The sequence below is a fragment of the Serratia sp. 25CWL12 genome, assembly GCF_055790885.1.
The window spans coordinates 1,036,227-1,093,897 of record NZ_CM147698.1; the positions used below are offsets into that span (position 1 = coordinate 1,036,227).

General features: G+C 50.1%; 34 protein-coding genes, 4 pseudogenes and 1 riboswitch (2 of these 39 cut by a window edge). Of the genes and pseudogenes, 18 read left to right on the forward strand and 20 right to left on the reverse strand.

Annotated features, from left to right (window positions below; translation table 11 throughout):
- The 3 genes in view from ACX9GV_RS04585 to ACX9GV_RS04595 are tightly spaced (each overlapping or abutting the next) and all read left to right on the forward strand, a layout consistent with a single transcriptional unit that may run on beyond the window.
- Nucleotides 1–224 carry the 3' end of a lysozyme gene (locus ACX9GV_RS04585; RefSeq protein WP_473197212.1) on the forward strand. It extends 289 nt beyond the left edge of the window, so only the last 224 of its 513 coding nucleotides appear in the window; the start codon falls outside the window, past its left edge; it ends in the stop codon at nt 222–224.
- Complete coding sequence (locus ACX9GV_RS04590; protein ID WP_473197213.1) at nt 209–595, forward strand: hypothetical protein; 387 nt, start codon at nt 209–211, stop codon at nt 593–595. The genes ACX9GV_RS04585 and ACX9GV_RS04590 overlap by 16 nt, the downstream gene beginning before the upstream one ends.
- Nucleotides 592–849 carry a hypothetical protein gene (locus ACX9GV_RS04595; protein ID WP_473197214.1) on the forward strand — a complete coding sequence of 86 codons (258 nt, stop codon included), beginning with the start codon at nt 592–594 and terminating at the stop codon, nt 847–849. Before ACX9GV_RS04590 ends, ACX9GV_RS04595 begins: the two co-directional genes overlap by 4 nt.
- A 271-nt stretch (nt 850–1,120) precedes the next feature.
- Here the strand turns inward: ACX9GV_RS04595 and ACX9GV_RS04600 are convergent, their stop codons facing one another.
- Nucleotides 1,121–1,399: a CopG family ribbon-helix-helix protein gene (locus ACX9GV_RS04600; RefSeq protein ID WP_473197215.1), complete on the reverse strand. Its 279-nt coding sequence runs from the start codon at nt 1,397–1,399 to the stop codon at nt 1,121–1,123.
- A gap of 341 nt (nt 1,400–1,740) precedes the next feature.
- Here ACX9GV_RS04600 and ACX9GV_RS04605 point away from each other — a divergent pair, with 341 nt between their 5' ends.
- Together ACX9GV_RS04605 and ACX9GV_RS04610 are read left to right on the forward strand one after the other, a co-directional pair.
- Nucleotides 1,741–1,995, forward strand: a complete 255-nt coding sequence (locus ACX9GV_RS04605; RefSeq protein WP_473197216.1) for a FitA-like ribbon-helix-helix domain-containing protein — start codon at nt 1,741–1,743, stop codon at nt 1,993–1,995.
- 15 nt (nt 1,996–2,010) lie between these two features.
- Nucleotides 2,011–2,415 carry a PIN domain-containing protein gene (locus ACX9GV_RS04610; protein WP_473197217.1) on the forward strand — a complete coding sequence of 135 codons (405 nt, stop codon included), beginning with the start codon at nt 2,011–2,013 and terminating at the stop codon, nt 2,413–2,415.
- A 96-nt stretch (nt 2,416–2,511) separates the two neighbouring features.
- Here the strand turns inward: ACX9GV_RS04610 and ACX9GV_RS04615 are convergent, their stop codons facing one another.
- On the reverse strand, nt 2,512–4,059 hold the full coding sequence (locus tag ACX9GV_RS04615) for a DUF1254 domain-containing protein (RefSeq protein ID WP_473197218.1): 1,548 nt from the start codon (nt 4,057–4,059) through the stop codon (nt 2,512–2,514).
- Nucleotides 4,060–4,505: 446 nt separating this feature from the next.
- Here ACX9GV_RS04615 and ACX9GV_RS04620 point away from each other — a divergent pair, with 446 nt between their 5' ends.
- The 5 genes from ACX9GV_RS04620 (at nt 4,506) to ACX9GV_RS04640 (ending at nt 11,164) form a co-directional block, all read left to right on the forward strand.
- Nucleotides 4,506–6,944, forward strand: a complete 2,439-nt coding sequence (locus ACX9GV_RS04620; protein ID WP_023491878.1) for a glycogen/starch/alpha-glucan phosphorylase — start codon at nt 4,506–4,508, stop codon at nt 6,942–6,944.
- A 125-nt stretch (nt 6,945–7,069) separates the two neighbouring features.
- Nucleotides 7,070–8,356 carry a PP2C family protein-serine/threonine phosphatase gene (locus ACX9GV_RS04625; RefSeq protein ID WP_473197219.1) on the forward strand — a complete coding sequence of 429 codons (1,287 nt, stop codon included), beginning with the start codon at nt 7,070–7,072 and terminating at the stop codon, nt 8,354–8,356.
- Between the two features lie 42 nt (nt 8,357–8,398).
- A complete protein-coding gene (locus ACX9GV_RS04630; protein WP_023491876.1) occupies nt 8,399–8,737 on the forward strand; it encodes an STAS domain-containing protein in 339 nt (112 codons plus the stop codon).
- A gap of 32 nt (nt 8,738–8,769) precedes the next feature.
- Nucleotides 8,770–9,222, forward strand: coding sequence for an ATP-binding protein (locus ACX9GV_RS04635; RefSeq protein WP_473197220.1), 453 nt, complete (start codon nt 8,770–8,772; stop codon nt 9,220–9,222).
- A gap of 40 nt (nt 9,223–9,262) precedes the next feature.
- Nucleotides 9,263–11,164 (forward strand): sensor domain-containing diguanylate cyclase, encoded by a 1,902-nt coding sequence (locus tag ACX9GV_RS04640; protein ID WP_473197221.1) that lies wholly within the window; start codon nt 9,263–9,265, stop codon nt 11,162–11,164.
- A 46-nt stretch (nt 11,165–11,210) separates the two neighbouring features.
- Here ACX9GV_RS04640 and ACX9GV_RS04645 read toward each other — a convergent pair whose 3' ends face one another.
- Together ACX9GV_RS04645 and ACX9GV_RS04650 are read right to left on the reverse strand one after the other, a co-directional pair.
- The gene (locus ACX9GV_RS04645) at nt 11,211–13,934 is read right to left on the reverse strand and encodes a PAS domain-containing hybrid sensor histidine kinase/response regulator (protein ID WP_473197222.1); all 2,724 of its coding nucleotides are present in this window, start codon (nt 13,932–13,934) and stop codon (nt 11,211–11,213) included.
- On the reverse strand, nt 13,924–14,376 hold the full coding sequence (locus ACX9GV_RS04650) for a Globin (RefSeq protein ID WP_473197223.1): 453 nt from the start codon (nt 14,374–14,376) through the stop codon (nt 13,924–13,926). The genes ACX9GV_RS04645 and ACX9GV_RS04650 overlap by 11 nt, the downstream gene beginning before the upstream one ends.
- Before the next feature lie 837 nt (nt 14,377–15,213).
- On the opposite strand from ACX9GV_RS04650, the gene ACX9GV_RS04655 reads away from it, so the two are divergent.
- Nucleotides 15,214–15,987, forward strand: a complete 774-nt coding sequence (locus tag ACX9GV_RS04655; protein ID WP_473197224.1) for a type IV toxin-antitoxin system AbiEi family antitoxin — start codon at nt 15,214–15,216, stop codon at nt 15,985–15,987.
- Complete coding sequence (locus tag ACX9GV_RS04660; RefSeq protein ID WP_473197225.1) at nt 15,980–16,897, forward strand: nucleotidyl transferase AbiEii/AbiGii toxin family protein; 918 nt, start codon at nt 15,980–15,982, stop codon at nt 16,895–16,897. Before ACX9GV_RS04655 ends, ACX9GV_RS04660 begins: the two co-directional genes overlap by 8 nt.
- A 194-nt stretch (nt 16,898–17,091) precedes the next feature.
- Here ACX9GV_RS04660 and ACX9GV_RS04665 read toward each other — a convergent pair whose 3' ends face one another.
- On the reverse strand, nt 17,092–17,754 hold the full coding sequence (locus ACX9GV_RS04665) for a tyrosine-type recombinase/integrase (RefSeq protein ID WP_473197226.1): 663 nt from the start codon (nt 17,752–17,754) through the stop codon (nt 17,092–17,094).
- A 7-nt stretch (nt 17,755–17,761) separates the two neighbouring features.
- On the opposite strand from ACX9GV_RS04665, the pseudogene ACX9GV_RS04670 reads away from it, so the two are divergent.
- The 3 genes and pseudogenes from ACX9GV_RS04670 to thiD all read left to right on the forward strand — a co-directional run.
- Nucleotides 17,762–18,058, forward strand: a pseudogene (locus ACX9GV_RS04670) (transposase); the annotation flags it as partial.
- Between the two features lie 221 nt (nt 18,059–18,279).
- Nucleotides 18,280–18,380, forward strand: a riboswitch (TPP riboswitch).
- A 36-nt stretch (nt 18,381–18,416) separates the two neighbouring features.
- Nucleotides 18,417–19,211 (forward strand): hydroxyethylthiazole kinase, encoded by a 795-nt coding sequence (gene thiM / locus ACX9GV_RS04675; RefSeq protein ID WP_473197227.1) that lies wholly within the window; start codon nt 18,417–18,419, stop codon nt 19,209–19,211.
- Nucleotides 19,208–20,008: a bifunctional hydroxymethylpyrimidine kinase/phosphomethylpyrimidine kinase gene (gene thiD, locus ACX9GV_RS04680; protein ID WP_473197228.1), complete on the forward strand. Its 801-nt coding sequence runs from the start codon at nt 19,208–19,210 to the stop codon at nt 20,006–20,008. The genes thiM and thiD overlap by 4 nt, the downstream gene beginning before the upstream one ends.
- A 43-nt stretch (nt 20,009–20,051) precedes the next feature.
- Here thiD and gutQ read toward each other — a convergent pair whose 3' ends face one another.
- The 7 genes and pseudogenes from gutQ to srlA form a co-directional block, all read right to left on the reverse strand.
- Entirely contained in the window at nt 20,052–21,023 is a 972-nt protein-coding gene (gutQ, locus tag ACX9GV_RS04685) for an arabinose-5-phosphate isomerase GutQ (RefSeq protein WP_473197229.1), read from the reverse strand.
- Nucleotides 21,016–21,789, reverse strand: a complete 774-nt coding sequence (gene srlR, locus ACX9GV_RS04690) for a glucitol operon DNA-binding transcriptional repressor SrlR (protein ID WP_023492592.1) — start codon at nt 21,787–21,789, stop codon at nt 21,016–21,018. The genes gutQ and srlR overlap by 8 nt, the downstream gene beginning before the upstream one ends.
- Before the next feature lie 82 nt (nt 21,790–21,871).
- A pseudogene (gutM, locus tag ACX9GV_RS04695) lies at nt 21,872–22,227 on the reverse strand (transcriptional regulator GutM).
- Between the two features lie 132 nt (nt 22,228–22,359).
- Nucleotides 22,360–23,139, reverse strand: coding sequence for a sorbitol-6-phosphate dehydrogenase (gene srlD / locus ACX9GV_RS04700; protein WP_023492590.1), 780 nt, complete (start codon nt 23,137–23,139; stop codon nt 22,360–22,362).
- Nucleotides 23,132–23,515 carry a PTS glucitol/sorbitol transporter subunit IIA gene (srlB, locus tag ACX9GV_RS04705; protein ID WP_473197230.1) on the reverse strand — a complete coding sequence of 128 codons (384 nt, stop codon included), beginning with the start codon at nt 23,513–23,515 and terminating at the stop codon, nt 23,132–23,134. The genes srlD and srlB overlap by 8 nt, the downstream gene beginning before the upstream one ends.
- An 18-nt stretch (nt 23,516–23,533) precedes the next feature.
- A complete protein-coding gene (srlE, locus tag ACX9GV_RS04710) occupies nt 23,534–24,511 on the reverse strand; it encodes a PTS glucitol/sorbitol transporter subunit IIB (protein WP_473197231.1) in 978 nt (325 codons plus the stop codon).
- 15 nt (nt 24,512–24,526) lie between these two features.
- Nucleotides 24,527–24,984, reverse strand: a pseudogene (srlA, locus tag ACX9GV_RS04715) (PTS glucitol/sorbitol transporter subunit IIC).
- Nucleotides 24,985–25,405: 421 nt separating this feature from the next.
- On the opposite strand from srlA, the pseudogene ACX9GV_RS04720 reads away from it, so the two are divergent.
- Nucleotides 25,406–25,587: pseudogene (locus ACX9GV_RS04720) on the forward strand (IS256 family transposase); the annotation flags it as partial.
- 76 nt (nt 25,588–25,663) lie between these two features.
- A complete protein-coding gene (gene eptB / locus ACX9GV_RS04725; RefSeq protein ID WP_473197232.1) occupies nt 25,664–27,355 on the forward strand; it encodes a kdo(2)-lipid A phosphoethanolamine 7''-transferase in 1,692 nt (563 codons plus the stop codon).
- A gap of 418 nt (nt 27,356–27,773) precedes the next feature.
- Here the strand turns inward: eptB and trhP are convergent, their stop codons facing one another.
- The 8 genes from trhP to ACX9GV_RS04765 all read right to left on the reverse strand — a co-directional run bounded on the left by trhP (nt 27,774) and on the right by ACX9GV_RS04765 (nt 41,167).
- A complete protein-coding gene (gene trhP, locus ACX9GV_RS04730; RefSeq protein ID WP_473197233.1) occupies nt 27,774–29,171 on the reverse strand; it encodes a prephenate-dependent tRNA uridine(34) hydroxylase TrhP in 1,398 nt (465 codons plus the stop codon).
- A 283-nt stretch (nt 29,172–29,454) separates the two neighbouring features.
- A complete protein-coding gene (locus ACX9GV_RS04735; RefSeq protein WP_023492643.1) occupies nt 29,455–29,793 on the reverse strand; it encodes a YegP family protein in 339 nt (112 codons plus the stop codon).
- Nucleotides 29,794–30,018: 225 nt separating this feature from the next.
- Nucleotides 30,019–30,726 (reverse strand): envelope stress response regulator BaeR, encoded by a 708-nt coding sequence (baeR, locus tag ACX9GV_RS04740; protein ID WP_473197234.1) that lies wholly within the window; start codon nt 30,724–30,726, stop codon nt 30,019–30,021.
- Nucleotides 30,727–30,738: 12 nt separating this feature from the next.
- Nucleotides 30,739–32,109, reverse strand: coding sequence for an envelope stress sensor histidine kinase BaeS (gene baeS / locus ACX9GV_RS04745; protein ID WP_473197235.1), 1,371 nt, complete (start codon nt 32,107–32,109; stop codon nt 30,739–30,741).
- Nucleotides 32,106–33,524, reverse strand: coding sequence for a multidrug transporter subunit MdtD (gene mdtD, locus ACX9GV_RS04750; protein ID WP_473197236.1), 1,419 nt, complete (start codon nt 33,522–33,524; stop codon nt 32,106–32,108). Before mdtD ends, baeS begins: the two co-directional genes overlap by 4 nt.
- 175 nt (nt 33,525–33,699) lie before the next feature.
- Nucleotides 33,700–36,780, reverse strand: coding sequence for a multidrug efflux RND transporter permease subunit MdtC (mdtC, locus tag ACX9GV_RS04755; RefSeq protein ID WP_023492647.1), 3,081 nt, complete (start codon nt 36,778–36,780; stop codon nt 33,700–33,702).
- Nucleotides 36,777–39,896: an MdtB/MuxB family multidrug efflux RND transporter permease subunit gene (locus ACX9GV_RS04760; protein WP_473197237.1), complete on the reverse strand. Its 3,120-nt coding sequence runs from the start codon at nt 39,894–39,896 to the stop codon at nt 36,777–36,779. Before ACX9GV_RS04760 ends, mdtC begins: the two co-directional genes overlap by 4 nt.
- Nucleotides 39,896–41,167, reverse strand: coding sequence for an MdtA/MuxA family multidrug efflux RND transporter periplasmic adaptor subunit (locus ACX9GV_RS04765; RefSeq protein ID WP_473197238.1), 1,272 nt, complete (start codon nt 41,165–41,167; stop codon nt 39,896–39,898). Before ACX9GV_RS04765 ends, ACX9GV_RS04760 begins: the two co-directional genes overlap by 1 nt.
- Before the next feature lie 424 nt (nt 41,168–41,591).
- Between ACX9GV_RS04765 and ACX9GV_RS04770 the strand changes: the two genes are divergently transcribed.
- On the forward strand, nt 41,592–57,671 hold the 5' portion of the coding sequence (locus tag ACX9GV_RS04770) for an ESPR-type extended signal peptide-containing protein (protein ID WP_473197239.1). Its footprint extends 6,693 nt past the window's final position; the window shows 16,080 of its 22,773 coding nt (coding positions 1–16,080); its start codon is at nt 41,592–41,594; its stop codon lies off the right edge, out of view.

The window sequence follows — 57,671 nt, forward strand, 5'->3', positions numbered from 1 at the left end:
ATGGTGAAAAGATACCTCGAGGTGCGTTCGATGCAGCAGTGAGCATTACGTTTAACGCTGGATGCCAGGCGATGCAGAAATCAACCATGTTCATGCGTTTCCGTGAGGGGCGCATAGCTGACGCCTGCAACCAGTTTCCTCGCTGGGTGTACGCCAATGGCAAGATCCTGCGCGGTCTGGAAATACGCAGGGAAAAGGAGCGGGAACTATGCCTATCAAACTGACATCAACGGCTATAGTTGCAACTGCTGTAGCGATACTGCTGGCAATGGTGCTTATCGCTGGTGCATGGCTGGCTAGCCGACATTATCAACCGACTATCGATAACCTAAACGACCTACTGACAACGTGCAAAAACAGCAATCGCCAGCAGGCCGCAGCAATCGATAGCCAGAACGCTGGCATAACTGCACTGCAAGCGCTAGAAGCATTGCGCAAAGCAGCAGCAGCCGAAGCACAGAAGCAAGCTACTGAGAAAGCAAGGGGCGATTATGCCAAGGCTAACGCCGTGCTGACCGAGCGTAGCGATGGGGACTTGTGCGCTGCTGCGTCAGTGGCGTTCGATACTGAATTGAAACGGGAGCGCAACCAATGAAAATGTTATTTGTGATCTTGGTCCTGGTGCTTGCTGGTTGCGCAAATAAGACGGTACCGCCTGCGTATGTTGAAGTTAAAGTACCAGTATCTGTACCCTGTAAAACTGCTCCGGTTGCCGTTCCTGCGTTTGCTGTTGATCAGTTGCCTATTGGTGCTACTATCGATGCCCAGATGCGAGCTCTACGCGCAGAGCGTCACCAACGGATCGGATATGAACGCGAACTGGTGGCGACAATCGAGGCATGCAGATAGGTACTTTCTTCTGGTGACGGTATATAAAACGGTACGCAATCAAAAATAAAACATAGTACGTCATTACATTCAATAACTTACATTAACTGTAAATAATTGAGTGGGAATAAAATCTTTCTTTAATAGATTGATTTAATAAAACCAAATTAATGCCATTGATGATTTTTACATCATTAATGGCATTTTTTATGGTTGATAGAAAATCAGCCAGTAAGAGGTGCATTGATACCCTGTTGGGATAACTATTTTTGCGTGAGACTGTAAACGACTTTCATGATTTGCTTTTGAGTTGGTTACGCAGAGCGGAAAATTTATCTTCAACGTCATCATTAGAACGCCCCTTTCCAGCCTGCATAGAGGCTCGCCCTGCATCAACCTTGGCTTGTAAAAATTGATTATACTCCTGCATATCTTTTTGTTTTTTAATAAATTCTCGCATCAGTTCACGCATGACTTGTGAAGCAGGGCGATGAATAGCGTTTGTTGCCGCCATAAACTCCGAGCGTAATTCAGGCTCAATTTTCATAGTAAAAACAGCTTGTTTTGTCATATAACTCCCCCGCTATATAGGTACTGATAACGTCTATACGTCGTCAGTATATAAGTGCTGGTGGGTTTTACACCCGTTTTTATTGTTCTCTTACAGAGAATCTCAACGCTGTGCATGGTCTGATAAAAGTGAAGGGTGAGGTTTGGCGTTTAGCGGGGGGAGGGGGATAAAACTCCTTGTTTTATTTATACTTGTCAAATCTAGATGCATATTTGGTAAATATGAATATCCAAAACACTACAGACAGTAGCTCCAGAGAAAGGCCGATCACGCTAAGACTTGTTTATTGATTGCACTATGATTGCATGCAATCATGCAAAGCAAATATAGGAATGAAAGCAATGCCATCTATCACTGTTAGAAACGTACCGGACGAGGTATACCGTGCCCTGAAGGTGCTGGCTGCCCAGCATGGGCGCAGCGCCGAGGCAGAAATCTGTGAGATATTGGCAAGCGCGGTGAAGCCACAAGGTCGCAAGCAATTGGGGACGCTACTGGCCGAGATTGGCCGCCGAGCCAAGTTGTCGGATGAAGAATTTGTGGCCATTGAGCAGGTGCGCGACAAGACTCCTGCTAAGCCGATGACGTTTGAATGATAATCTTGGATACCAATGTCATTTCGGAGCCTTTGCGTCACGTCAGGCCCCGAAAGTCGGGTAATTGAATGGATTGACGCGCAGGCGCTTGAAACGCTCTATCTGTCAGTGATTACCGTGGCTGAGCTGCGTTTCGGGATGGCTTCACTGCCAGCCGGTAAACGCCGGGACAGGCTGCAAGAGAGCTTGGAAAAGCAGATATTGCCGCTGTTCGCTGGGCGGGTGCTTTCTTTCGATATATTGGCATCACAATCCTATAGCGAGTTGATGTCGAAGGCCGGGGCGGCGGGTTTGGCAATTGGCACCGCCGATGGATATATCGCAGCGACTGCCGCCGCCAACGGCATGGTGGTTGCCACGCGAGACGTCAGCCCCTTTAAAGCGGCAGGCGTAGATGTAATTAACCCTTGGGGATCCTAACCATCTATTAATGCCTGCTCCTTTTTAGAGCCGTTTTCATCGAAAGAATAGCTCGTGGAACAGGCATTGACTTCAATTTTTTATCCAACGCCCAGGTTAGTTAATTGGCGTGATGTCACTGGGTTTCCATTGGCGATTTAATGCAGCTTCCGTTGGCCCGTAGAGGCGAATAACCGAAAACCAACCGCGCTCAGGCACTGTTGCTATCCAGTTACGCTCTTTTCCTTTGGGGGCCTCGGGACCAAAATAGAGATCGATACTACCATCTGCATTTTTCTCCAGGTCGGCGCGCCCGCTCAATGCAGGGAAGGGTTGCCCATTTGTCAGCATTGAACCATTTTCAGCTTCATAAAGTGTGACTGACCAAAATAGATTAACGGGCACATTGGCCGGTAGAGTGAGTTTGTAGTTTTTGCCACCTGAAAGCGGTTGTTTATTGTGATCAGTGAAACCAATCAAGAACATCGCTCCGGTACCCGGAGTGGTGGTCACCATTCCAGGGCTGACAGCAAAGTAATTGGTGAAATACCAAATACGAGTATCCAAATCCAGAAGACCGCTGTCATTCCAATGCCAAGTTAAACTTAAATCACTTTGGGGATTTTTCGGGGTGACATCACTAAAAGGGTTAATCCATTGACGGTCAGGATAAATTTCGAAATTTCGACCACTTACATGAGTTTGGAAACCAATAGAACGACTTATTTTATAAGCAGATTGTGCCGCACGGTTTAAAATGTCTTTGGTATGTGCCTCAGGTTTAAAATCCCGCCCCTGTCTAATACCAATAGAAGCGAGCATGCCTAAGCTATCATTATCAGCTAAATGATTACCTTCACTATCTAATAAAGATTTAAGCTGGTCGAAAGCGATATCGCTGCTCGCAGGCAGCATGTTGACCGGGACCCCGGAGGCATCGGGGAATTGCATTGGTTTAGCTTTATCCTGCCCATTCAGCGGGTAAATTTTAGCGCTCTCAATGCGTTTAACCGCAGGTTCTAGAGTATTGTTATCCTGAAACATAGAACGCAAGAAGACCAGAACATTGTTAGTTTGTGAACGGTAGACGAAATAGCCTTCGGGTACTTCACCTTGGTAACCTGGCGGTAATAATAAAAATTTCCCCCCTTTACCACGATCCGGTCCAGGGAAACCGACATCACCGAAGAACTTCCCGCCATCCACAGGGATCGGTCGTTGCCAAAAATCCAATAAAACACCCTGTAATTGAGGTGGTGCTTCAAAAACCAAGGGGCCATCTTTTCCTAAATCCAGATAACTAATGGCGTAAATGACGTCGGCATTGGGGGTCGTAATCAACGTTTTTGCATCCAAACGCTTTTTCCATATGGGCATAACGTTATAGCCTGCGCCAAACTGAGCTTCCGAACCTTGTTTCATTCCGAGGGTATTAATTAATGGCATTGCCCAAAGATAGGCTTGAGTCGCACGCTGAAATAATAGCTCGTCACGCAAGGTGAGTACTGTTTCAGCGGTAGGTCGATTTTCAACAACAGGCAAGTTAACGATGCGATCAAAATGATTATCCTGAGCGATAACCTGAGCAGAAAAAGCGCAAAACGCTAAGCCGACACATAAGCCAGTAAGAGACCGCTTAACTTTACTTACTTTGGGATTTTTCATTCTTAACACCTCTAAAGTCATTATGAAATTGCGGTAAAAGGCAAACAAACGACCAGAGTACCTAGCCGCCGGATGGCAAGGATTTTGCCCTGTTTTTCCATAAAGCGTTAGTGACATTGCCCAGCCCGATTGGAGATTTGTGATCTTTGGCAATTAATCCGATTGCTAAACCCATACTGAGCTCCTTCAACGCTAAGCAAATTGTTGCATCGCATTCTCCACTATTAAATGGCGGAAATTCAGATTTCACTGGCCTACTTTTATCCAGTAAGGCGATAAAGCGCTACTTTGTACATTTTCAAACCGCATTGCGCATCGGTCATTAACCTTGCAATTTCCCTTTGAATAGTTGAAAGCCGTCTATACTTATCGGATTACTTTGAGCGGGTAAATATCTGCTCATATCGAAGAAAACACTCAGATACACGGCTTGGGTAGGGATGAAAATGAATACAAAGCAGACACGTGTTGAATTGCCTGGGGTTGATGAGATTAAAAATAATATAATCAGCAAGTTGAGGTACAGTTTATGCCTTGAACTGCAGGATGCCACTGATGCTGATATCTTTAATGCGCTGGCATTAACAATAAGAGATTACCAATTAGACGGTTTCTTCGAAACCAAAGGTTATCAGGAAGCCGCAAAATCAAAACGACTCTATTATCTGTCCATGGAGTTTTTGCTGGGTCAGTCGCTGCGTAATAATTTGATGAATGTCGGGTTGTTATCGGCTGCCAGCCAAGCCATCGGCGAGTTGGGTTTTGATTTTGACGCTATCGTCGGCCAAGAGCCTGATGCTGCATTAGGCAATGGCGGGTTAGGGCGCTTGGCGGCCTGTTTTATCGACTCCATGGCTACCCTGGATATTGCCGCATCGGGTCACGGCATTAAATATGAGTATGGGTTATTTAAGCAGTCGATTCAGAATGGTAAACAGGTTGAACAGCCGGATGATTGGCATGCCACCCACTCCCCTTGGCTAATTGATCATCATTCGCAACTGATGTTAATTCCTGTTGGCGGGCATATTGAAGTTACCGAAGATATAGATGGTAATTACAACCCGATGTGGATGGATTGGAAGGTGATTGTCGGGGTTCCTCACGACTATTTTGTCACTGGCTATGGGGGTAAAACCGTTAACAAATTGCGCTTATACAGCGCCAGTGCATCTGATTCGTTTGATGTACATATTTTTAACCGTGGGGATTATCTACGCGCCGTTAGCCAAAAAATAGCCTCGGAAAATATCTCAAAAATTCTTTATCCGGCTGATGAAATACAATCGGGAAAAGAGTTACGCCTGACACAGGAATACTTTCTGGTTGCTTGTACCTTACGTGATATTTTCCAGGAATTTGCTACCCGTTCAGAGGATATCACTACACTGCCTGATGCGGTTGCCATACAGCTTAATGATACGCACCCGGCGTTAGCGATTGTCGAAATGATGCGAATTCTGGTGGATGAGCACCGGTTGGATTGGGATATTGCTTGGGGGATCACGCAAAAAACCTGTGCGTTTACCAACCATACTCTGATGCCCGAAGCACTTGAAACCTGGCCAGTGACCTTGTTTGAAAAACTGTTACCGCGCCATTTGCAAATTATCTACGAAATTAATCACCGTCACCTGAGCGAAGTGGCAGAAAAATGGCCTGACAGACCAGAACTGCTGGCTTCATTGTCACTGTTTGAAGAAGGGGGCGAGAAGAAAGTACGCATGGCCAACCTGGCTATTGTTGGTAGCCACAAGGTGAATGGTGTGGCCAAGTTGCACTCTGAACTGATTAAACAAGAATTAGTGCCCAACTTTTATTTTATCTCGCCGGAGAAGTTCACCAATCAGACTAACGGTGTCACGCCAAGGCGCTGGATCCAACAAGCTAACCCAAGGCTGGCCACCTTTCTGACGCGTGAATTAGGCCCTGGTTGGGTTACCGACCTGGATAAACTGCAAGGGTTGAAAAAACTGGCGAATGACAGTGGGGTATTGGAGGAGTTGCAGACGATTAAGCTGCATAACAAGCGGGCTCTGTGCCAACTGGTTGCCACTCGGCAGGGGGTGAAACTTGATCCCCAAGCTCTATTTGACAGCCAGGTAAAGCGTATTCATGAATACAAAAGGCAACTACTGAACATTTTGCATGTGATACATCTGTATTTAGGCATTGTAGAGTCTGGCAATACCCTACAGCCTAAAGTGCATCTGTTTTCAGGAAAAGCCGCCCCTGGCTATGCGATGGCTAAACTGATTATTCAGTTGATTAATGAAGTCGCGAGAACCATTAATAACGATCCTCGTGCCAAGGGGCAACTGAATGTCCTATTTCTTGAGGATTATAAGGTCTCCTTGGCTGAGCATATTATTCCCGCGACGGATCTTTCTGAACAGATCTCGACGGCGGGAACCGAGGCATCGGGCACCAGTAATATGAAGTTTGCGATGAATGGTGCTTTGACCATCGGTACTATGGATGGCGCTAATATTGAAATCCGTGATGCCGTGGGCGCAGACAATTTTTATCTTTTTGGGGCCAATGCGGCGGAAATCAATGCTCATCGGTTTGCGGGGTCCCATAATCATGTCTATAGCAATAATCCGGTGACTAGGGAGGCGGTTGACGCCTTGGTTTCTGGGCGTTTTAATCTGGATAAATCACTTTTCCTGCCGATTTACCGCATGTTGACCGAAGGCGATCATTATTGCCATCTGCTCGATTTTGACAGCTATTGTGTGGCTCAAGAGCAGGTGTTGCATGATTTCGCCCATCAGCAACAGTGGCATCGGCGGGCACTATTAAATATCGCGGGTATGGGGCTCTTCTCCAGTGACCGTACCATCAAAGGCTATGCGACAGAAATTTGGGGGATCCCTTGTTAATGTGGTTTATCAACCGTCACCATTGAAGCTGCTGGCCCATAGCAAAGACCATGGGCTAGCAAGACTATTATCAACTCGCGCTGAATGATTTTTTTGGGGTAAAGGGTCATCATTTTATGGAACCTATGGAACTGATTACCAATGGCCAACCTGCAGCCGATCTGCAGGTCACCATAATGATCGTAGATGATTCAAAAAGTTATCGGCACCTGATGGCGGCGACGTTACTCAAATGGGGGTTTAACGTCTGTGAGGCCGAGGATGGACAGCAAGCGTTACAAAAGTTGGCTGAACAACCGATTAATATCGTGATCAGTGACTGGGAAATGCCGGTAATGGATGGCGTTGCTTTATGCCAAGCTATCCGCAATGATGATTTTGGTCATTATATCTACGTTATTCTGCTGACGGCTCGGCAATCCATGGAAGATTTATTGACCGGCATGGAGGCGGGAGCGGATGATTTTTTGTCGAAGCCGGTTAATCAAAATCAACTTCGTGCTCGGTTGCATGCGGCAGAGCGGGTACTGTTACTCGAAAGTACCCTAGAAGCACGCAATGAGAAGCTCTCTTATGCTTATCATCAAATAGAATCCGATCTCCAGGCTGCCGCTAAACTGCAACATAGTTTTTTGCCCAGTCACAATCTGTTGTTGTCTGGGTTTGAGTTTGATTGGATGTTTTTACCTTCCGCTTATGTCTCTGGGGACTTATTGAATTATTTCCCCTTGGGAGAACAACATATTGCTTTTTTCAGTGTTGATGTTGCCGGGCATGGCATCAGTGCGGCGATGCTTTCACTGGCGGTTTCGCGGGAGTTTCTGGCAGGGCGCATCAGTAGCCAGTTATTGCTGCACCAAACAGCAGGTGGGGAACAGGTCCCAGCCGCGCCACATCGCGTGGTCGAGGCGCTCAATCAACGTTTTTGCCTGGATAATGATCAGGTAACCAGCTACTACACGCTGATTTATGGTGTCATCAATACCTGTAATGGTGAAGCGGTGCTTTGTCAGGCGGGGCATCCTACGCCCTTTATTGTCCGTGCTGATGGCGAATTGTGTTCTGTGGGCGATGGGGGCATGCCCATCGGGCTATTTGATACTGCGGAATACCAAGACACTTATTTTAACCTGCAAGCGGGGGATCGGCTCTATCTTTATAGCGATGGAGTGACTGAGTGTGAGAATAAACATCAGGAACTTTATGGTGAGCAGCGTTTGCAGGCATTACTGACGGAATGTCGTGGCCTGGCGAAAGCAGAGATTTTTGCAAAAGTTGAACATGCGCTGAGTCTATGGCGCAGCAGTGAACATGAAAATAGTCGGCAACCGGCGGCGGTATCACATCAGTTGTTTACTGATGATATTTCGCTGATGGCGATTGAGCGCATTGTCGTGCCGGATAATGCTTGAAGAGTGATCAGTTTGATACAGTGAATGAATAAAGGAGCAGTTATGAACTTTGAAATCCAGTCTGAGAATGGTGTTGAAATTATTTCGCCTCTGGTCCGTCGTCTTGATGCCTCCGTCGCTGTCGTTTTTAAGCAAGAAATTCTCTCTATGATTGAGCAAGGTAAAAATTGCCTGCTGCTGGATTTCAGCCAGGTGGATTTTATCGACAGTAGTTGCCTTGGCGCGCTGGTTTCAATGCTTAAGACGCTCAATAACCGGGGTGATTTGGCACTTTGCTCATTGAATAGCAATATCCAGAACATGTTTAAACTCACGAGAATGGATCGGATTTTTACCATTAGCAGCGATCGTGAATCGGCGCTTAAACTGATAAACCGTTGAGACTAACTGGTGGCGTATGAAGGAGAGGCCATATGGCTAGTGCCAAGACTACACTCTGTTTACCGGCATCCCTGGAGAGTCTGGCGAAGCTGAGCGATGCATTATATGAATTTGTTGCTCCTTTTTCGCTGGACTCGGCGCTTGTTTATCAGGTTGATTTGGCCTCATGCGAAGCATTTACCAATATTGTTAAACATGCCGTAAATTACGATGACCATCAAAATGTGACTATCACGTTAGCCCATGATGACCGGCGGTTAATCTTAACATTCTCAGATTTGGGTGTGCCCATTCCTGATAGCATTCTGCAGCGTTGGGTAACATCACCTACACTTTCACCGGACCCTCTTGATCCTGCCAGTTGGCCGGAAGGGGGGATGGGATTGATATTGATTCAATCGGTGATGGATGAGGTGAGCTACCAAACTGCAGATGGGCATAATCTGCTGACCTTGATGAAAAATTTATCCATTGATCCAACATGAGATTCTTTCGTTGTCCAGCTAACGAAGCATTGGGGGCATTATGATCGAACCTTGTATACCTGCTAATGAGCCATTGCGTCAATGTGTATTGGATTCATTGCATATTCTGGATAGTCGGGCAACAGAAAAGCTCGACAGGATCACTCGCCTGGCGGCCAGTTATTTTGGCGTACCGATTGCTTTAATCTCTTTGATTGACCGGGATCGGCAGTGGTTTCTGTCGCGCTTTGGTCTGGATGCGCCGCAAACACCAAGAAATATCTCATTTTGTGGACATACCATTTTACAAAGGGGAACCTTTATTGTCCCCAACACCGCTCTGGATCTGCGTTTTGCTGATAATCCGTTAGTTCAGGGTCCCCCCCATATCGGTTTTTATGCCGGGCAACCTCTGTTGTCGCTTGATGGTTTACCGTTAGGTACGCTTTGTATTATCGACCAGCAACCGCATGATTTCTCAACAAAACAAGCTACCGACTTGCAGGATTTTGCTGCAGTTATCGAAGAGTATTTACACAATATAGAGCGGGATATTTATACCGAAAGTTTGAAATTGAATTTGGAACGTTCCGAAGCGCTGTTTGAGCAGACATTCTCTCAGGCGGCTGTGGGGATGGCGCTGGTTTCATTAGAGGGTTACTGGTTACGGGTTAATCCGCGTATATGTGACATTCTGGGTTACAGTGAGCCGGAGTTGATGGCGCGGACATTCCAGGACATTACACACCCGGATGATCTGGATAATGACCTGGAGTTGCTGAGGCAGCTACTGGCAAATGAAATCTCCACCTATTCGATGGAGAAACGCTATTTCCGCTTCGACGGCACGCTGGTTTGGGTCGAACTGACTGTCGCACTTAACCGTTTGTCTGATGGCTCACCGCATCATTTGATCTCCGTGCTGGTTGATATCAGTGAACGTAAATTAGCTGAAAATAATTTGCGTATCTTGCAACAGGAACTGGAGGAGCGGGTGATATCACGCACCCAAGAATTAAATACGGTAGTCAACAAACTGAATCTGGAGATTGAAAGCCGGGTAAATGCCCAGTATCAACTGAATGCAGAAAAAGAACGTTTGCGGGCCATTACCGATAATATGCCAGCCTTGATTAGCCAAGTGGGTACAGATGAAGTCTATCAGTTTGCCAATAGTGCTTATCAGCGTTGGTTTGGTATTGATGAGGCGTCACTAAAAACCATGACCTTGCGGCAATTTATGGGTGAGCAGGCTTATCTTGTCGCCAAACCGATGATTGAAAAAGCGTTGCAAGGGGAAACGGTCAGTTTTGAGAATGAACTTAAGACTCAGGCGGGCTTATTGGCGGTTCATACCACGCTGGTACCTTGTGAAACTCAGGGGTTCTATATCCTTTCGATGAATATCAGTGAGCTAAAAAGATTGCAGCAACGTCTGGAATATGACGTCACTCACGATATGCTAACTGGCTTACCTAACCGCAGGGCATTTCTTCATCATTTGGAATTATCCAGGGCTGAATGCCTGGCGACTGGGTTACCGATGGCGGTATTGTTTATTGACCTGGATGGTTTCAAGCAGATAAACGATAATCTGGGGCATGAATTTGGTGATAGGGTGTTGAATACATTCGCCAATTTACTGAGTGATTGTATCCAAAATAGGGGTTTTGTTGCCAGATTGGCGGGGGATGAATTTACCGCTGTGCTTGGGCAATTAGCCGATCCTGAGGCACAAATCCGGGCTTTTTGTCAGCAGGTCTTGGCTCAACTGGCTGAGTTGGCGTTTATTGCTGGGCATGCGATAAACTTATCCGCCAGTATTGGCGCTTCTATTTATACCGGTGACGACACCACTATCAAAACGCTGCTATCACAGGCAGATAAAGCGATGTATCGTGCCAAATCAGCAGGTAAGAGTAACTATTTGATTCACGGAAGCAAGCCTGACGGCTGCGAATAGCGGTCATGGCGGGCTTATCCCTAAGCCCGCTGGGTATCAAGGCGGTTTAAAGCTGATCTTTACAGGCGAGGAGTGCCGCTTGTAATTGTTGGCATAACTCATCAACACCATGATATTGCTTGGTAATTACCGCCATATTACCTGCCGTGGCAGCCTGTTCAATCTGGCTCAGCTTGTTTTCCAACGGGGGGCAGGCAAAATGCAGACATTCCCCTTTTAGCTGATGAGCACTACGGCGAATAGCTTCAATATCCTGTTTTTCTATGGCATTGGCCAGGGCTTGCTGGAGAGTCGGGATCTCTTCAATAAAGATCGCCGCTAATTCGCTGAATAAGGTTCTATCATCACCTAATTGAGCGATGCTCTGCTCATAATCAAAGATATTTTCCTTGGGCGTGGCTGGTGCAGCTGGTATAGCTGGGTCACCGGTAAGCATCCGCTTAATTTCGCTTCCCAGGTTGTCCAGTAAAATGGGTTTACTGATATAGCCATCAAACCCTTGGGCCAGACATCTTTCACGGTCACCTTTCATCGCATGAGCGGTCATGGCGATAATCGGCTGATGCTTGCCAGCTTCTTGTAATGATTCACTGGCGCGCAGTTGTTGTACTGCCTCGGTGCCATCCATCTCGGGCATCTGCAAGTCCATTAAAACCACATCATAATGATTCTGTTGTAACTTCTGCAGGGCCAGCTTGCCATTACCTACCACATCACAGGTATGCCCCAGTTTGCGGATAAAATTAATCACCAGTTGTTGATTGATAAGATTATCTTCCGCCACCAGCAGATGTAGAGCATGGCTATTGACTACAGGGGGCGGTGTCGGCGCAATGGTGGGGGCGGGCGGTGGGATCGGAACTTCCTCAGGATTAAAGGTATCGATGATGGCTTCCAGAAGTTCGGTAACATCAATGGGCTTGGTTAAAAAACTGGAAACCCCAACTTTACGCAGCACCCCGGTATCTAGCTGGTTACTCATGGAACTGAGCATAATCAATTTGCACTGGCGTAAGCTGGGGGTGGACATAATTTCCAGCGCCAGTGCCATACCGTCCATTTCTGGCATTTGGGAATCGAGCAAAATCAGTGGGAAACACTGGCCTTCATTTAACAATTCCAGTGCTGCTCGCCCGGAATTCACCGTCTGAGGTTTAAACCCGTTATTGCGTAGCATATCAAACAGCAAGCGCAGGTTAGTGGCGTTGTCATCCACCACTAAAACATCCATTCCTTTTAACCAACTTGGTAGCACCACCGTTGCACGGGTTGGGGCCGTTTCGTTGGCATTAATCGGCAGCGAAAAATAGAAACAGCTTCCCTGTTCAGGCTGGCTGGAAACCTGCAATTTGCCCCCCATCATCCCCACCAGTCGCGCTGAAATGGTTAATCCCAACCCGGTACCACCATATTTGCGAGTAGTAGAACTGTCTGCCTGACTGAATGACTCAAAGATCACCGCCTGCTTTTCAGCAGGAATGCCTATTCCGGTGTCAATGATACTAAACGTTAGCCTATCGTCTGGGGTTGGCGCTGGGGTAATTTGTAATACCACTTCGCCTGTGTGGGTGAATTTGAGTGCATTACCAATCAGGTTGGTAATCACCTGCCGCAAGCGCAGTGCATCACTGTGTACGATTGCCGGGGTATTGGGGTGAATATCAACGATTAATTCCAGCCCCTTTTCGGAAAACTTGGGCGTTAATGGGCGTGTAATTTCATGGATCAACGGGCGTAGGGCAAAATCTTCCAGTTCAAGGATAATTTTACCTGCTTCTATTTTGGAAAAGTCGAGAATATCATCGATTATTTTCAATAAGGCGCGGGCGGAGGAGTACACCATATTGATATAATCACGTTGTTCTTTATTGAGATTGGTTTCCAGGCACAATTGGGTCATCCCCAGAATACCATTCATTGGGGTACGGATTTCATGGCTCATATTAGCCAGAAATTCACTCTTGGCCTGGTTGGCTGCGTGGGCCAGTTCTACCGCTTGCTGAGAGGAGGTTTCTGCCTCTTTCCGCTCGGTGATATCTTGTAGGGTACCCACCGCTCGCATCAATTCTCCGTTAATATCTGGAGAGATAATTTGCCCTTGAATCAATACCCAACGCTCATCACCACAGTGGTGTTTAATGCGCACTTCACAGGAAAATAGCGGTGATAGTTCTTTATTGGCTTGGTCAACACCTTGCAATAACAAAGGTAAGTCATCGGGGTGAATGACTTGCTGCCAAAGTGCCGAGGTATACTCATTTTCATTATGGCTGATACCGAGCAACGATAATAAAGCATCATTAACATGTAACCGATCCTGGGTGTATTCCCAGTCCCAAATTCCGATACGCGAGGCTTCTGCGGCCAGAATAAAATTATTGTTCTGAGTTTGTCGGCTACTGGCAATATCAGCGAAGTGGCTAATATCCGTATGCAGACTGATAATTCCACCCGTGGCAATACGGTTATGTTGTATATAAAAGGTATGGTTGGCAATCTCACGAATTTCATAGTGTGATTCTTGCCGATAATGATGAAGTAGTGTTTTGGCCAGGCTGGCGCTTTTCTGCTGATTTGCCGCCTGATGGCGGGTATTGATCATCACACCGACAATGTCTTGCAGTGTAACACCTTGCTGTAATTTGCCTGCCAGCACCGGATAATAATCAGTGACCTTGCTATTCCAATAACATAGCCGCTCATCGGCATCATAAACCAGCAGTGCAGCATGGGTGGCATCCAGTGCGGGTAATAACAGGTTAGGATTCATGGTGGTTGCCTTTATTCGCATCATGGTGCAACTCTGCCTGACGCCGCATAAACTCTAGCCCTGGTGCCATAAAAATAGCCCACGCAGTGATAACATCCTCATCCCATAACGGGTCGAGATCCCGCACGGTTTGCAATACGGCACGGCGCCAATAGGCGAAGACCGCAGCGGGCAGATTCAGGCCCTGGGCACTCTGTTCACGGGCAACACGCTCCAGATAGTCAGAGACGATATGTGTGGTGGCAACGGAAAGCATATAAAAAAATGATTTATAAATAATTTTTTGTTGCTGCAGATGATCATCAGACACCGGAAAGATACTCAGCCCTTGGGTACTCTCAACGAACAATTTGTAGAAATGAGAGAAAAACTGATCTCCGCGATCTTTGCTGGTGATCCGGTCATAACTGTTATTGAACAAGGCTTCGTAATTTGTGCTCACGCGCTTCTCTCTTGCGATTTTCACCCTGCGACCAAGATAATTCCACCAGAACTCACAGTGCGGCGATTGGCGAGGGCCTAGCTTGATGACTTCCCCAGTAGAGAGAATGTCATTGATATTCAATTAGTCTAGTTAACAACAAGGGAAGCGCAAGAACAACAGCGTGCGTTATCCAAACCGTTGCTCGGTGCAGCCAAAAGGCGATTTATTGGCATGCAAAAAGCGAATCCTGAATCTCATCAAGGCGGTTGACCTTATCCTATCAAATGGTTTTATGCCGGAGAGATTGAGCGAGTATGACAGAGCCGTTAGGCTATCCAAAAATGTTTTCTAATATTGCCCGGTTCGTGAGTGTTATGTTTCAGTGATGGATTTATGGCAGGAATTGTAGTGGAAATAGTCTCCACCTGCGAATTGGCAGGATTTCGAACGGCTCACTCTTGATTATGCGAAAAAGCAATGGAAGGATAGCGTCACGCTCAACCCAGAGCGGGAAAAACAGGCCGCATAAATTAACTCAGGACGACAACTACCTTGACACTTACCGGGACATCCAGATTGTTTGTTGGCGCTATGTTAGCCAATTTAAAATTAATGGGGATGAGTTGTTAATCTTTCAATAGATAGAAAAAAATACTACAAATAATAGAAAGTTAATAACTTTTAGTTATAATTCCCATGCTAATAATGTGTCTTTGATGAATTTCATTACGTTATAGATAGTAGGCATGCTTCACTTTAGACTTCCTAGAAAATCTGAGCACTTAAGTTCAATATTGACAGATCATCAATTCGATGGTTTAATTTTAACTGTATTATTAAACCAGTGGTTAATGTATGGCTTCAAAACTAAACTGGCTTTTACAGAACAGTGCGCCCGGCTCCTTGGTACTACAGTCCTGGCTGACAAAAAATGGTATTAGTCCTTCTTTAGCCAATAAGTATATGCACAGCAACTGGTTGCAAAAACTACGAGCTGGGGTATACGTGCGAAGTGGGCGCGAGCCTCAGTGGAACGATGCCGTCTTATGCTTGCAAAATCAGCTGGGGATTTCTGTGCATCTGGCGGGGCTTACTAGCTTGACCTGGCAGGGACGCTCTCATTATCTTCACTTAACGCGTCAGGCAATTTGGCTTTGCGTAGATGACAAAGCTTCGTTGCCAAAGTGGTTCAAAGAATTTCCCAATGTGGAGTGGCTTTTACTTTCTAATCAGAAGCTCAATATGCATGACGAAAAATATCTGACAGAGGTAGAAATTAAAGGAGAGCGGTTGAGAGCGAGTGTACTGGAATTAGCTGCTTACGAGATTGCTAACGCAGTCCCAGGTTCGCTTTCATTTGAGCACGCTGCGGAGCTGTTTCAGGGGTTGGTAAATCTGAGTCCACGTAAAGTCGAAGTGTTGTTGCAATCCAGTCGCGCAGTGAAAACTAACCGCCTTTACCTGTTTCTGGCCGATCACTATGCTCATGCATGGGTTAAGCGAATAGATAAAACCAGCATTGATTTGGGTGCCGGGAAACGACAGATCGTATCTGGTGGCAAGCTGGATCAAAAATATCAGATCACTGTTCCAGAGAGTTTTGTTAGCAGAGGGATCTCACATGGATAAGCAATCACCTTATTATCGGCAAGTTGCGTTGCTGCTTAGTGCATTACCTGTTGTGGCATCAGAGCGATGCTTTGCGCTAAAAGGTGGGACGGCAATAAACTTATTTGTCCGTGATTTTCCACGTCTATCGGTTGATATCGATTTGGCTTACATTCTGCTGGAAAGCAGAGATGAGGCATTGCCAAACGTTCGGGCTGCTTTGACGCGTATTGCTGAAATACTGCAACAACAGGCTGGCATTTCGGCGGTACTACAAACGAATAATTCTGATGAAATGCGCATTGTTGTTTCTTCTCAGGAGGCACAGATAAAGATAGAAGTTTCGCCTGTTGCGCGAGGTACGCTGTATCCTCCAGAAGAACGTGATGTTGTTGAAGCGGTAGAAGATGAGTTAGGTTTCGCTGCTATTCAGGTTGTATCGCTTGCCGATCTCTATGGTGGAAAGCTTTGTGCTGCGCTGGATAGGCAACATCCCCGTGATTTTTATGACGTCAAAATGCTGCTTGAAACGCAGGGTATTGATCGCCAGATATTTAATGGTTTCATCACTTATCTACTGGGACATAAGCGCCCGTTATCAGAAATTTTAGATCCTCATTGGAAAGATATTTCTCTGCCATACGCAAATGAATTTAATGGAATGACATTCGATGCGGTCTCTCTTGAAGAACTCAATGCGATACCCAACTTAATGGTTACTGCTCTCAAAGCACAATTCACGCAGCGGGATTATGATTTTTTGATGTCTTTCAAAAGTGGTCAACCGGACTGGAGTCTGGCTCCTGAAGAGCAGATTCAGCATTTGCCAGCGGTAAAATGGAAGTTGCAAAATATTGGGCACATACCAAAAGATAAGCATACTCAGGCGCTAGCCAAGCTTGAGGCGGTTCTTGCCGAGTGGATAAAATAGTTTAGTATTTTACTTGTAAATTCACCTTTAGTGTAACTTTGTGGTTATTTGTAAACTTCTTAACTAATCTGTCAAAGTGCAGTAGGGTAGTAACAACAAATAAATCAACTGGTTATGAAAGTGTAGGCTAAAGCGTAGGTTTTACTAATTCCAACTAAATAAGCTTTATTTATCAGCATTAACACACCAATGCATCATGAATTTTCTTCTTCAAATAGAATATTTTGCTCAAACCACTCAAACCACTCAAACCACTCAAACCACTCAAACCACTCAAACCACTCAAACCACTCAAACCACTCAAACCAAACAGGCCAAGCGTTACTAACGTTTTCCTGAAAAGCTTTAGGTTGGTAAGTCGCAAGAATCTTGGATGTAACCGCTTTAACTCTATGCCCCAACAGCAAATCGACAACCATCTGATCAATACCTGCCTCACCACTCATCAATGACGCGGCGCTATAGCGAATATCATGTGTCGTGAAATCATTGCCAACAATCGGGCGTAAGCGTTCTGCTGAATGTGCCATCGTTGTCTCACCAATGTAGCCCCAAACAAGGCTATCACTGTCTTTTCGAGTCCAAGCCCATTCCTTTAACAGCTCAATGAGTACTTCGGGGAGAGGGTAGATGCGTTCTTGCCGGGTTTTTGTCCTTGTGGCGGGCAGAGTACAGATTTGAGCGTCCAGATCCAGCTCGGACCATGTCATCTTCGTTACTTCACTCTTCCTGGCCCCCGTAACCATCAGAAAACGCATTGCTGCATGTGATGGACTATCGCCAAGGCTGTGCCGGAGAGTGCGGTACTGTTTTGTACTCAGGCAGTTTTCACGAATTTTACCGATAACGGCAGCCACAGTTTTTCGATCATACCGGCGAGCAAAAACTATCACATTAGTGGTGGATAATTACATCATCCACAAAAGCCGTAAAGTGAAGCAATGGTTGGAGAAAAACACGAAATTCTGACTGTTATTCTTGCCAACCTACTCGCTATGGCTGAATCGAATAGAGCTGCTGTGGTTATCGTTACACGAAACCATAACGCGAAACCATCAATGCAGATACATGTGGCAGTTACTGGAACAGGTAAAACAGTTTATGAATGCTGCTTCGCCGTTCCCCGGCAATCAAGACGGTCTGGCTGAAGTGGAGCGATAATGTGCGAAGTTATTTAGCGTAGCGTGATTAAAATAATTTAATAAGCTGGCAGATATTAACTGAAGCTGTTTTCGGCGTAGGGTAATAGTTTGTTGATCCGGTTTTTCGGCCAGGTCTTGGCGAAGGCGGCAACAATCCTGTTGTTAAGAAAATAACTCAGGGACTACTACAGGGAAACAGACGAATGGTTGACCTTATCCTATCCAGCCCCAATAATGGCAAGTTCTGACTCGGGGTGCCTGTACCGTTGGTATGGGCTGAGATTTTACCCGTATTACCTGATCTGGATTATGCCAGCGTAGGGAAGTCTTGGTATCTCAACCGGTACCCGCCTTCTTGAACGCCGGTTGGGAGGAATATGTTCACTCGACCTGATGTACTACCCGGCAGTCGTGCCGCGGCCTGTTTTAACCAATTCAAACGTCACCCGCCATTGCTGCACTGTTTAACCAACGAAGTGGTACAAGAATTCACGGCTAACGTGCTGTTAGCGCTAGGGGCTTCGCCAGCGATGGTGGTGGAAGCGCAAGAAGCGGCACAGTTCAGCCGCTTGGCGGATGCCTTGTTGATTAATATCGGTACCTTGAACCGGCCACAGGCAGAGGCGATGTTAGCGGCCATTGATGCCGCCAATCAGGCAGGGAAACCTTGGTTGTTAGACCCGGTTGCGGTCGGTGGGCTGGATTATCGTACCGCCTTTGCACGGCATTTGCTGACTCTGCATCCGGCAGCGATCCGCGGTAATGCTTCAGAAGTGATGGCGCTCAGTGGCCTGCAAGCCAGTGGTCGCGGTGTCGATAGTCTGGATGATTCCTTGGCGGCGTTACCCGCAGCGCGTACCTTGGCACGCTCGAGTGGCGCGGTGGTGGCGGTGACCGGGGAGGTTGACTACATCACTGATGGGGAGCGCGATTGGGCGGTAAACGGCGGCGATATTTTGATGACCCGCGTGGTGGGCACCGGGTGCGCTTTATCGGCGGTGGTGGCGGCATTTTGCAGCCTTCCGGGTGACCGATTGGATAATGTTGCCACCGCTTGCCGTGTGATGGCGTTATGCGGTGCCCAAGCCACCGAGCGCTGTCATGGTCCAGGGAGTTTTACCCCGGCGTTTCTTGATGCACTTTATCAATTACGTGCGGAGGATCTGCAATGAAACGGATTAATTCTTTAACCATTGCTGGTACAGACCCTAGCGGTGGTGCCGGGATCCAGGCAGACTTGAAGACATTCTCCGCATTAGGGGCCTATGGTACTTCGGTGATTACCGCGCTGGTGGCACAAAATACCCAAGGGGTACAGTCGGTATATTACATCGAGCCTGCTTTTGTTGCGGCGCAACTCGATTCAGTGCTTAGCGATGTGCGCATTGATAGTGCCAAGATTGGCATGTTGGCGAATACAGATATTGTTTTAGCGGTTGCTGAACGGCTGCGCCATTATGCTCTGCCTTATGTGGTGCTGGATACGGTGATGCTGGCTAAAAGCGGTGATCCTTTGCTGGACCCGGCGGCGGTAGAGGCTATCCGCCGTGAATTACTGCCTTTGGTTTCGATTATCACCCCTAACTTGCCTGAAGCAGCCGCTTTATTGGCTTGCCAACCGGCGGAAACTGAGCAGCAGATGTGTGAGCAGGGGCGGGCGCTACTGGCGATGGGGTGCCAGGCAGTGTTGATGAAAGGGGGGCATTTGACTGAAGGTGAAAGCCCGGATTGGTTATTTATGCCCGGGGTTGAACAGCGATTCAGCTCACCACGTATCAGCACCCGGCACACCCATGGCACCGGTTGCACCCTCTCTGCGGCGTTGGCGGCATTACGCCCACGCCACACGAGTTGGCAACAGACCGTGGCGGCAGCAAAATCATATCTGCAATTAGCGTTACAGCAAGCGGATACACTGGAAGTGGGGCAAGGGATTGGTCCGGTGCATCATTTCCATGCCTGGTGGTAAGTGACTTTTTAGCGATGGGCCTGGTGAACCAGGCCGTTCTGTTTCAGCCAATCCCGGCTTGATGCAAGTCGTGCAGATTGATGGCACCCACCAGAACACCATCAGTATTGACCACCGGGGCGGCACTGATGCGCTGCTTGTGCAACGCTTCCAATGCTTCCCCGGCACGCCACTGCTCGGGCAGCCGGTAACCCGGGCGAGTGATCGCTGGGCGCAAACTGTCGTTAAGGCTATGGCCTTTTACCAACCAACGGCGCAGGTCACCATCGGTAAACACCCCGACCACTTTTTGCTGCTGGTCGCATACTGCAATCAGCCCAAGGCCAGTTCGGCTTAGCTCCAGCATGGCATCCATGACTGTGGCATTTTCCTCAACCTTTGGTAGGCGATCGCCACTACGCATCACGTGATGGACTCGATTGAGCAGACGAGCCCCTAAACTCCCCCCAGGGTGAGAACGGGCGAAGTCTTCAGCATTAAAGCCCCGTTGGCGCATCAACGACATCGCCAGCGCATCGCCCATCATCAGGGTATTGACCCCGCTGGAGGTGGGTGCCAAACCCATCGGGCAGGCTTCGTGCTCGACACTGATATCCAAGGTACAAGCTGCGCCCAGCGCCAGCGGTGACTCTTTGCCACCGGTCATGGCGATCACCGGGATGTTGCTTTCTGCCAGTAGCGGCAGAATTAGCTCCAACTCTTTGGCGCGACCAGAATAGGAGATAAAGATCACTACATCATCAACACCAATCATACCGAGGTCGCCATGCAGGGCTTCAGCAGGATGGACGAAGAAAGCAGGGGTGCCGGTGCTAGCCAGTGATGCAGCAATCTTCTTGCCGATATGCCCAGATTTACCAATGCCGGAAACCACCACTTTGCCCTGGCAATTCAACACCAGTTCACAAGCGCGGACAAAGTTATCATCCAGACGAGTCAGCAGACGCTGTGCCTCTTTGAGTTCAATTTCTAATGTTTCACGGGCAAAATTGATCAGTGCATTGCTGTTATTCATCAGGCACTCCCACCAGAATAATATTGATCCCCTTGGCCTGCAGTGCGGCCAAATAATCCGGGTTAATGTCGTTATCGGTGATTAAGGTATCGACGGCGCTAAGTTCGCACACCACATTGGGGCTCTTGCGACCAAATTTGGATGAATCCACCAGCAGTACAATGCGGCTGGCGGCTTCGCACATCGCCTTGCTGACATTGTGCACTTCATTAAAGGTGGTCACTCCAGCATGGAGATCGACGCCATCAGCGCCGATAAACAGTTTATCGAAACTAAATTGCTTAAATGCCGATTCCGCCAGACTGCCGTGGAAAGAGGCCGATTTTTTACGATAGGTGCCGCCGGGCATCAGAATGGTTTGGTCGTTATCCAGCTCCACCAGCGCATTGACGATATGCAAACTGTTGGTCATCACCGTAATATTATTGAACTGTGCCAAATGCGGTACCATCTGCAACACCGTACTGCCTGCATCGAAGATCAGCGAATCCCCATCATCGATCAGTTTGATCGCCGCATAGGCTATCTGGCGTTTTTTTTCGCTATTGATATGGGTTTTGCGGTCAATAGGTTGATCGCCCTCATCCCGGCTGAGTACCACACCGCCGTAGGTACGGATCACTTCGCCTTGTTCTTCCAGTAAGGTGAGGTCTTTACGGATAGTGGTGCCGGTGGTGGAGAAATGTTCTGCCAGAATATCAACGTTGGTTTTGCCATGCCGCTGCAAATATTCAAGGATAGCGGCTTGCCGCTGCTTTGGTTTCATAGCGATTCCTGTTCACAAGAGTTGAGCATTCCTCTCGGTGAATAATTCACTATGAAAGGTAATGTCTTTTAATGTGAAAATATCATGATTTTGATGTGATCGCTAATGCTAGTGCAGTTTGGCAGGCCCGATCCTCGGGAAAGATCACCTCCGGGCGTAGCGCCTGTTGATGCAAACCATGTAACTGGGGGAGCGGCTTGGGGGGGCGAAAATAGTCAGGCCGCGCATCAGCAGGCTGCCACACACGCGCTGTTGTGTGTCGAAGGCCAGTACCAATACCACCCGGGGTTTGAATCGGCCACCGGAGCGGCCAACCCCCACGTTGCCCAACTGACATAAACGTTCGAAAGCGCGGTTGAAGCGCTGGATTTGCCACCAACCGAGAACAATTTGCATCAGCCAGGCGATCACAGCAAAACAGATCAGGGCGTTGGTCATGGGGCGATTTTCCTCTCGTTATCTCAATGAGTGCAAGTGGCAGGGGGGCCCTGCCGCTTGACGTGGGATGGTAGTACAGTTAGTTCGAAAAGCCCGGTCAGCGTTAAAACCGGCTTAGCGCTAAAAGCCCGGTCAGAACATTACTTGGCCCCCGGTAATATTGATCGACTGGCCAGTGCAATAGGATGCTTTATCACTGGCATAGAACAGCAGTACATTCAGCACATCCTGATAATCGCAACCCCGCTTCATGGGTACTTTATCAGTGTAATATTTTTCCACCTCTTCCGGTTTGATGCCTAATTTCTGCGCGTATTGAGGCAAAAGAGATTGAAACATCGGTGATTTGAGCAGGTTACCCAGCATCAGTGCGTGCACGGTAATACCATACTCCGCCAGGTCGAGCGCCAGCGATTGTGTTAACCCGACGCCGCCAAATTTGGCCGCGCTGTAGCCGGAATTATGTTTGCTGCCAACTTTACCGGATTTGGAATTGATCTGAATAATACGCCCGGTAATACCATCGCGGATCATCAGGCGGGAGAACTCTCGCGCACAGAGGAAATAACCCACCAGGTTGACCTGCAGCGAGCGATCAAAGTCACCTAATGGGAAATCGGTAATAGGGGCGGCTTTGGCAATGCCCGCACTGTACACCAGTAAATTCACCTGGTGGAAAGCGCCATCGACCTCACCAGCCAGCGCTATCACGCTGGCTTCATCGGTAGCATCCACCTGGAAAGCCTTGGCACGTTGATCGCCATATTCCTGATTGATTTGCTGTGCCACCAGATGGGCGTTATGGGCATTCAGATCAGCCACGGCAACACGATAACCCGCTTGTGCCAGGCCATGACAGAGAAAAGCGCCCAATGTTTGGCCACCGCCTATCACTACAGCTACTTCAGACATGAGCGACTCCTGATGATGCGATAAATTTAAATGTGCTACCCAAGGGAATATCCGTGGGGGTTACCCCGGTGACGTGAATGGTGCCGGGGAATTCGGCGTGTGCTTCGCCATCGAAACGGACGGTGACATGCCCCAGTTCACGTAGATTTTGGTTGGCAACGCTGCCAACGGCGGTAATGGGGTACTGTTTTTCCCCCAACTGCATCACGCTACCCACGCGCAATTCCCCGGTGGTATCGCTGTGTTGATGAATAAAGCAATACTCTTCAATATCCGCCGGGGCACCTTCACGAAAGGTGATTATCATGTTGTCCAGCAGGGCATCACGGGCACAATCGCCGATTTGAGTAATGGTGGTCTGGAAAATGGTGTTCATAATTTCCCTCTGTTTCATTTATTGATAAATAAAGGCTGATGCGGCCCAGGCGACCAAGACGGTTGGTGCACCAGTAAGGAAGCGCCCCACCAGAACCGAAGGTACGCCAACGCGCACCGTATCTTGTTTGGCTTCTGCCAGTGACAGGCCCACCGGGATAAAGTCACAGGCGGCTTGGGCGTTAATGGCAAACAGTGCCGGTAGCGCCAATTGAGGAGGAATATGACCCAGACCAATTTGCACCCCCACCAGTACGCCGATAACTTGAGCTATGACCGCACCAGGGCCGAGGAAGGGGGAAAGCAGCGGGAAGGAACAGATCAGCGCCAGTGTGACCAAACCGATTGGGCTGCTGGCAAGGGGAGTCAGGCCGTGGGCGATAAAATCACCTAACCCGGAGGCCATAATGATACCAATCAACGCCGAGACAAAAGCCATAAATGGCAGGATGGTTTTCAGTATCGTGTCGATAGTGTCACGGCCGGCTTGGAAGAACACCGCCACTATCGACCCCATACCCATGCCGACCTTGGCCAGTAGGCCATCACTCTGTTCAGTGATTTTTTTGCTGCTATCGTAATCACGCACTTTGGCTGGTGCTGGTGGCTGTGAAGTCACCGGCGCTTCCTGCTCAACCAGGCTGATGTTCTCTTGGCGAACCCCAGAAACGTAAATATCTTCCAGAATAAATTGGGCCAGCGGACCGGAACGGCCAGTGGAGTGAATATTGATGGTAGGGATGCGGCGTTTTGGGTAGATACCGCAGCGTAATGTACCGCCGCAATCAATAACCGCAATACCAATTTCTGCGGCGGGAGGTTCGCCCTCCTTGAAACCATCCACCGCAGGCCAGCCAGTGAGTTCACTGAGTTTGTCGACGATGGCCGGGCGAGTACCGGCGGTGATATAGACAATTTTTTTATCGGGTACCACCGGGAGTTCTAATGGACCACCCCAGCCGCCAGCCCCTTTTTCAATACGAATATAAGTACTCATGCTGCACTCCACGGATTAAAGTTGAACCTGACGATCCAGTTGGATCCCCATCTTGCGTTCAAATAGGCTAGTAGTGAGGTCCGTGACCCAGCCACGGAAGAAGTTGGTGACTAACCCGACCAGGAAGTAGCTCACTGCCAGCGGCCCCAGTGGCAGCTATAGGATGCTGCGGCGTAGTAGCTCGGCTTGAATTTCTCTGGCATAAAACGCCCGAGACTTAACGTCATCGGATTACAAAATACAAAAGTACCGACCAGTGGTAACAGCAGATAACGTGAGAACGGGTTACCGGCACAACGCTGTGCCAAGCGTTCAATTCGGTGCTGACCAACAAAGTTAATCAACGCATTCATGATCACTAATAAGCTGATCAACAAGGGTAAAATGCCCGTTACCATACCAACGAACACTTCCCCCCCTTTTTGAAACAGCCCGATAAACCATTCTGCTCCGTGGGTTATTAGCTCAATCATTACTTTTCTCCTGTGATGGACGTTATGGCTGGGAGTTGCTCTGCACTCCGTGGCCATAGGTGTCACGATAGTCACTTTTCTGTTTTGTTTGTTTTAAATGGATCACATTAAAAGAAAAATATTTTATTTCGAAAGTTATAAATAAAAGAAAAGTAAGTTTTAAGCGGTTGACGAGACCGTGCAAGGGAGAGGGGGTTAGAGCATCACCAAGGTTTACCCCGACGATGAACGGTGGAGTTGACTGTTTTTTAAACGTTCAGAGAGCGTGAAGGTGTGGGGCGTTACTTACGAGTATTCAAGTGGCGGGTGAAATCATGGGGATATACTCTTCATACTTCAAGCGGCTTGGGTGTCGCTGCGTCCAGATACTCGACTCTTCCTGCGCCTCGTTCCTAACGGGGCCGCTGCAAGTAGCGTTCAAATCAATGCTAGCCTGCGTGAGATTACCAAGAGCAGACGGTCATTCCCAAGTGAGTTGAGGTGCTGAAGTTGCTGTATCTAGCTTTACACCAGATTGCTAAAAAGTGGACAATGCCACCACGAGATTGGAATCCAGCCGTGACGCCGTTTATGAGCATGTTCGGTGACTATTTTTATTTATAATAAACAGCAGTTTACACAAAAATTTTTATAGTCTCGATTCAACCCCTGAGTAGTATTTTTGGAGATCTGGCGTTTTATGGACAGAGTAAAATCTTTATCGCAGCAAAGTCTCTCTTTGTTGCTGGCTTTTTACATTGGCATTTTCCTGAATATTTCTGTCTTTTATCGCCGTTTTGACTCATTTAGCCAAGGTGTCCAAGGTATAGCATTGGTGTCAGCTATCACAGAAGTGATGGCCATTATTCTGTTTACCTTTTTTGTGATGCGAGTGATCTCCCTCGGTGGGCGGTTGTTTTATCGGGTGATCGCCACTCTGCTGGTATTAATCTCAGTCGCTGCCAGCTATTACATGACTTTTTTCAATGTTGTGATCGGCTATGGCATTGTGATTTCTGTCTTAACTACAGATACAGACCTTTCCAAAGAAGTCATTGGGTTGCATTTTGTTATCTGGATAGTGCTGGTCAGTACCTTGCCTTTGTTACTTATCTGGAAAAATAACCTGCGGTTTACCCTGCTGGAGCAATTCAAGACGCCGGGGCAGCGTATCAAACCGATAGTGTTGATGATAGTTGCGGTCGGGCTGGTTTGGTTGCCTTTACGCTATCTGGATAAAGTACAACGCGCGGATGAACTGTTGAATACCGTGGATTTACCCAGTTACGGTGGTGTAGTTGCTCACTCTTATTTGCCTTCTAACTGGTTGGCTGCATTGGGTTTATACGCTTACACGCAATACGATGAAAAGTATGACGCGGCAACGCTGTATGATCCTGCTGAACACCATACTTATGTCGCGCCAGTTGGCATTGATGAAACCTATGTTGTGTTTATTATCGGTGAAACCACCCGTTGGGATCATATGGGGATGCTGGGATATTCACGCGATACCACCCCGCGCCTGAGTAAAGAGAAGAATTTAGTCGCCTTTCGCGGTACTTCGTGTGATACCTCTACCAAGCTCTCCCTGCGTTGTATGTTTGTACGCGAAGGCGGCACAGAAGATAACCCGCAACGCACTCTGAAAGAGCAAAACGTATTCTCTGTCATGAAATCATTAGGTTTCACCTCTGAGTTATTCGCGATGCAGAGCGAAATATGGTTCTACAACAATGCAAATACTGATAATTACTCATTTCGTGAATTGATTGCTTCTGAGAAACGTAATGATGGTAAACCCGTTGATGACATGCTGTTGGTGGATGAGTTAAAGGAGTCGCTTAGGCGTTATCCGGCGGGTAAACATTTGGTTATTTTGCATACCAAAGGCTCACATTATCTCTATTCCCAACGTTATCCGCGCAGTTATGCCCGTTACCAGCCGGAGTGCATGGGCGTGGATGATTTTTGTAGTAAGCAGCAGTTAATTAATGCGTTTGATAACAGTGTGTTGTATACCGATTCGTTTATCGCAAATGTCATTGACCAAATGCGGGATAAGAAAGCGCTGGTGTTTTATGCCTCAGACCACGGCGAGTCAATTGATGATAACTCCCATTTCCACGGTATCCCGCGTGAAATGGCACCACCAGAGCAATTTCGCGTGCCATTGATGGTATGGGCATCGGATAAGTTTTTGGCGCAACCCGAGCACCTTACTGCCTTTGAACAATTACAGGCCGAGCAGCGGGTGGGGAGAACCCATCGTCATGCTGAATTGTTTGACTCGATCCTCGGTTGTTTAGGCTATACCTCACCCGATGGTGGGATTAATGCGCAAAATAATTGGTGTCAGGCACCCGGCCAGAATACTCAACCTGCAATATGACCCAGCGGGAGCGAAGTTGCGATGTGACGACATTTGGCTTCGACCCGCGAAGCCAAACCGTACCAGTATGTACATTTGAACGATTCTATCGCTGGCTGCCTACAAGCAACTCGAATTATTTAGGAAGTATAAAAATCAATTACCTGTTTCAATAAAACAAAAAGAGGGGGTAGATTACGGATTTATTTAATTTAAATATTTTTAAAGGAAGTAAAAAAGAAAAGGCCAGCCCAAGGGAGATTGGACTGGCTAAGGAGGTGGTTCCTATTATTGCTATGCAAATATTTTCGTTCTTATTTTTAAGCGTGGTGATAATAACCAATTCACTCTCTAATTGATGTGATCTGATTCTAATATTTGCTAAAAAACGCCCCAATGAGGGGCGATTAAAAAGGACATTTATAAAATATAAATATTATCAATTAGTTATGCTATTACTTGTCGGTAAGTTACGGATTAATAATGCATAATTGATGTCGACATCTTCTGGGATCGCCAAATAAACGATATGACCGTTACCGGGTGCGCTCTCGATGGCTTCGCCTTTCTTGTTTTGCATTTTATCCAGTGTGAATACGATGTTCCCGGTTGGCGTCATCATTTCCACACTGTCACCGAGCAAGAATTTATTTTTTACATCGACTTCAGCCCAACCATCACGGCGGACACCGGTAAATTCCCCAACAAATTGCTGACGCTCAGAAATCGAAGCACCATAATCATAATTTTGGTGGCTGTCATGGGTATGGCGGCGCAGGAATCCTTCGGTATAGCCACGGTGTGCTAACCCTTCCAGCGTGGTGAGCAGGCTGGGGTCAAACGGTTTGCCCGCAGCGGCATCATCAATAGCACGGCGATAAACTTGCGCGGTACGGGCACAGTAGTAGAATGATTTGGTGCGGCCTTCTATTTTCAGTGAATGTACCCCTAACTGGGTGAGGCGCTCCACATGCTGAATGGCACGCAAATCTTTTGAATTCATGATATAGGTGCCGTGTTCATCCTCAAATGCACTCATATACTCACCGGGCTTTTGTACCTCAGACAGCATAAATAGCTTATCCGTGGGGGCGCCAACCCCCAGAGTGGGTTCAACTTGTTGAACCGCAATAGGTTCGTGCAGATGCACGATATTGCCGCTATCGTCTTCTTTACCCTCTTCGGTCTTGTACTGCCAACGGCAAGCATTGGTACAGGTGCCCTGATTAGGGTCACGTTTGTTGATATAGCCAGAAAGCAGGCAGCGGCCCGAATAGGCCATACATAATGCGCCATGGACAAAAATTTCAAGTTCCATTTCCGGCACTTGGCTGCGGATCTCGGCAATCTCATCCAGTGATAATTCCCGCGACAGGATAACGCGCGTTAACCCCATCTGTTGCCAGAATTTTACCGTAGCCCAGTTGACGGCATTTGCCTGTACTGAGAGATGGATATCCACTTGCGGGAAGGCTTCACGCACCATCATGATCAAACCCGGGTCAGACATGATCAGCGCATCTGGCCCCATTGCAATCACCGGTTTTAGGTCGCGCAGGAAGGTTTTCAGTTTGGCATTATGTGGGGCGATATTCACCACCACATAGAATTTTTTACCCAGCGCATGGGCTTCATTAATGCCTTGTGCCAGGTTCTCGTGGTTAAATTCGTTATTACGCACTCGCAGGCTGTAGCGTGGCTGGCCAGCATAGACGGCATCAGCACCGTAGGCAAAAGCGTAGCGCATGTTTTTCAGCGTTCCCGCTGGAGAGAGCAGTTCAGGTGTAAACGACCCAGGTATAAACGATTCAGGTGTGGACGATTCAGGTGTGGACATAGTAATGGTTCTCGGTCTGATTTCAGGTCAGCACTGCACCACCGGGTGGTGCAGCAAAAGCAGGGGATTGTAGCGGCACTCTGGTAAGAAATCAGCAACTACCGGCAATAATTCCGCGAGATACTCAAAATAATTCAGGTGGTTTGCAGCGCCCCCGCCAGGGGGAAGGCTCAGGAATAGCCGAGTATTTAGACGTAGCCAACACCACAGCCGCTTGAAGAATAAAGCGGATATCGCTGCTATGCAGTTCACTCGCGTTCATGGTGCATGAACGGCATAAGACTTAAATACTTAAATCGTATACTTCGCTGGAAGGGCCATAAAGCACCGCAGATTGAAGCGCGTCTTGTATTGCAAGTTCAGAACTGTACATCGGGCTGGTACCAATCACCTGCTGATTTTGGGCTTTTAATACAAAATAGGGTTTGTTGTCGTTACTGATTTTTATTTCGAACTGGGCTTTAAGAGGGGAGTTGGTCTGCACCGAAACAATGCCATTTTCTGCGGATGCTTTGCTGGCATATCTTTCACTGGAAAGAATAACCTCACCATTACTGGCTTTAAGCACAAAGTGATACTGCCCGTTACTGGATTTCTTAAGTTCATAGCGACCGTTTGCCATCTTCCTTCTCCTGCTGGTTGCAACAAAACAAGTGAAAGTAAGTGTAGTCAATCGACTGAAAAGGAGCGTTGCATCACAATGGTAATGTGTTACAGCGCACAGAAATAAAAAATTATCTGTTAACCCGCGCTCATTCTAATGAATTATTGGGCACCAGCAAGTGGAACCAAGATGAGCATCTACGGCTGGGGGCTTGAAGATAAAGCCAGGGCATGTCATTAGCCATCATGATAGGCTGCACGGTTCCGCTTCCCAACGGTAGCCCATACCGTATACCGAACGGATAAAGGCTTTCTCACTGTCGATCTGTTCCAGCTTGCGGCGCAGGTTTTTGATATGGCTGTCGGTGGTGCGATCAGTAACCACACGGTAATCATCGTACAGATTATCTAGCAGTTGCTCACGTGAAAATACCTTGCCGGGGTGGCAAGCCAAGGTTTTGAGCAAGCGGAATTCTACCGGGGTCAGATCCAGGATATGCCCCTGATAACTGGCCTGAAAACCGGTTTCATCAATATGTAGCAGGGCGTCAGCTTCCGGAGGGGCCAATGGTCGGTAGCAGCGGCGCAAAATGGTTTTCACCCGGGCAACCACTTCACGGGGGCTGTAGGGTTTGCAGATATAGTCATCCGCTCCGATCTCCAGCCCCAGCAGGCGATCAATCTCTTCAATTTTGGCCGTCACCATGACCACCGGAATATCAGTAAAACGGCGTAACTCGCGGCAGATAGTTAAGCCATCACAACCCGGGAGCATTAAATCCAACAAGATGAGGGCGGGGGGATGTTGATGCACAGCGGGCACCACTTCACTGCCATGGGTCAGCCAGCAGGTGTCATAGCCAGCGGCTTGCAGATAATCCACCAGTAATTGACCCAGTTTGGGTTCATCTTCCACAATCATGATCTGCTGTGGCAGCGTTGTGTTTTCCATTCGGATACCTTGTTATTCACCGGTATAGGGGAGGTCTACTGTAATGCCCACTCCACCGAAAGGCGAGTGTTGTGCATTTATCTTTCCCCCGTGGGCTTCGACAATATTCTGGCAAATGGCAAGTCCTAACCCAGAACCGCCACTGGCACGGTTACGGGAACCTTCCGCGCGGTAAAAACGTTCAAAGATACGCGCCAGTTGTTGATCTCTCATCCCTGGTGCGCTGTCTTGCCAAGACATCCGTACCCACCCTGGCAAGCATTCAATGGTGATCTCCAGTTTGCCGCCCGCATCGGTATAGCGCAGGCTATTTTCCAGCAAGTTGTTGAATAACTGATTAAGGCGGTCTGGATCACCAAACAGCGGGGCCTCGGTGGGCAGATGGGTGATGATTTGCAACTGTTTGGCCTGAAAGCGTTCACGGAAGGCCGCCACGGCGATTTGCACCAAATGCACACCATCGACGGGTAATTTACGGTAGGCAAGGGCACCGCGATCGGAAAGAGAAAGCTGGTATAGGTCATCCACCAGTTTGGTTAGCGTGGATATCTCTGCTTGCAGTGAGCTTAGTGACGCGGGGGTTGGCTGGCGAACACCATCCTGTAATGCTTCCAGTTCCCCACGCAGCACCGCTAATGGGGTGCGTAACTCATGGGAGATATCGGCCATAAATTCCCGCCGCATTTTTTCGTTATTTTCTAATGAGATGGCCAGGTGGTTGAAGTCTTGTGCCAAGCGGCCTAATTCGTCCTGGCTGTTTACGGTGACGCGGGTGCTGAAATCACCCGCAGCCAATTGGTGTGTTCCCGACACCAACCGTTTGACGGGAGCCAACAAGCCACGAGACATCAACCAGGTCACTGCTGCAGCCAGCAAGGTCGAGAGCCCAACGATAAGCCAACTGGTGCGCTGCTGTTGACGATCAAAGTTGATATCTGCATCGCGCGTCATCCGTTCGATGGGCGTGGCGATCACCCAACCGACGATCTGATCGTTGTAACGAATCGGGTAACGGGGGCTATCTTTGGGAATCTGCCCTGAGTGACCGATTAAGCGCTGATACTGACTATCCACGACCCAGAACTGAGTTCGCCAACCTTGTGGTGGCAGGTTGCTACTGTTGTCACTATTTTGCTGAAACGCGCGCATAATCTGGTATACCGATTGATCTTTATTGCGCAGGAATGCCCAACTACCGTGGAGATGATATTGATCTTCCAGGGCGTAACTGAGCAGGGTCAGGCGTTGTTCATTTCCGCGCTTGATGTAGTCGATAAAACCACGTTCAAAGCTGATACGAACGCCCCAATGCATGGTGATCAACACCAACATACAGGTGGCGAAGATCCCCATAAACAGCTTTCCGGTGATGCCAATTTTCATGGTGTCCTCGTTGAGCGGCTGTTCAACTGGCGGTTAACGGTGGTATCGGCGGGCACCCGGGCGAAAGCCAGTGCGGCCAGCGCTATAATCAGTGCCATACAACCATAGCTATAAATAAAGGCTTGGTGGATTTCGGGACTGTTGGCGACCACCTGATGGTGAGCAAAACTGCCCACCAGAATACCTGAAATACTGACGCCCAGGCTCATGGAGAGTTGCATCACCATGGACAGCAGGCTATTGCCACTGCTGGCCAGGCGATTGGGCAGATCTTTCAGGGTCAGGGTATTCATGGCAGAGAAACGTAGAGCGCTGACCATCCCTTGGCAGAAGAGCAATACCGGTAGCAGATAAAACCAGCCAAGCATGGCGATTAACGGCAAACACAAGGTGATGAAGGCCAGCATTAGGGTGGTGGCGATCAGCACATGACGATAACCCAAACGGTTGACGACCCGCACCACAATCCGCTTCATCCCCATACTGCCGATAATCATCGGGATCATCATCAGCCCAGCATGAAAAGGTGAGAACCCCATACCGACCTGGAGAAACAGTGGGGTCATAAAGGGTATCATCCCGCTGCCAATACGCGCCAGCAGGCTACTGTTCAGACCGATTCGATAGGTGGGTGTTTTAAACAGCCGCAGCGGAAACAGCGCCCGACTGTTGCCTTTCGCATGCCACCAGTAGCTCATCAAGGCGACACAACCGCCCACAACCAACATGGCGATAGTGGTGAGGGAAAGCCCCATGCCTTTGTGACCATCAAGCGCCAGCGTCAGGGTAGACATACCGAACGCCAACATCATAAAACCACCAATATCAAAACGGCGAGTTTTCATGCGGTAGTTAGGCATAAATAACAGGGTCGCGATGGCCCCAATGATGCCAACCGGAATGTTGATGAGAAATATCCAGTGCCAACTGGTATATTGCACTAAAAATCCCCCCAGCGTCGGGCCCATTAACGGCCCAATCTGCCCGGGAATAGTGACGAAGGTCATCGCCGCCATATACTGATCCCGGGGGACAATTTTCATCACGGTCAACCGGCCAACGGGCACCATCATCGCACCGCCGATACCTTGTATGACCCGGAACATCACCAGTTCATTCAACGTTTCTGCACGGGCACAGAATAATGAACCCAAGGTGAAGAGTATAATCGCGCTGAACAACACCCATTTGACGCCTACTCTATCTGCCAGCCAACCGCTGGCTGGCAACATCACCGCGACGGTTAGCACATAGGAAACCACCACCGATTGCATGCGCAATGGGTTTTCCCCCAGGCTGGCGGCCATAGAGGGCAGTGCGGTATTGACGATGGTGGTATCCAGCGCCTGCATAAAGAAGCCGAATGCCACAATCCATAGTTGCCATTTTACTGAAGTAGGTTGCTTGGTGTTCATCTCAATGCTCGTCGTATTTCAAACCGCTGCGTTGTTGGCTGCACGAGCGCGCCCCAGTCACATAGTGGACTATGCTCCTGGGGTCTTACTCGTTTGCCGCCTAGCCGCAACTTGAAATTCATAGAGCAATACTCGTTGTCTTTCATCTTGCTGCTGTCTATTAGGCAACCGCTGGTTAATCTGGTAGAGGCGTCAGTTTCTTGCCATGGCGCAATGTCATCTGCAAGCGATCAAAGTACAGATAAATCACCGGTATGGTATAGAGCGTCAGTAATTGGCTCATCACTAAACCACCCACGATGGTGATGCCCAGGGGCTGGCGTAATTCAGCCCCATCGCCGCTGGCGAGTACCAGGGGTAATGCGCCAAACAGCGCGGCCAGGGTGGTCATCATAATCGGCCGGAAACGTATCAAACTGGCCTGGAAAATCGCTTGTCGTGCGTCGACGCCCTCCTTACGTTGGGCGGTCAGTGCAAAATCCACCATCATAATGGCATTCTTCTTCACTATGCCAATCAGCAACATAATACCGATTAAGGCAATCAGGCTGAACGGCGCTCCAAACAGTTCTAATGCCAACAAGGCACCGACCCCGGCGGAGGGTAAAGTAGAGAGAATCGTCAACGGATGAATATAGCTTTCATACAGCATCCCCAGCACGATATATACCGTCGCAATGGCGGCGAAGAGCAGGAACAGTTGTGAACTCAAGGTCTGCTGAAACAGTTGCGCGGTGCCGGCAAAAGTACCCCGAATAGTCGGCGGGACCCCAAGCTGCGTCATGGTGCGCTCGATAGCGGTTGTCGCCTCTAACAGGTTCCCGCCCTCAGGCAGGTTGAACGAGATGGTGGAAGCTGCCGACAACCCTTGATGATTTACCGCCAGCGGTGAATTAGCGGGCCGCCACTTGGCGAAGTAAGAAAGAGGGATCGCCTGGCCGCTATTGTTAATCACAAACATTTTTTCCAGCGCACTGACATCCTGGGTGTAAGGCGGCGCAACTTCCATCACCACCTTGTATTGGTTTAAGGGTTGATAAATGGTGGAAATCTGGCGCTGGCCGAAAGCGTTGTTCAACAAGTTGTTTGCATCGCTGATGGATATGCCTAACCGCGACATGGTTTCGCGATCATATGTCAGGTCCATTTCTGACCCTTTATCCTGTTGATCAGAGTTGATATCGGCCAGTTCTGGCAGGGCAGCGAGGGCAGTACGTACTTTAGGCTCCCATTGGCGCAGCTCACCAAGGTCATCTGCCAGCAAGGTATACTGGTAGCTGGCGTTAGACTGCCGCCCACCAGTACGAATATCCTGTACTGCCATTAAAAACAGACTGGCCCCTGGCTCTTTTGCCAGTTTGGCTCGTAAGCGGGCGATCACCTGTTGTGCGGTGTCACTGCGTTCTGACAGCGGTTTAAGGGAAATAAACATTGAACCGCTGTTGGTTCGGGCACCACCGGTGAAGCCTGTGACGTTATCCACATCTTTGTCATCGCGCACAATTTTCATAAAATCCTGCAACTTAAGACGCATCGCCTGAAACGAGATACTCTGGTCTGCCTGGATGTTGCCTATCAAACGGCCCGTATCCTGTTCAGGGAAAAAGGTCTTCGGGATATTGATATAGAGCCAGATATTAAGGGCGATAGTGGCCAGAAAGAGCACCAGCACCCAGCGTGAATGACCCAGTACCCAGTTGAGCGAACGGCCATAACCCTGTTGCAAAGCAATTAATAGGCGGCCAAAACCCCTTGCTCGCCGTGGTTCGCGCTGAGGTTGATAGCGTAGTAGGTAGGCACACATCATCGGGGTTAAGGTCAGTGATATCAGTAGCGAAATACCGATAGATACCGACAGGGTTACGGCAAATTCGCGGAATAGCCTGCCGGGTAGCCCCCCCATAAACAGCAACGGAATAAACACCGCTACCAGCGAGATGCTCATGGAAAGCACGGTAAAACCCACCTCGCGCACCCCTTGCAATGCGGCGTTAAAGGGCTTCATACCGGCTTCAATATGGCGCGAGATATTTTCCAGAACCACGATGGCATCATCCACCACAAAACCGGTGGCGATAGTCAGTGCCATCAGTGACAGGTTGTTTAAACTGAAACCACACAGATACATGGCAGCGAAGGTGCCAATTAATGAGACCGGCACAGCGACGGCGGGGATCAGGGTAGCGCGCCCCGAACGCAGGAAAATAAACACCACCAGGATCACCAGGCCAATGGCAATCACCAAGGCTCGTTCTACTTCAGCCAGCGAGGCGCGGATGGTGGGGGAGCGATCTTGAGCAATATCCAGTTTAATCGAAGCCGGAATATTTTCGCGCAATGCGGGCAGTTCAGCACGGATACGATCTACGGTTTCAATAATATTGGCATCGGGCGAGCGGGTCACCGTGAGGATAATGGCGGGTTGGGCGTTAGTCATCCCGGCGTTGCGCACATCCTGTACCGAATCGATAACGTTAGCCACATCGCTCAGGCGTACTGCTGCACCATTGGCATAATGGATCACCAGCGGTTGATAAGCGGCGGCAGTTTTTAGCTCATCATTGGCCTGAATTTGCCAGCGTTGCTGTTGAGCATCCACTGCTCCCTGTGGGCGGCGCACATTGGCATTAGCGATGGTATTTCGCACCGAATCCAGGGAGATTCCCTGGTTGAATAGCGCGCCGGGGTTGAGTTCAACGCGCACTGCCGGTAAGGAACTGCCGCCCACTGACACATCACCCACCCCTTCGGTCTGGGCAATTTTTTGTGCTAATTTCGTCGAGGCGAAGTCATAAAGTTGCCCTTGGTTGTAAGTATCCGACGTGAGCGTCAGGATCATGATGGGGGCATCGGACGGGTTTATTTTACGGTAAGTGGGTCGGCTTGGCATACCGCTAGGTAACAGGCTTTGCGCAGCATTAATTGCCGCTTGCACGTCACGGGCGGCACCATTGATATCGCGGTCGAGGTCGAACTGCAAAATCACCCGGGTACTACCCAGTGAACTCATTGAGGTCATTTCATTGACCCCGGCAATACGGCTCAGCGCTCGCTCCAGTGGGGTGGCCACTGAGGTGGCCATGGTTTCCGGGTCGGCGCCGGGTAAGCTGGCGCTCACTGAGATCACCGGCAAATCTATTTGTGGTAACGGTGCGACGGGCAACAGCCGGAAACCCAGTACGCCAGCGAGAGTGATAGCCAGCGTCAGTAAGGTGGTTGCCACCGGCCGGTGAATAAACAGGGCGAAGAATTTCACGATAACTCCTGCGTATCCACTGGCTGGCGGGTGTTACGTGCCAACTTATCAAACAGCAGGTAGATCACCGGGGTGGTAAACAGGGTCAGGAGTTGACTCATAATTAGCCCGCCCACCATACAAACCCCCAGTGGGCGGCGCAGCTCTGCCCCAACACCGGTGCTGAGCATCAGTGGTAATGCCCCCAGCAAGGCCGCCAAGGTGGTCATCAGAATGGGGCGGAAACGCAGTAAGCAGGCTTGATAGATGGCATCATAGGGCGTCATCCCTTGCTCACGTTCCGCCGCCAGCGCGAAGTCAATCATCATGATGGCGTTCTTTTTCACGATACCGATCAACAGAATGATGCCGATAATGGCAATCACATCCAGCTCATTCCCGGACACCATCAGTGCCAGCAACGCCCCCACCCCGGCAGTGGGCAGGGTAGAGAGAATGGTGATCGGGTGAATAAAGCTCTCATACAGCACACCTAACACGATATACATCGCCACCACCGCCGCCAGAATCAGCCAGAGTGTGCTGCCCAGTGCCGCCTGGAATGCCAGGGTCGCCCCTTGAAACTGGGTGGTGATCTCCCTGGGTAAATTGAGGTTTTTCTCAGCCAAGGTAATGGCCGCTACCGCTTCACCTAATGAGTAACGACCCGCGACGTTAAACGAGATAGTGGCTGACGGAAACTGGTCAAGATGGTTGATAGACAGTGGCCCGAAGCGTTCTTCTATTTTGGCAATGCTGTTCAAGGGGACGATGGCCCCATTGCTGCTGGTCAGGCGGATATCATTTAATGCCGCCAACCCCGGCGTACTACTGACATCGTGTTCCAGAACCACCCGATACTGATTAGCCTGGGTATAAATGGTGGAGATCAGCCGTTGGCCAAAGGCGTTATAGAGTGCGTTGTCCACATCGCTCATGGTAATGCCCAGGCGCGAGGCCGAGTCACGATCAACATTCACATAAGCTACTAGCCCTTGGTTTTGCCAGTTACTGGTGACATCAGTCAGTTGCGGGGCCAACTGTAACTGTGCCATCAATTTGGGGACCCACTGGTTCAGTTCATCCAGTGAGGTGGCTTGCAAGGTGAATTGGTATTGCGTGCGGCTTACCTGGGTGTCGATAGTCAGGTCTTGTACTGGTTGTAGATAGAGCGTAACGCCAGGACGTTGTGCCATTCGTTGTTGCAGACGGGTAATGATGGCAGGAATGCGTTCACTCCGTTCACTCAACGGTTTGAGATTGATTTGCAAACGACCGCTGTTCAAGGTCGCGTTACTGCCATCGATACCAACAAAGGAAGTCAGGCTCTCTACCGCAGGGTCTTTCAGGATCTCGGCAGCCACCTGTTGCTGGCGTTCAGCCATATTACTGAACGACACGCTTTGCGGGGCTTCCAGCGTCCCTTGAATGATGCCGTTATCCTGTACCGGGAAGAACCCTTTGGGGATCAACAGATAGAGTAAAACCGTCAATACCAGGGTGCTGAGTGCCACCCCGAGGGTGAGCCAAGGGTGATTCAGCACGACTTTTAGCCACACACCGTAGCGGGCGATGACCCGTTCAAAAAAACGTTCAGAAGCGCGGGAGAAACGGTTTTGTTTGCGCAATGATTCATGGCTGAGCATGCGTGCGCACATCATCGGCGTTAACGTCAGTGACACTACTGCAGAAATCAGGATCGCCACCGCCAGTGTTACGGCAAACTCACGGAACAGGCGGCCCACGATATCCCCCATAAACAACAGCGGGATCAACACCGCCACCAGGGAAAAGGTTAAGGAAATAATGGTAAAGCCGATCTCTCCGGCCCCTTTTAGCGCCGCATCAAGGGGCTTTTCGCCTTTTTCGATATAGCGTGAAATGTTTTCGATCACCACGATGGCATCATCCACCACAAAACCAGTGGCAATGGTCAGTGCCATCAAGGTCAGGTTGTTGATGGAAAAACCGAGGAAATGCATGGCAGCAAAGGTCCCCACCAGAGAAAGGGGCACCGCGATGCTGGGAATGATGGTGGCAGGAATATTGCGCAGAAAGACGTAGATCACCATGATAACCAGGGCGACCGCCAAGAATAACTCAAACTGCACGTCACTGACTGAAGCCCGGATAGTGGTGGTGCGATCCGTCAGTACCTTAACATCCACCGATTTCGGCAGGCTTTTGATCAACTCCGGCAACATGCTACGGATGCTGTCGGCGGTGGTCAGTACGTTCACCCCGGGTTGCCGCTGAATATTCAGCACAATAGCGGGTACTTGATTGGCCCAGGCCGCCAGGCGGTTATTCTCTGCTCCTTGTTCGATGGTGGCGATATCCTGCAGACGAATAGCGGCACCATTCTTATAGGCGACAATCAGTTGTTGATAGTCGGCTACCGTTTTCATCTGATCGTTGGCGGATAAGGTGACTGAACGGGTTGGGCCATCGAGGCTGCCTTTGGCGGAGTTGACGTTAGCATTGCCGATGAGGGTGCGGATGGTGTCACTACTTAGCCCATAAGTGGCGACGGCGTTGGGGTTGAGTTTGACCCGTACCGCTGGGCGCTGGCCGCCGGAAAGCGTGACCAACCCGACACCGCTCACTTGCGATATCTTTTGTGCAATCCGCGTTTCCACCATGTCCTGCACCTGGGGCATGGGGAGGGCGCTGGCGGTCACTGCTAAAGTGAGGATCGGCGGATCCGCCGGGTTGACCTTGCTGTAAATCGGTGGGTAAGGCAGGTCATTGGGTAACAGATTGCTGGCGGCATTAATGGCTGCCTGCACTTCCTGCTCAGCGATATCCAGCGGTAGTTCAAGCTGAAATTGCAATGTAATGACTGAGGCACCACCGGAACTTTGTGACGCCATCTGCTTGAGCCCCGACATCTGCCCAAACTGCCGTTCCAAGGGGGCGGTGATGGCAGAAGTCACTACATCCGGGCTGGCTCCGGGGTAGAGCGTCACGATTTGAATGGTGGGGTAGTCCACTTCGGGCAGGGATGACACCGGCAAGAAACGATAACCGATAATACCCGCCAGCATGATCGCCACCATAAACAGTGTGGTGGCGACCGGGCGCAGGATAAACAGGCGGGAAGGCCCGCCTGCTGAATGAGGCGAGATTGGCTGCATCAGGGTTTACCTTGCGCTTTACCGTGCTGTTGCGGGTGGGGGGCGGTTGAAGCGGACGCTTGCTGTGGCATCACCACTTCGACTTGCATCCCTTCGCTCAGACGATCAATACCGTCAGTCACCACGCGTTCACCTACCTTGACCCCATCAGTGATCACCACTTGCTGTTTGTCTTGTATACTTGCCGTGACGCGATGCTTACTGACTTTATTCTCTTCACCCAGTATCCAAACGAAATGGCCTTCATTACCCATTTGCAGTGCTGCGGTGGGGATCACCACCGCGTTATGCAGGGTATCTACCTGCAGCCTGGCATTAACAAACTGGTTCGGAAACAGTGCGTCATCTTGGTTATCAAAGCGCGCTTTCAGTTTGATGGTGCCGGTGGCGGTATCAATCTGGTTATCCAGGCTTAATAGCCAGCCGCTGGCCAACTGCTGCTGATTGGTGCGGTCCCAGGCTTCAACGCTCACCGGGCCCGCTTTCTGTGCTTTGACTAAATCCGCGATATCGCTTTCTGGCAGTGTGAACACCACATCAATCGGATGCGTTTGCGTAATCACCACGATGTTGGTGCTGTTACCGCTGGCAATATAGTTACCTACATCCACCTGCTTGAGGCCAACGCGGCCATCAATCGGTGCGGTAATCTGGCTATAGGTGATTTGCAGTTTGGCACTGTCCACCGCCCCTTGACCAGCCTTGATGGCCCCTTCGCTCTGGCGCACCAGCGAGAGTTGGGTGTCCAGATCCTGGCGCGATATCAGGTTGTTTTTGATCAACTGCTGGTAGCGGGCCAAATCCTGTTTGGCATTTGCCAAGGTTGCCTGATCTTTGGCCAGTTGCCCCAAGGCTTGGGTCAATTGCACCTGGTATGGGCGCGGGTCAATCTCAACCAGTAAATCACCGGCTTTCACTTGCTGCCCCTCAGTGAAGTGAATAGCCATCAGTTGGCCGTCAACCCGGCTGGTGACGGTAACGGTATTGGCCGCGGTGGCGGTACCTAACCCAGAGAGAAAGCGTGGCATGGTTTGCTGTGTCGCAGTGGCGGCCTGCACCGGCGGCATGGGAGCACTACGCCTGCCACCGCTTCTACCACTGGCACCCTGTGGGCCAGCACTTGGTGCGCTATCGGCAGTCTGTCGGGCTGGGCTCGGTGAAGATGGGTTCTGTGACGCAGAATTTGGTGAGGAATAGTAGTGACGCCAGATAAAGACGGCGGCAATAACCACGATAACAATCACTGACAGGTGCTTGAGGTTTACTTTCATGGTGTAGAACACTCTCTCCCGGGGCAGGCGTACAGGCAATCATTTGCCAGCAATGATAATGCTTACATCATACTAGTTTAGCCAGAGGTTGCCGCTGAAGAATGAAGGAAATATGGAGGAATTATCAGCTAGCTAGCCAAGGTTCGGAAAATTGCAATGAGAATTATTTTACCAACGCCAGTGGGGTGCTTGCTTTTTAACAGCACCGAACTAGGCTTTAAGTATCCTGTGATCATTCAAGCTGCCAGAGTATTGGCTGTGAGCAATGTCCCAACCACGTAGCAGGCTATCTTTTGGGTGCTTAATTAGTTTTCATTTTACCGTTTGGCGGTAACTTGAATGGGGTTGAGTACCGAGTTTTTCAAGCCTACAGCAAGACACCAATGGTGTTAACTGACTGTTGCACCTAAATTGAGGGATGAATATGAACAAGGTTTATCGAGTGATCTGGAATGCGGCGTTACAACTTTGGGTGGTGGTCAGTGAACTGGCTAACACCAAGCAGAAAACTGCCAGTCACAGTAGCCGTGCTCATCAAGGCCAGCAAGGCATCGCGAAAACCAATAAATTATTTAAAAATAGCGCGATAGCCCTATCCTTGTTCTCCTCCCTGGCTATTTACAATAGTGCCTATGCTATTACGGTCGCTGAATGTGATGCGGCTCCCACCACCTGTGTGAAGGTGGCAACAGCGTCAGCGTTGAACACCGCATTAAGTGCTAGCGGAACGGGTAGTACTGCCACCACCATTTTGTTAACCGCTAATATCGATCTGACCGCGCTTTATTCTGGTGGTATTACCGTAAACCAAACGGCAAATGCCAGGCGAGACCTGGTGATTGATGGTGGGGGGTATAATCTCAGAATTGGTAGTAATGGTTTTAATATGGTAGCTGCAACCACCAATAATGCCGCCTGGGCTACGGGCAATGCCAGCTTCAAACTGGTCAATTTTGGCGATATTACTTCAACCTCAGTAGTTGCAGATGGTATTACCGCTCACATCGTTTATGTCCAAGATGCTACCACCCGATTGGCGGTAACACTGGATAATATTAACACGGTACCTGATGGTAAAATGGTGGCGATGGGGGCTGATGGTGCCGGGTTAGCAGACAACAATAGCCCGGTTATACTGGGTAATTTCAATCAACTGATTACCTTGACTTTGGGAACCTATCGCCAATCTATCTTAGGCAGTAATATAACATTAAACGGTAATTATGATTTAAATGGTATCCCCAGTGCTAACTACCCTGCGGTGTTCTGGAGCAATGGCACCGCCGCTAATAGTGTGCTCCATTTTACCAGCACGGCGGATGTCAATATTACCGGTAACTGGTTGACTAATGGTCCAGGTGTTAAGGCTAATACGGCTGGCTCCTATAATTTCTTGATTGATGATGGTGCCAAGGTCTCGTTTGCTATTACGGGGCAAAACCCGTTAGGGCTTGCTAACTATGGGGTAGAGATAGGTTCTTATAATACCGGCACCGGGGTGTTTGGCTCGGGTGCGTTGATTAGTATGAATAACGAGGCGGGGGATGTAATCAGTAATGCCCCCAGTACCACAACAAGTGCCATGATCTACAATGGTCCAGCCTCAACCCGTGATGTGATTTATAATCTGACCACTGGTTCAGCGCTCGTGGTGGCTAATAACGCAGCCTATGATGGCATTCTTGCTACTAAAACTACGGGTACCGGCGGGATCTATATCCGTTCTGCGGGAACGATTTCTGATGGTACCACCAATGTGACTGCGGGTAGTGGTATTAACGTCAGCGCTGGCACATCCGGTAATGTGGTAGTGCTTAATGATGTTGGTGGCGTTATCAGAAAAGCCACTGGGATTACGGTCACCGATACAGGCACTCGCGTGGTGAAGGTGACCAACGCCGGGACCATTAACAGCACTACTGCTGGGGTGGCGTTGGCCCATAACGGTACGGGTACAGTCAATCTTTTCAACAGTGGAGTGATCAACAACAGTGCTGGTGCAGGTATCGCCTTAACCGGTAGCGCTGCGGGTAAGTTAGTCACTGTGGATAGCACCGGCGGGACTATCAATGCCACTGCCGGTAATGGTATTACGCTGGATAATAACGTCGTTCTTGTATTGAGCAACGGGACTATCACCACTACCGGTAGTGCGGTGGGTTTGGCCATCGGTGCATCTAACACCGGTACCCAGTCATTGACCGGGACAATCTTTAACCTCAATGGCACTGGGGCGGCAATTACCAAGGGGGCATCGGCAACAGTTAACCTCAGTAACACCCAATTTAATGCCATTGCTGGTACGGTGTTTACTAGTCTGGCAGGGTTCAATTTCCAATCAGGTACAGCGAACAATGCCATCAACCTGACTGGGAGCAGTGCCGCTACCGGGATCAGTTCAACCGTCTCTTTGGATTTTACTAACGCCTATCTTGATATTAATGTTAATAATGCGGCTGCCACCGGGATTTCCACTTCAGGGGCAACAGGGGGATCCATTATTGTTGGCCCTAATATGCATATTAATGCCAGTGGTGGTGCTTCAGCGATAACCTTTAATAACAGCATCGCCGAAACACTGACCAATAACGGGTTTATCAGTGGCAGTGTCACCATGGGAAATAGTGGTAACACTATTACCAATAATGGCACCTTGGGCTCACTGACCAGTGGCACGGGTGTGGATACGCTGACGCTCAATAACGGGTCGGTCAGCAATGGTATTATTGATTTGGGGGCGGGTGCCAATATCGTTAATATCTACGATGGTGCTACCAATAATATCATTAATACTGGTGCGGGTAATGATACCTTCAATATTTATAACTTGACCAATGCTAGCACCACTTCGTTAGGTAACCTTAACGCTGGCATCGGCACTAACACTCTGAACTTTAATAACTCTACTCGTAGCTTAGATAATGTTACGCAGTTACAAAACTTCACCAACATTAACCTGACCAATAGCTCCAATATTACCCTCGGCTATGTTAACAATATCGCCAGTGGTAACGTCAATGTCGCTACGGGTAATAAACTGCTGTTTGGTAGCACCTATAACGGTGGCTTTACCGCAGTATTGACCGGCGCAGGGGATGCCGAAGTTCAATCAGGCGCTAATGTTATCTTAAGTGGCGCTAACACCCTTACCGGTAATTGGTTGATTGATTCATCAGGTACATTGAATGCCAGTGCATTCAACCAACTCGGTACTGCAGCCGTCGGCTTGAATGGCGTCTTGAACCTTCAAAGTAACGGGACATTGACCAATGTCTTGACTGGCAACGGTTTGTTGAATATTAGCAATACCGCTGGCGTATTTAATTTTGGTGCCACTGTCGGTAATGCATTTACTGGTATTGTTGATATCAGTACAGGGACATTAAATTTATCCTCACTGAGCCCTAATGTGCTGAATAATGCGACGTTGCGTGATTCTGTCGGTGGCTTGATCACCATGGATGCCGGAACAAACAATGTCGGTAATCTGGTGTTGAACGGCGGTACGCTGCAGTTTGCTGCGGGCAATCTGATCAGCACCGGCGGGGGGACTGGGTTAGGGTTAATCACAGTATCTGGTGATTCGATTATTAAAGTAGATACTACGTTACTGACGTCAGGTAATTTGTTGGATCTTAACGCAGGTAGCGCAACTGCGTTGGTACAAAGCAGTAATACACTTTCTGGTGCTGATTTAGCGAGACTCCAATTACAAGACTTGTCAGGCAATAGTCTGCTTGGTGGGGCTACCGTAAACTATCAACAGAATAGCCAATTCGTTTCCATTAATACCTATGACTTTGATATGACCAGCGGTACGGGGTTGAAAGTCAATAAACAGCTGACCCAATTGGATTTACAGGATACTCAAACCCTGACGTTGACCTCCAATGGCGCCACCAACACAACGTTAACGGCAAAAGTAACCGGTTCGGGTAATTTGGCGATTGGTTCAGATAACGTCGCCATGACCATCAGCAATAGTGCAAACGATTATACTGGCGCGACCACGGTTAATGCTGGCAGTTTGACCTTGGGAGCGGATAATTCCCTGGGTGGCACCTCGTTACTTGATGTTGCTGCACTGGGCACCGTGAATCTAGCGGGTTATCAACAAACCGTTACTGCACTGAGTAATGCGGGTGTTGTGAATCTGGCTAATGGCACACTGGATATAACCAATGGTGGTACCTCCAGTGGAACCGGTGGCCTGACCGGTGCGGGGGCGTTGAACGTCAACGGCGGTACCTTGATCCTGAGTGCCGCTAATAGTGGTCTGACAACCTCAACCGATACCCTGATAGCAGCGCCGGCAACGGTCAATTTGACTGCGGCCAATGCCTTGGGTAGCAGTGATGTTAATGTATTGGGTACTTTGAACCTGAATGCTGCCGATACGCTGGCCAACATTCTCAGTGGTGACGGCACCATCAACACCAATGCGGCAGTGACCTTGGATGGTACCAATGATTTCACCGGTCAGCACAATATCAATGCCGGTGGTGTATTAACCATTACCGATGTCAATAATTTGGGTACCTCGGCAGCCAGTGTCGATCTCACTGTTGCTGGCGCTGAACTGATAATCGATGGTGTGGTTGACACCTTAGCCAACACCTTGAGCGGTGATGCGGCCTCAACGGTACAACTGACCAATACTGCAGATACCACGCTAACCGGCAGCAACACGCTGTTTGCTGGTCTGTTTGATTTGGTGGGCAACAGCACGCTGAATGTATCACTGGGTGACAACCTGGGTGATGGTCGCGTCAGTATCGCTGATGGCAGTACCCTTAACTTTAACGCCTTTGAAGGCGGTGCCTTGACCTCGCTGGGTAATGTTATCGATGGCGCAGGGGACTGGGTGCTGAACAGCAGCAATATCGACCTGAGAAATAATGGCAATGCCTCTGGCTTTAGTGGCTTGTTGGATATTAATACCGCCTCGACACTGACCATTGACAGTCTTACTGCATTGGACGGCTCAACAATATTGAATGTTGATGGTGCTACCAGCACCTTGAATATCACCAACGCCGGTGCCTTTACGCTGAACAATACCCTGACCGGTGCCGGGCAGGTGAATGTCGATACGACCAATGGTGCTTTCAACTTTGACGCTGCAGTGGGCAATGCCTTTACCGGCAATGTGACGCTGAATAACGCTACCTTCTCATTGGCAGGGGACAACGCCGACACTCTGCAGAATGCTGGGCTGACGTTAGCCACCGGCAGTGTGACGACGGTTGGTATCCCGGGAACGCCAAGTACCGCCACCTTGCAGGATCTGGTGCTGGATGGTGGTACGCTCAATTTCACTGGTGGCGTGCCGTTATCAAGTGCCGAGAGTATCATTTCTACCGTTAACCTCACTGCCAACAGCGGTACGATCAATGTGGATAATGGCGGTTCATGGAACAACGATTCCCCTAGCGTCTCTCTTCTCGACCAAAACCTGGGAATAACCGAGACGTTAATCACTGCGGACACGGCAAGCGCGGTTGATGGGCTCAGCTTGAGAATTAATAACCAGGCGGTGACACCAGCGGGCATCGCTTCAGCGATTAACCAGAACAGTGTCCATGTGGCGAATGGTACCTACAATTACGCCTTGTCCAACACGAACGGCAGTGCCGATGGCCTGTACCTGAATTATGGCTTGAGTGCCATTGAACTGCTGACCGACACCGGCAACGGCGGTGCGTTGATTATAGCCGCTGGCACCAACAGAGAATTAACCGCCCTGTTGACTGGGGTTGGTGGCATCGTTTTTGATGCGACCCAGAGTCCGTTGACGGTAACCAATAGCAACAACCTCTACCAAGGTAGTACCACGGTGCAGGGCGGTACCGTACAACTGGGCAGCAACAATGGTTTCGGTGAAACCTTGTTGCTGACAGTTGCAAGTACCGGCACGTTTAATGGCAACTCGTTTAACCAAACGGTAAAAGCGCTGGATAACCAGGGTACGGTCAACGTCGGTACCGGTATCCTGACCAATAGCGGGTTGTTGACTAACACCGGGGTGATTGATATCACCGGCGGTACGCTGAACCTGAACGGGGGAGGCACCTCCACCGCGGTGGGTGGCCTGACCGGTGCGGGAGCCTTGAACGTCAACGGCGGTACCTTGATCCTGAGTGCCGCCAACAGTGGCCTGTCAGCAGATACCTTGATAGCGCTGCCAGCGACGGTCACCTTGACCGCCGCCGATGCCTTGGGTAGCAGTGATGTTGATGTAGTGGGTACTTTGAACCTGAACGCTGCCGATACGCTGGCCAACATACTCAGTGGTGACGGCACCATCAACACCAATGCGGTAGTGACCTTGGAGGGAACCAATGATTTTAGCGGTCAGCACAATATCAATGCCGGTGGTGTATTAACCATTACCGATGTCAATAACCTGGGCACGTCGGATGCCAGTGTTGACCTGACAGCCGCGGGTGCTGAACTGATACTCGATGGGGTCAGCGGTACGCTGGCTAACACCTTGAGCGGTGATGCGGCCTCAACGGTACAACTGACGAATACTACAGATACCACGCTAACCGGTAGCAACACGCTGTTTACCGGGCTGTTTGATTTGGTGGGCAACAGCACGCTGAGTGTGTCGCAGAATGCCAACCTGGGTGATGGTCGCGTCAGTATCGCTGATGGCAGTACCCTTAACTTTAACGCCTTTGAAGGCGGTGCCTTGACCTCGCTGGGTAATGTTATCGATGGCGCAGGGGACTGGGTGCTGAACAGCAGCAATATCGACCTGAGAAATAATGGCAATGCCTCTGGCTTTACGGGCTTGTTGGATATTAATACCGCCTCGACACTGACCATTGACAGTCTTACTGCATTGGACGGTTCAACAATATTGAATGTTGATGGTGCTACGAGCACCTTGAATATCACCAACGCCGGTGCCTTTACGCTGAACAATACCCTGACCGGTGCCGGGCAGGTGAATGTTGATACGACCAATGGTGCTTTCAACTTTGACGCTGCAGTGGGCAATGCCTTTACCGGCAATGTGACGCTGAATAACGCTACCTTCTCATTGGCAGGGGACAACGCCGACACTCTGCAGAATGCTGGGCTGACGTTAGCCACCGGCAGTGTGACGACGGTTGGTATCCCGGGAACGTCAAGTACCGCCACCTTGCAGGATCTGGTGCTGGATGGTGGTACGCTCAATTTCACTGGTGGCGTGCCGTTATCAAGTGCCGAGAGTATCATTTCTACCGTTAACCTCACCGCCAACAGCGGTACGATCAATGTGGATAATGGCGGTTCATGGAACAACGATTCCCCTAGCGTCTCTCTTCTCGACCAAAACCTGGGAATAACCGAGACGTTGATCACTGCGGACACGGCAAGCGCGGTTGATGGGCTCAGCTTGAGAATTAATAACCAGGCGGTGACACCAGCGGGCATCGCTTCAGCGATTAACCAGAACAGTGTCCATGTGGCGAATGGTACTTACAATTACGCCTTGTCCAACACGAACGGCAGTGCCGATGGCCTGTACTTGAGCTATGGTTTGAGTGCCATTGAACTGTTGACCGACACTGGCAACGGCGGTGCGTTGATTATAGCTGCTGGCACCAACAGAGAATTAACCGCCCTGTTGACTGGGGTAGGTGGCATTGTTTTTGATGCGACCCAGAGTCCGTTGACGGTAACCAATAGCAACAACCTCTACCAGGGTAGTACCACGGTGCAGGGCGGTACCGTACAACTGGGGAGCAACAATGGCTTCGGTGAAACCTTGTTGCTGACAGTTGCAAGTAGCGGCACGTTTAATGGCAACTCGTTCAACCAAACGGTAAAAGCGCTGGATAACCAGGGTACGGTCAACGTCGGTACCGGTATCCTCACCAATAGCGGGTTGTTGACTAACACCGGGGTGATTGATATCACCGGCGGTACGCTGAACCTGAACGGGGGAGGCACCTCCACCGCGGTGGGTGGCCTGACCGGTGCGGGAGCCTTGAACATCAACGGCGGTACCTTGACTCTGAGCGCGGCCAACAGTGGCTTGACAACCGCGACCGACACCCTGATAGCCGCGCTGGCAACGGTCAATTTGACCGCCACCGATGCCTTGGGTAGCAGTGATGTTGATGTAGTGGGTACTTTGAACCTGAACGCTGCCGATACGCTGGCCAACATACTCAGTGGTGACGGCACCATCAACACCAATGCGGCAGTGACCTTGGAGGGGACCAATGATTTTAGCGGTCAGCACAATATCAATGCCGGTGGTGTATTAACCATTACCGATGTCAATAACCTGGGCACGTCGGATGCCAGTGTTGACCTGACAGCCGCGGGTGCTGAACTGATACTCGATGGGGTCAGCGGTACGCTGGCTAACACCTTGAGCGGTGATGCGGCCTCAACGGTACAACTGACGAATACTGCAGATACCACGCTAACCGGTAGCAACACGCTGTTTACCGGGCTGTTTGATTTGGTGGGCAACAGCACGCTGAGTGTGTCGCAGAATGCCAACCTGGGTGATGGTCGCGTCAGTATCGCTGATGGCAGTACCCTTAACTTTAACGCCTTTGAAGGCGGTGCCTTGACCTCGCTGGGTAATGTTATCGATGGCGCAGGGGACTGGGTGCTGAACAGCAGCAATATCGACCTGACGGGGAATAGCAATGCCTCTGGCTTTAGTGGCTTGCTGAATATCAATACTGGCTCCACCTTGACTATCGATGGCGCTACCGGGTTGAATGCGGGGACGACATTGGATGTCAATACCGCGAGCAGTACCTTGAATATCACCAACGCCGGTGCCTTTACGCTGAACAATACCCTGACCGGTGCCGGGCAGGTGAATGTCGATACCGGGGCTAATAATGCGTTCAATTTCGGTACTGGCGTTGGGGCTGGCTTTACCGGCAATATGACGCTGAATAACGCTACCTTCTCACTGGCGGGAACTAATGCCGACACTCTGCAGAATGCTGGGCTGACATTAGCCACTGGCAGTGTGACGACGGTTGGTATCCCGGGAACGCCAAGTACCGCCACCTTGCAGGATCTGGTGCTGGATGGTGGTACGCTCAATTTCACTGGTGGCGTGCCGTTATCAAGTGCCGAGAGTATCATTTCTACCGTTAACCTCACCGCCAACAGCGGTACGATCAATGTGGATAATGGCGGTTCGTGGAACAACGACTCACCGGGCGTCTCTCTTCTGGAACAGAACCGGGGAATGACCGAGACGTTGATCACTGCGGATACGGCAAGCGCGGTTGATGGACTCAGCTTGAGAATTAATAACCAGGTGGTGACACCTGGGGTGGGTATTTCTTCTGCCATTAACCAGAACAGCGTCCATGTGGCGAATGGTACCTACAATTACGCCTTGTCCAACACGAACGGCAGTGCCGATGGCCTGTACCTGAGCTATGGTTTGAGTGCCATTGAACTGCTGACGGACTATGCCGATGCGCTGATTATTGCCACCGATACTGGCGCTGGCACCAACAGAGAGTTGACCGCCCTGTTGACCGGCGGGGTTGATGGCGGCATCGTTTTTGATGCTACCAATGGTGCATTGACGGTGACCAACAGCAACAACAGTTACGGCGGAACTACGACCGTGACCGGTGGTAATGTACTACTGGGGAGTGATAATGCGTTCGGTCAGACTTCATTGCTGACGGTAAATAGTAATGCCAGTTTTAATACCAACGATTTCAGTCAAACGGTGGGAGCCCTGATCAACGCTGGGACCGTCATTATTGACCCGGCGGTATTAACAACCGGATTATTGACTAACACCGGGGTGATTGATATCGCTGGTGGTACGTTGAACCTGGAAGATGGTGGTACTTCAACAGCTGTTGGTGGCTTGACTGGTGCGGGCACGCTGAACGTCAACGGTGGTACCTTGATCCTGAGTGCCGCCAACAGTGGCCTGTCAGCAGATACCTTGATAGCGCTGCCAGCGACGGTCACCTTGACCGCCGCCGATGCCTTGGGTAGCAGTGATGTTGATGTAGTGGGTACTTTGAACCTGAACGCTGCCGATACGCTGGCCAACATACTCAGTGGTGACGGCACCATCAACACCAATGCGGCAGTGACCTTGGAGGGGACCAATGATTTTATCGGTCTGCACAATATCAATGCCGGTGGGGTATTAACCATTACCGATGTCAATAACCTGGGCACGTCGGATGCCAGTGTTGACCTGACAGCCGCTGGTGCTGAACTGATACTCGATGGGGTCAGCGGTACGCTGGCTAACACCTTGAGCGGTGATGCGGCCTCAACGGTACAACTGACGAATACTGCAGATACCACACTGACCGGTAGCAACACGCTGTTTGCTGGTCTGTTTGATTTGGTGGGCAACAGCACGCTGAGTGTGTCGCAGAATGCCAACCTGGGTGATGGTCGCATCAGTATCGCTGATGGCAGTACCCTTAACTTTAACGCCTTTGAAGGCGGTGCCTTGACCTCGCTGGGTAATGTTATCGATGGCGCAGGGAACTGGGTGCTGAACAGCAGCAATATCGATCTGAGAAATAATGGCAATGCCTCTGGCTTTACGGGCTTGTTGGATATTAATACCGGCGCCACACTGACCATTGACAGTCTTACTGCATTGGACGGTTCAACAATATTGAATGTTGATGGTGCCACCAGCACCTTGAATATCACCAACGCCGGTGCCTTTACGCTGAACAATACCCTGACCGGTGCCGGGCAGGTTAATGTCGATACCGGGGCTAATAATGCGTTTAATTTCGATACTGGCGTTGGGGCTGGCTTTACCGGCAATGTGACGCTGAATAACGCTACCTTCTCACTGGCGGGAACCAATGCTGATACTCTGCAGAATGCTGGGCTGACGTTAGCCACCGGCAGTGTGACGACGGTTGGTATCCCGGGAACGTCAAGTACCGCCACCTTGCAGGATCTGGTGCTGGATGGTGGTACGCTCAATTTCACTGGTGGCGTGCCGTTATCAAGTGCCGAGAGTATCATTTCTACCGTTAACCTCACCGCCAACAGCGGTACGATCAATGTGGATAATGGCGGTTCATGGAACAACGATTCCCCTAGCGTCTCTCTTCTCGACCAAAACCTGGGAATAACCGAGACGTTGATCACTGCGGACACGGCAAGCGCGGTTGATGGGCTCAGCTTGAGAATTAATAACCAGGCGGTGACACCAGCGGGCATCGCTTCAGCGATTAACCAGAACAGTGTCCATGTGGCGAATGGTACTTACAATTACGCCTTGTCCAACACGAACGGCAGTGCCGATGGCCTGTACTTGAGCTATGGTTTGAGTGCCATTGAACTGCTGACCGACACCAGCAACGGCGGTGCGTTGATTATAGCTGCTGGCACCAACAGAGAATTAACCGCCCTGTTGACTGGGGCAGGTGGCATCGTTTTTGATGCGACCCAGAGTCCGTTGACGGTAACCAATAGCAATAACCTCTACGAGGGCAGTACCACAGTACAGGGCGGTACCGTACAACTGGGCAGCAACAATGGCTTCGGTGAAACCTTGTTGCTGACGGTTGCAAGTAGCGGCACGTTTAATGGCAACTCGTTCAACCAAACGGTAAAAGCGCTGGATAACCAGGGTACGGTCAACGTCGGTACCGGTATCCTGACCAATAGCGGGTTGTTGACTAACACCGGGGCGATTGATATCACCGGCGGTACGCTGAACCTGAACGGGGGAGGCACCTCCACCGCGGTGGGTGGCCTGACCGGTGCGGGAGCCTTGAACGTCAACGGCGGTACCTTGACCCTGAGCGCGGCCAACAGTGGCTTGACAACCGCGACCGACACCCTGATAGCCGCGCTGGCAACGGTCAATTTGACTGCGGCCAATGCCTTGGGTAGCAGTGATGTTGATGTATTGGGTACTTTGAACCTGAACGCTGCCGATACGCTGGCTAACATACTCAGTGGTGACGGTACCATCAACACCAATGCGGCAGTGACCTTGGAGGGGACCAATGATTTTACCGGTCTGCACAATATCAATGCCGGTGGTGTATTAACCATTACCGATGTCAATAACCTGGGCACGTCGGATGCCAGTGTTGACCTGACAGCTGCTGGTGCTGAACTGATACTCAATGGGGTCAGCGGTACGCTGGCTAACACCTTGAGCGGTGATGCGGCCTCAACGGTACAACTGACCAATACTGCAGATACCACACTGACCGGTAGCAACACGCTGTTTGCTGGTCTGTTTGATTTGGTGGGCAACAGCACGCTGAGTGTGTCGCAGAATGCCAACCTGGGAGATGGTCGCGTCAGTATCGCTGATGGCAGTACCCTTAACTTTAACGCCTTTGAAGGCGGTGCCTTGACCTCGCTGGGTAATGTTATCGATGGCGCAGGGAACTGGGTGCTGAACAGCAGCAATATCGACCTGAGAAATAATGGCAATGCCTCTGGCTTTACGGGCTTGTTGGATATTAATACCGGCGCCACACTGACCATTGACAGTCTTACTGCATTGGACGGTTCAACAATATTGAATGTTGATGGTGCCACCAGCACCTTGAATATCACCAACGCCGGTGCCTTTACGCTGAACAATACCCTGACCGGTGCCGGGCAGGTGAATGTCGATACCGGGGCTAATAATACGTTTAATTTCGATACTGGCGTTGGGAGTGGCTTTACCGGCAATGTGACGCTGAATAACGCTACCTTCTCACTGGCGGGGACCAATGCCGATACTCTGCAGAATGCTGGGTTGACGTTAGCCACCGGCAGTGTGACGACGGTTGGTATCCCGGGAACGCCAAGTACCGCCACCTTGCAGGATCTGGTGCTGGATGGTGGTACGCTCAATTTCACTGGTGGCGTGCCGTTATCAAGTGCCGAGAGTATCATTTCTACCGTTAACCTCACCGCCAACAGCGGTACGATCAATGTGGATAATGGCGGTTCGTGGAACAACGATTCACCGGGCGTCTCTATTCTGGAACAGAACCGGGGAATGACCGAGACGTTGATCACTGCGGACACGGCAAGTGCGGTTGATGGGCTCACATTGAGAATTAATAACCAGGTGGTGACACCTGGGGTGGGTATTTCTTCTGCCATTGACCAGAACAGTGTCCATGTGGCGAATGGTACCTACAATTACGCCTTGTCCAACACGAACGGCAGTGCCGATGGCCTGTACCTGAGCTATGGTCTGACTGCCATTGAACTGTTGACGGACTATGCCGATGCGCTGATTATTGCCACCGATACTGGCGCTGGCACCAACAGAGAATTGACGGCGCTGTTGACTGGAGATGGTGGCATCGTTTTTGATGCTACCAATGGTGCGTTGACGGTGACCAACAGCAACAACCTCTACCAGGGCACGACCACGGTGCAGGGCGGTACCGTACAACTGGGCAGCAACAATGGCTTCGGTGAAACCTCGTTGCTGACAGTTGCAAGTACCGGCACGTTTAATGGCAACTCGTTCAACCAAACGGTAAAAGCGCTGGATAACCAGGGTACGGTCAACGTCGGTACCGGTATCTTGACCAATAGTGGGTTGTTGACTAACACCGGGGTGATTGATATCACCGGCGGTACGCTGAACCTGAACGGGGGAGGCACCTCCACGGCGGTGGGTGGCCTGACCGGTGCGGGAGCCTTGAACGTCAACGGCGGTACCTTGACCCTGAGCGCGGCCAACAGTGGCTTGACAACCGCGACCGACACCCTGATAGCCGCGCTGGCAACGGTCAATTTGACTGCGGCCAATGCCTTGGGTAGCAGTGATGTTGATGTAGTGGGTACTTTGAACCTGAACGCTGCCGATACGCTGGCCAACATACTCAGTGGTGACGGCACCATCAACACCAATGCGGCAGTGACCTTGGAGGGGACCAATGATTTTACCGGTCTGCACAATATCAATGCCGGTGGTGTATTAACCATTACCGATGTCAATAACCTGGGCACGTCGGATGCCAGTGTTGACCTGACAGCTGCTGGTGCTGAACTGATACTCGATGGGGTCAGCGGTACGCTGGCTAACACCTTGAGCGGTGATGCGGCCTCAACGGTACAACTGACCAATACTGCAGATACCACACTGACCGGTAGCAACACGCTGTTTGCTGGTCTGTTTGATTTGGTGGGCAACAGCACGCTGAGTGTGTCGCAGAATGCCAACCTGGGAGATGGTCGCGTCAGTATCGCTGATGGCAGTACCCTTAACTTTAACGCCTTTGAAGGCGGCACCTTGACCTCGCTGGGTAATGTTATCGATGGCGCAGGGAACTGGGTGCTGAACAGCAGCAATATCGATCTGAGAAATAATGGCAATGCCTCTGGCTTTACGGGCTTGTTGGATATTAATACCGGCGCCACACTGACCATTGACAGTCTTACTGCATTGGACGGTTCAACAATATTGAATGTTGATGGTGCCACCAGCACCTTGAATATCACCAACGCCGGTGCCTTTACGCTGAACAATACCCTGACCGGTGCCGGGCAGGTGAATGTCGATACGACCAATGGTGCTTTCAACTTTGACGCTGCAGTGGGCAATGCCTTTACCGGCAATGTGACGCTGAATAACGCTACCTTCTCATTGGCAGGGGACAACGCCGACACTCTGCAGAATGCTGGGTTGACGTTAGCCACCGGCAGTGTGACGACGGTTGGTATCCCGGGAACGCCAAGTACCGCCACCTTGCAGGATCTGGTGCTGGATGGTGGTACGCTCAATTTCACTGGTGGCGTGCCGTTATCAAGTGCCGAGAGTATCATTTCTACCGTTAACCTGACTGCCAACAGCGGTACTGTTAACGTGGATAATGGCGGTTCATGGAACAACGATTCCCCTAGCGTCTCTCTTCTCGACCAAAACCTGGGAATAACCGAGACGTTGATCACTGCGGATACGGCAAGCGCGGTTGATGGGCTCACATTGAGAATTAATGGCCAGGTGGTGACACCAGCGGGCATCGCTTCAGCGATTAACCAGAACAGTGTCCATGTGGCGAATGGTACCTACAATTACGCCTTGTCCAACACGAACGGCAGTGCCGATGGCCTGTATCTGAATTATGGCTTGAGTGCCATTGAACTGCTGACCGACACCGGCAACGGCGGTGCGTTGATTATAGCTGCTGGCACCAACAGAGAATTAACCGCCCTGTTGACTGGGGCAGGTGGCATCGTTTTTGATGCGACCCAGAGTCCGTTGACGGTAACCAATAGCAATAACCTCTACGAGGGCAGTACCACGGTGCAGGGCGGTACCGTACAACTGGGGAGCAACAATGGCTTCGGTGAAACCTTGTTGCTGACAGTTGCAAGTACCGGCACGTTTAATGGCAACTCGTTCAACCAAACGGTAAAAGCGCTGGATAACCAGGGTACGGTCAACGTCGGTACCGGTATCCTGACCAATAGCGGGTTGTTGACCAACACCGGGGTGATTGATATCACCGGCGGTACGCTGAACCTGAACGGGGGAGGCACCTCCACCGCGGTGGGTGGCCTGACCGGTGCGGGGGCGTTGAACGTCAACGGCGGTACCTTGACTCTGAGTGCCGCCAACAGTGGCTTGACAACCGCGACCGACACCCTGATAGCCGCGCTGGCAACGGTCAATTTGACTGCGGCCAATGCCTTGGGTAGCAGTGATGTTGATGTATTGGGTACTTTGAACCTGAACGCTGCCGATACGCTGGCTAACATACTCAGTGGTGACGGTACCATCAACACCAATGCGGCAGTGACCTTGGAGGGGACCAATGATTTTAGCGGTCAGCACAATATCAATGCCGGTGGTGTATTAACCATTACCGAGGTCAATAACCTGGGCACCTCGGATGCCAGTGTTGACCTGACTGCCGCAGGTGCTGAACTGATACTCGATGGGGTCAGCGGTACGCTGGCTAACACCTTGAGCGGTGATGCGGCCTCAACGGTACAACTGACGAATACTACAGATACCACGCTAACCGGTAGCAACACGCTGTTTACCGGGCTGTTTGATTTGGTGGGCAACAGCACGCTGAGTGTGTCGCAGAATGCCAACCTGGGTGATGGTCGCGTCAGTATCGCTGATGGCAGTACCCTTAACTTTAACGCCTTTGAAGGCGGTGCCTTGACCTCGCTGGGTAATGTTATCGATGGCGCAGGGGACTGGGTGCTGAACAGCAGCAATATCGACCTGACGGGGAATAGCAATGCCTCTGGCTTTAGTGGCTTGCTGAATATCAATACTGGCTCCACCTTGACTATCGATGGCGCTACCGGGTTGAATGCGGGGACGACATTGGATGTCAATACCGCGAGCAGTACCTTGAATATCACCGACGCTGGTGCCTTTACGCTGAACAATACCCTGATCGGGGCTGGGCAGGTTAATGTCACTACCGGGGGGAATGCCTTCAACTTCGACACCGGGGTAGGCAGCGCCTTTGCCGGCAATGTGACGCTGAATGACACCACCTTCTCACTGGCGGGAACCAATACCGCAACG

What these genes read in the sequence shown, in the direction of transcription:
- ACX9GV_RS04590 (WP_473197213.1), top strand. Translation starts at nt 209, where the DNA reads ATGCCTATCAAACTGACATCAACGGCTATAGTTGCAACTGCTGTAGCG.
- ACX9GV_RS04595 (WP_473197214.1), top strand. Translation starts at nt 592, where the DNA reads ATGAAAATGTTATTTGTGATCTTGGTCCTGGTGCTTGCTGGTTGCGCA.
- ACX9GV_RS04600 (WP_473197215.1), bottom strand. Translation starts at nt 1,399, where the DNA reads ATGACAAAACAAGCTGTTTTTACTATGAAAATTGAGCCTGAATTACGC.
- ACX9GV_RS04605 (WP_473197216.1), top strand. Translation starts at nt 1,741, where the DNA reads ATGCCATCTATCACTGTTAGAAACGTACCGGACGAGGTATACCGTGCC.
- ACX9GV_RS04610 (WP_473197217.1), top strand. Translation starts at nt 2,011, where the DNA reads ATGTCATTTCGGAGCCTTTGCGTCACGTCAGGCCCCGAAAGTCGGGTA.
- ACX9GV_RS04615 (WP_473197218.1), bottom strand. Translation starts at nt 4,059, where the DNA reads ATGAAAAATCCCAAAGTAAGTAAAGTTAAGCGGTCTCTTACTGGCTTA.
- ACX9GV_RS04620 (WP_023491878.1), top strand. Translation starts at nt 4,506, where the DNA reads ATGAATACAAAGCAGACACGTGTTGAATTGCCTGGGGTTGATGAGATT.
- ACX9GV_RS04625 (WP_473197219.1), top strand. Translation starts at nt 7,070, where the DNA reads ATGGAACTGATTACCAATGGCCAACCTGCAGCCGATCTGCAGGTCACC.
- ACX9GV_RS04630 (WP_023491876.1), top strand. Translation starts at nt 8,399, where the DNA reads ATGAACTTTGAAATCCAGTCTGAGAATGGTGTTGAAATTATTTCGCCT.
- ACX9GV_RS04635 (WP_473197220.1), top strand. Translation starts at nt 8,770, where the DNA reads ATGGCTAGTGCCAAGACTACACTCTGTTTACCGGCATCCCTGGAGAGT.
- ACX9GV_RS04640 (WP_473197221.1), top strand. Translation starts at nt 9,263, where the DNA reads ATGATCGAACCTTGTATACCTGCTAATGAGCCATTGCGTCAATGTGTA.
- ACX9GV_RS04645 (WP_473197222.1), bottom strand. Translation starts at nt 13,934, where the DNA reads ATGAATCCTAACCTGTTATTACCCGCACTGGATGCCACCCATGCTGCA.
- ACX9GV_RS04655 (WP_473197224.1), top strand. Translation starts at nt 15,214, where the DNA reads ATGGCTTCAAAACTAAACTGGCTTTTACAGAACAGTGCGCCCGGCTCC.
- ACX9GV_RS04660 (WP_473197225.1), top strand. Translation starts at nt 15,980, where the DNA reads ATGGATAAGCAATCACCTTATTATCGGCAAGTTGCGTTGCTGCTTAGT.
- thiM (WP_473197227.1), top strand. Translation starts at nt 18,417, where the DNA reads ATGTTCACTCGACCTGATGTACTACCCGGCAGTCGTGCCGCGGCCTGT.
- thiD (WP_473197228.1), top strand. Translation starts at nt 19,208, where the DNA reads ATGAAACGGATTAATTCTTTAACCATTGCTGGTACAGACCCTAGCGGT.
- gutQ (WP_473197229.1), bottom strand. Translation starts at nt 21,023, where the DNA reads ATGAATAACAGCAATGCACTGATCAATTTTGCCCGTGAAACATTAGAA.
- srlR (WP_023492592.1), bottom strand. Translation starts at nt 21,789, where the DNA reads ATGAAACCAAAGCAGCGGCAAGCCGCTATCCTTGAATATTTGCAGCGG.
- srlD (WP_023492590.1), bottom strand. Translation starts at nt 23,139, where the DNA reads ATGTCTGAAGTAGCTGTAGTGATAGGCGGTGGCCAAACATTGGGCGCT.
- srlB (WP_473197230.1), bottom strand. Translation starts at nt 23,515, where the DNA reads ATGAACACCATTTTCCAGACCACCATTACTCAAATCGGCGATTGTGCC.
- srlE (WP_473197231.1), bottom strand. Translation starts at nt 24,511, where the DNA reads ATGAGTACTTATATTCGTATTGAAAAAGGGGCTGGCGGCTGGGGTGGT.
- eptB (WP_473197232.1), top strand. Translation starts at nt 25,664, where the DNA reads ATGGACAGAGTAAAATCTTTATCGCAGCAAAGTCTCTCTTTGTTGCTG.
- trhP (WP_473197233.1), bottom strand. Translation starts at nt 29,171, where the DNA reads ATGTCCACACCTGAATCGTCCACACCTGAATCGTTTATACCTGGGTCG.
- ACX9GV_RS04735 (WP_023492643.1), bottom strand. Translation starts at nt 29,793, where the DNA reads ATGGCAAACGGTCGCTATGAACTTAAGAAATCCAGTAACGGGCAGTAT.
- baeR (WP_473197234.1), bottom strand. Translation starts at nt 30,726, where the DNA reads ATGGAAAACACAACGCTGCCACAGCAGATCATGATTGTGGAAGATGAA.
- baeS (WP_473197235.1), bottom strand. Translation starts at nt 32,109, where the DNA reads ATGAAAATTGGCATCACCGGAAAGCTGTTTATGGGGATCTTCGCCACC.
- mdtD (WP_473197236.1), bottom strand. Translation starts at nt 33,524, where the DNA reads ATGAACACCAAGCAACCTACTTCAGTAAAATGGCAACTATGGATTGTG.
- ACX9GV_RS04760 (WP_473197237.1), bottom strand. Translation starts at nt 39,896, where the DNA reads ATGCAGCCAATCTCGCCTCATTCAGCAGGCGGGCCTTCCCGCCTGTTT.
- ACX9GV_RS04765 (WP_473197238.1), bottom strand. Translation starts at nt 41,167, where the DNA reads ATGAAAGTAAACCTCAAGCACCTGTCAGTGATTGTTATCGTGGTTATT.